This window comes from Micromonospora sp. NPDC049171, assembly GCF_040648275.1.
GTDB lineage: Bacteria > Actinomycetota > Actinomycetes > Mycobacteriales > Micromonosporaceae > Micromonospora.
In genome coordinates, this window is the sequence record NZ_JBEZDJ010000008.1 from 113,258 (window position 1) to 170,928 (window position 57,671).

Below are 57,671 nucleotides of genomic sequence, written 5' to 3' on the forward strand. Positions count from 1 at the left end.
TCGCCCAGCAGCATGACGCCCGAGTCCGGCACCAGCACCACCGTCGAGTCCGGCGCGTGGCCGCCACCGACGTGACGCAGCCGAACCCCGACCGGCACCTCGGCCACGTCGGCGAAGGTCCGGCGCGGCGGCAGGACGGCGAACCCCTCCCAGGAGTCCACCGCGAGCGCCCGGGCCCGGAAGCTCGGGCCGAGGCGTGGATCGGCCCGTACCTGCTCGCGCAGATAGTGGTGACTCCACGGGCGGGCGGCCTCGGCGCGCAGCAACGGTACGGCCGACTCGTGCCCGACGATCTCCAGGTCGGGCCAGGCGCAGGCGCCCCAGACGTGGTCCCAGTGGTGGTGGGTGTAGACGAGCCAGCGTGGCTGCGGCAGGCCGGCGGCGGTCAGCGCGGCCTGGATCTCCCGGGCGTGCGCGGGGCTCTGCCCAGCGTCGATCATCACACTGCCGCGCTCGTCGGCGACGACGGCGACGCCGGCCTGGACCGCGTCCGGGTCGGGATCGCCCGGACAGAGCCAGACCCGACCGGCGAGGTGGTGGAATCGCATGGCGACGATGGTGATCGACCCCCGAGATTGATCGCGGACGTTGGGCCAGTGGCCGCCGATCCTAGGTGAGGATGTCGACCGGCACCGCGCGGCCGGATGATCGGCGCAGGTCAGAGTCCCTCGGCCATCCTTTGCTCTGCATACCTATCTGCACCAGACACGGAGCGTCACCGGTGCAGATAGGTATGCAGAGCAAAGGACGTCGGCATTGATCTGGGGCACTGCGCCGTGCGGAGTCGCGCTCGCGCCAATCGCCGAAGCTCGATGAGTGCCGCCCGCCTGGCGGGGCCGGACCGGCGTTGACCGGCGGCGCGGCGGTGTGGCAGCATTCGCGGCCTGACGGCAGTGAAGGAAGTCGGTGCGATTCCGACGCGGTCCCGCCACTGTCACCGGGGAGCGATCCCCCCTCGTGAGTCACGGCCGTGTGTCTGCGGTTGGAAGGCCGGGGGAGAGCGTCGATCCGGAAGCCAGGATACTTCGGCCGTCGGGACGTACCCCAGGGCGTGGACACCCGAGGAGGACCCGATGACGCACGGCGTCTCATTCATCGACGAGCATCGTCATGATCCGCATCGCGGGCGACACACCGCATCCGGAACCGGCCGCGCCCGCACGTCTGGCGCCGGTTGCCTCGACGCGCGCCAGGCCGCTGGCTTCCGGTACCGCTGAGCCGAGCGCCCGCCGCTGACCGGCTCCGACGCCCGCGTCGACGAGTCCGGCAGCGCCGTCGTACCGGCTGACGCCGCACCCACCCGCTTCGTCCAGGTCGCCTCCGCAGCGGCCAGGGCGTCACTCTCCGGAGCCCGCCGTGCGCATCCTGCTGCTCTCCACCGCCGACACCGACCTGCTGGCCGCCCGCGCCAGCGGCGCCGACTACCGGCTCGCCAACCCCGCGCGGGTCGCCGCCGACGAGGTGCCCGCCCTGCTCGACGGGGTCGCCCTCGTCGTCGTACGCCTGCTCGGCGGTCGACAGGCGTGGCCGGACGGCCTCGCCGAGGTGCTCGGCACCGGGGTGCCGACTGTCGTGCTCGGTGGCGAGGCGCTGCCCGACGCGGAGCTGATGGCCATCTCCACAGTGCCGTCCGGGGTCGTCACCCAGGCGTTGGCGTACCTGGTCGAGGGCGGGCCGGACAACCTGGCGCAACTGGCCCGGTTCCTCTCCGACACGGTGCTGCTCACCGGCGAGGGGTTCGCCCCGCCCACCCCCACCCCGGCGTACGGCGTGCACGGCGAACACCCGACCGACCCGGACCGGCCCACCGTGGGGATCGTCTTCTACCGGGCGCACGCCCTCGCCGGCAACACCGGGTTCGTCGACGTGCTCGCGGACGCGGTCCACAAGGCCGGCGGCAACCCGCTGCCGATCTTCTGCGGCTCGCTGCGCGGGCTCACCACCGGCGCCGGCCCGCTCGGGCTGTTCGCCCGCTGCGACGCGCTGCTGGTCACCGTGCTCGCCGCCGGCGGTGCGGTCGCCGCGGACGCCTCCGGAGGTGGCGACGAGGACGCCTGGGACGTCGGCGCGCTGGCCGCCCTGGACGTGCCGGTCATCCAGGCGCTCTGCCTGACCAGCACCCGGGCGCAGTGGGAGGCCAGCGACGCCGGGCTGTCCCCGTTGGACGCGGCGATGCAGGTGGCCATCCCCGAGTTCGACGGTCGGATCGTCACCGTGCCGTTCTCGTTCAAGCAGATCGACGCCGACGGCCTGTCCGTCTACGCCGCCGACCCCGAGCGGGCCGCCCGGGTCGCCGGGATCGCGGTACGCCACGCCCGGCTGCGCTACGTGCCCAACGCCGACAAGCGGATCGCCGTGGTGCTCAGCTCGTACCCCACCAAGCACTCCCGGGTCGGCAACGCCGTCGGGCTGGACACCCCGGTCTCGGCGGTCCGGCTGCTCGCCGCGCTCGCCGCCGCCGGCTACCACCTGGGCGACGCCCCGGTGCCCGACGACGGAGACGCGCTGATCCACGCGCTGATCGCCGCCGGAGGCCACGACGTGGAGTGGCTCACCCCGGAACAACTGGCCGCCGCCGAGGCCCGGATACCGGGGCAGACGTACCGGCGGTGGTTCGACCAGATCCCGGCCGAGCTGCGCGAACGGATGCGGGAGCACTGGGGTGAGCCGCCCGGCGAGCTGTACACCGAGAGCGGGGACATCGTCCTCGCCGGGCTGCGCTTCGGCAACGTGGTGCTGCTGATCCAACCGCCGCGCGGCTTCGGCGAGAACCCGATCGCCATCTACCACGACCCGGACCTCCCGCCGAGCCACCACTACCTGGCCGCGTACCGCTGGTTGGCCGCACCGAGCGCGGACGGCGGCTTCGGCGCGGACGCCGTGGTGCACCTGGGCAAGCACGGCACCCTGGAGTGGCTGCCCGGCAAGGGCCTCGGCCTGGCCGCCGACTGCGCGCCCGACGCGGTCCTCACCGACCTGCCGCTGGTCTACCCGTTCATCGTCAACGACCCCGGCGAGGGCACCCAGGCCAAGCGGCGGGCGCACGCCGTGGTCATCGACCACCTGGTGCCGCCGATGGCCCGCGCCGAGACCTACGGCGACCTGGCCAAACTGGAGCAACTGCTCGACGAGTACGCCACCGTGCAGGCCCTCGACCCGGCGAAGGTGCCCACCGTGCGGGCGCAGATCTGGGACCTCGTACGCGCCGCCGAACTGCACCACGACCTGCACGCCGAGGCGATGCCCGACGCGGACGACTTCGACGAGTTCGTGCTGCACCTCGACGGGTACCTGTGCGAGGTAAAGGACGTGCAGATCCGCGACGGGCTGCACATCCTCGCCGACGCGCCCACCGGTGAGCCCCGGGTCAACCTGGTCCTCGCGGTGCTGCGCGCACCGCAGATCTGGGGAGGCGCCCACGCCCTGCCCGGTCTGCGGCAGGCGCTCGCCGTCGCGTACTCCCTCGACGAGCAGGCGCTGCTCGCGGCACCTGGCGACCGACTGGCGCTGCCCACCGCGCTGACCGACGTGGTGGACGGGCCGGCCGGCACCGCCGCCGACGCCATCGACCTGATCGAGGCCCTGGCCCGACGGTTGGTCCTCGGCATGGAGACCCTGGGCTGGGCCGTGGACGCGGTCGACGCGGTGGTGACCGAGGTGACCGGGCAGCCGATCCCGGACGTCGCCGCCGTGCTGCACTTCGCCGCCACCGAGCTGGTGCCCCGGCTCGGCCGGACCACCGACGAGCTGACCAACACCCTCGGCGCGCTCGACGGCCGGTTCGTGCCGCCCGGCCCGTCCGGCTCACCCACCCGGGGCCTGGTCAACGTGCTGCCCACCGGGCGCAACTTCTACTCCGTCGACCCGAAGGCCATTCCCAGCCGCAACGCCTGGGACGTCGGGGTGGCCCTCGCCGACTCGCTGCTGGCCCGGCACCTCGCCGACACCGGGGCGTACCCCCGCTCGGTGGGTTTGACCGTGTGGGGCACCAGCGCGATGCGCACCCAGGGCGACGACATCGCCGAGGTGCTCGCGCTGCTCGGCTGCCGGCCGGTGTGGGACGAACGGTCCCGGCGGGTCACCGGCATCGAGGTGGTGCCGACCGCCGAGCTGGGCCGACCCCGCGTGGACGTGACGGTGCGCATCTCCGGGTTCTTCCGCGACGCGTTCCCGCACGTGGTGGCGCTGCTCGACGACGCCGTGCGGCAGGTCGCCGCCCTGGACGAGCCGGAGGCGGAGAACTACCTGCGGGCGCACGTCGCGGCAGACCTCGCCGAGCACGGCGACGAGCGGCGGGCCACCGCCCGGATCTTCGGCTCCAAGCCCGGGGCGTACGGCGCCGGTCTGCTGCCGCTGATCGACGCCCGGACCTGGCGCAGCGACGCCGACCTGGCCGAGGTGTACGCGGTGTGGGGCGGCTACGCCTACGGCCGGGGCCTGGACGGGCGGGAGGCGCGCGCCGACATGGAACGCTCGTTCGCCCGGATCGCGGTGGCGGTGAAGAACCAGGACACCCGCGAGCACGACATCGTCGACTCCGACGACTACTTCCAGTACCACGGCGGGATGGTGGCGATGGTCCGCCACCTCACCGGCACGTCACCGCAGGCGTACGTGGGTGACTCGGCGATGCCGCACGACGTGCGCACCCGCACGCTGGGCGAGGAGACCCGGCGGGTGTTCCGGGCCCGGGTGGTCAACCCGAAGTGGATCGCCGCGATGCGCCGGCACGGCTACAAGGGCGCGTTCGAGCTGGCCGCCACCGTGGACTACCTGTTCGGCTACGACGCCACCGCCGGTGTGGTCGACGACTGGATGTACGAGCACCTGGCCGCCGCGTACCTCTTCGACGACACCACCCGCGAGTTCCTGGAGAAGTCCAACCCGTGGGCGCTGCGCGGCATCACCGAGCGCCTGTTGGAGGCCGCCGACCGGGGGCTGTGGGCCAAACCCGAGCCGGCCACCCTGGACCGGCTGCGCGACACGTACCTGGCCAGCGAGGGCGACCTGGAGGACCGGGTGTGAGCGCGAGGAGTGAGCCGGTTTTGCGAGCCCCGCAGTCGCGAACGAAAGAAGGCCCAGTGAGCGTCACCTATCCCTTCAGTGCGGTGCTCGGCATGGCCGACATGCGGTTGGCGCTGTTGCTCAACGCGGTGTCCCCGGCGATCGGCGGTGTGCTGGTCCGGGGTGAGAAGGGCACCGCCAAGTCCACCGCCGTGCGGGCACTCGCCGCACTCCTGCCACCGGTGCGCCGCGTCGCCGGCTGCCGCTTCGGCTGTGACCCGGCCGAGCCCGACCCGGCCTGCCCGGACGGCCCACACCCCGCCGACGCCGCCGCCGAGACCCGTCCCGCCCGGCTCGTCGAGCTGCCGGTCGGTGCCGCCGAGGACCGGGTGGTCGGCTCGCTGGATTTGGAGAAGGCCCTCGGCGAGGGGGTACGCGCCTTCGAGCCGGGCCTGCTCGCCGCCGCCCACCGGGGCGTCCTCTACGTCGACGAGGTCAACCTGCTGCACGACCACCTCGTGGACCTGCTGCTGGACGCGGCGGCGATGGGCCGCAGCCACGTCGAGCGCGAAGGCGTGTCGGTCAGCCACGCCGCCCGGTTCCTGCTGGTCGGCACCATGAACCCCGAGGAGGGGGAGCTGCGCCCGCAGCTGCTCGACCGGTTCGGGCTCACCGTGGAGGTGGGTGCCAGCCGGGACCCGCAGGTCCGGGTCGAGGTGGTCCGCCGCCGGCTGGCCGCCGACGCCGACCCGGCCGGGTTCGCCGCCCGCTGGGCCGACGCCGACGCGGAGATCGCCGCCCAGGTGGCCGCCGCCCGCCGCCGGCTTCCCGGGGTACGCCTGCCGGACGCCGCGCTGCGGCAGATCGCCGAGGTGTGCGCGGCGTTCGACGTGGACGGGATGCGCGCCGACATCGTCACGGCCCGTACCGCCCTGGCCCACGCCGCCTGGCACGGCCGGGACCGGGTCACCATCGACGACGTCCGGGTGGCCGCCCGGCTGGCTCTGCCGCACCGCCGCCGCCGCGACCCGTTCGACACCCCCGGGCTGGACGAGAAGCGCCTCGACGAGGCGTTGCAACGGGCCCAGGACGCCCACCCCGACGACCCGGACGACAACGGCCCCGAGGACCGTGGCCCGAACGGCCCGAACGGTGGCGGCCCGGCCGGTGGCGGCGGCCCGAACGGTGGCGGCGGCCCGAACGGGGGCGGTCCGCAGGGTGGTGGCGGCAGTGGCCCGGCCGGGCGCACCGATGGCCCGGACGGGGGCGGCTCGAACGGGGGCGGCCCGAGTGGTGGCGGCGCGCAGGGCGGTGACGGCGGCGACCAGGGTGGACCCGGGTCGGCCGGGCACTTGGCGGCGCGGGACGGCAGTGGCCCGGACGGGCGCACCGACGGCCCGGACGGTGCCGACGGTTGGCCACAGCACCAGACGGGCGACCGGGGCGACGACGGGTGGCCGCAGCGTCAGCGGGGCGACGACGACGGGTGGCCGCAGCGCCAGGCGGGCGACCGGGGCGACGACGGCCAGAACTCGCGCCCGCGCGGTGGCCGGGAATCGGCGGTCGGTGACGACGATCCGACCCGGAGCGGCGGGAGGTCTCAGTCGGTGGCCGTACCCCGGGGTGGGTTGCGGGCGCGGGTGCTCACCGCGCCCGGCGTGGGTGACGGGGTGCCGGGCCGGCGTTCGCGGGCCCGCACCGGGCGGGGGCGTACCACCGGGGCGCGGGTGCCGACGGGCCGGGTCGGGGCGTTGCACCTGCCGGCGACGGTCCGTGCCGCCGCGCCGCACCAGGCCGCTCGGGGGCGGTTGACCGGCCCGCTGCGGTTGCGCCCGGACGACGTGCGCGAGGCGGTCCGGGAGGGTCGTGAGGGCAACCTGGTGTTGTTCGTGGTGGACGCCAGCGGCTCGATGGGCGCCCGGCAGCGGATGACCGCCGTGAAGGACGCGGTGCTCGCCCTGCTCACCGACGCGTACCAGCGACGGGACAAGGTCGCGGTGATCGCGTTCCGGGGTGCCGGCGCCCGGACTCTGCTGCCGGCGACGTCGTCGGTGCTGGCCGCCTCGACCCGGTTGGCCGAGTTGCCCACCGGTGGGCGTACGCCGTTGGCCGAGGGCCTGCTCGCCGCCGCCGATCTGCTGCGGGTGGAGCGCCTGCGCGACCCGAAGCGCCGCCCCCTGGTCCTCATCGTCACCGACGGCAGAGCCACCGCGGGTCAACGTCCGCTCGACCGCGCGGCAGCAGCGGCAGCGGCCCTGGCGGCAACCGGCGCCCCCTGCGTGGTCGTCGACTGCGAGTCCGGCCCGGTCCGCCTCAACCTGGCCAATCGCCTGGCAACCCAGCTGCAAGCCCCCCGCCACGAACTGAACGACGTGGCCCAGACCCGAGGAGATCTTGGAAGGAAATGGCCCCTGGAAGGGCGGATTCCTTCCAAGATCTCGACCGGCACCACCATCACGCCAGCCAGGGGAGATTGCTGATGCCGCAGGGACAGCCGAGTTCCGTGCCTCTTGACGGGTTGACCACCCGGCAGCGGCGGCACCGGCCACTGGTGATCGTTCACACCGGACAGATGAAGGGCAAGTCGACGGCCGCCTTCGGGTTGGCGTTGCGGGCGTGGACGGCCGGCCTGCCGGTGGGCGTGTTCCAGTTCGTCAAGAGCGCCAAGTGGCGGGTGGGGGAGGAGAACGCCTTCCGGGCGCTCGGCGAGGTGCACGAGCGCACCGGCCAGGGCGCACCGGTGGCCTGGCACAAGATGGGCGAGGGCTGGTCCTGGATCCAGCGCGGCGGCGAGGCCGACCACGCCGCCGACGCCCTGGAAGGCTGGCGGCAGATCCAGCGTGACCTGGCCGCCGAGCGGTACGGGCTGTACGTGCTGGACGAGTTCACCTACCCGATGAAGTGGGGCTGGGTGGACGTCGACGAGGTGGTGGCCACCCTGGCTGACCGGCCCGGTTTCCAACACGTGGTGATCACCGGCCGGGACGCCGACCCGCGCCTGGTCGCCGCCGCCGACCTGGTGGCCGAGCTGACCAAGGTCAAGCACCCGATGGACGCCGGCCAGAAGGGCCAGAAGGGCATCGAGTGGTGAGCGGTCACACGGCGCTGCCCCGGCTGGTGGTCGCCGCGCCGGCCAGCGGGCACGGCAAGACCACGGTGGCCACCGGGCTGCTCGCCGCGCTGCGTCGGCGCGGCCTAACGGTCAGCCCGCACAAGGTCGGGCCGGACTACATCGACCCCGGCTACCACGCGCTCGCCGCCGGCCGGCCCGGCCGCAACCTCGACCCGTTCCTGGTCGGGGCCGACCGGATCGCCGCGCTGCTGCGGCACGGCGCGAGCGTCCCGACGCCCGCCGACATCGCCGTGGTGGAGGGCGTCATGGGCCTGCACGACGGGGCGGTGGGCCGCCGCGACTACGCCTCCACCGCACACGTCGCCCGGCTGATCGAGGCACCCGTGCTGCTGGTGCTGGACACCACCGCACAGGGCCGATCCGCCGCCGCGCTCACGCTCGGCATGGCCGCGTTCGACCCGGCGGTACGCATCGGCGGGGTGATCCTCAACCGGGTCGGTTCACCCCGGCACGAGACGCTGCTGCGCGACGCCCTCGCCGAGGTGGGCGTACCGGTGCTCGGTGCCGTCACCCGCGCCGCCGAGGTGGCCGCGCCGGCCCGGCACCTCGGGTTGGTGCCGGTCGCCGAACGGGCACCCGAGTCCCTGGCGATCGTCACCGCCCTCGCCGAGCTGGTCGAGGCCACCGTGGACCTCGACGCCGTGGTGGACCTGGCCCGCACCGCCCCGCCGCTGACCGCACCGGCGTGGGACCCGGTCGCCGCCGTCGGCGGGCCGGCCGGCGTCGAGCGGCCACGGGTCGCCCTCGCCGGTGGTCCGGCCTTCACCTTCTCGTACGCGGAGACCGCCGAACTGCTCACCGCCGCCGGCGCGGACGTGGTCACGGTCGACCCGCTGCGCGATCCGGCGCTGCCCGCCGGCACCCGCGCGGTGGTCATCGGCGGCGGGTTCCCCGAGGCGTACGCCCAGGCGCTGGCCGACAACTCCACGCTGCGCGCCGAGCTGGCCGACTTCGACGGGCCGATCGTGGCCGAGTGCGCCGGGTTGCTCTACCTCGGGCGGTCCCTGGACGGCGTGCCGATGTGCGGCCGGCTGGACCTGACCGCCCGGATGACCGGCCGGCTCACCCTCGGCTACCGCGAGGCGGTGGCCGCCGCCGACTCCCCGGTGGCCCGGGTCGGCGAGGGCGTACGCGGCCACGAGTTCCACCGCACCACCACCGACCCGGGGCACGGTGACCGGCCGGCGTGGCGCTGGGACGACACCGCGCACGGCTTCGTCGCCGGCCGGGTGCACGCCTCCTACCTGCACACCCACTGGGCCGGTCACCCCGACGCGGCCCGCCGCCTGGTCGAGGCGTGCCGGTGAGCGCCGACGACAGTCGGGCCGGCGGATCGGCCGACGCCACGCTGACCGGGGTCGGGGTCGGCCCCGGTGACCCGGAACTGCTCACCGTCAAGGCGGTGCGGGTGCTGCGCGAGGCCGACCTGGTCTTCGTACCCGTGATGGCGGACCGGGCCGAGCCCACCGCGACCGCCGCGCCGACGCCGGCGGGTGCGGACGCCGGGCGGGCCGAGGCGACGGTACGGTCCCACGTCGCGGCGGACCGGCTGCGCCGGCTGCCGTTCGCCCTGGACGACCGGGGTGGGGTGACCGCCCGCCGGGCGGCGGCCTGGGACGACGCGGCCCGGGTGGTGGTCGACGCGATCGACGCGGGCGCACGGTCGCTGGCGTTCGCCACCATCGGTGACCCGAACGTCTACTCCACCTTCGGCTACCTGGCGCAGAGCGTGCGCGCGTTGTACCCGGCGGTGCGGGTGGCGACAGTGCCCGGCATCACCGCCATGCAGGAACTGGCCGCGCGCAGCGGCACCCCGCTCTGCGAGGGACGCGAACCGCTGACCCTGCTGCCGGCCACCGCCGGCCTGGCGTTGTTCGCCGACGCCCTCGCCGGGCCGGGCACCGTGGTCGCCTACAAGGGCTGGCGGCGGCACCCGGAGTTGCTCGCCGAGCTGCGCCGGCAGGGCCGCCTCGCCGACGCCGTGCTCGGGCGCAACCTGGGCCTGCCCGGCGAACGGATCGGGCCGGTCGACGACACCGCGCACGACCTGCCGTACCTGTCGACGCTGCTGGTCCCGGCCCGCCGCGAGCACCGAGGAGGAAAACTGTGACAAGCGACGGCAAGGTGTGGTTCGTCGGCGCCGGCCCCGGTGCGGCGGACCTGCTGACCCTGCGGGCCGCCCGGGCCATCGCCGAGGCGGACATCGTGATCTGGGCGGCCAGCCTGGTGCACGCCGACGTGCTCGGCCACGCCCGTGCGGGCGCGGAGATCGTCGACTCGTCGCAGCTGCCCATCGAGGGTGTGCTGCCGCTCTATCAGCGCGCCGCCGAGCAGGGGCTGACCGTGGCGCGGATCCACTCCGGCGACCCGGCGCTGTGGGGCGCCGTGCAGGAGCAACTGGACCTGTGCCGGGCGCTCGGCCTGGCCGTCGAGATCGTGCCCGGGGTCTCCTCGTTCACCGCCGTCGCGGCGATCGTCGGGCGGGAGCTGACCGTGCCCGAGGTGGCCCAGTCGGTGATCCTCACCCGCCTCGAAGGCGGCAAGACCCCGATGCCGCCCGGTGAGCGGGTCCGCGACTTCGCCCGGCACGGCACCACGATGGCGCTGTTCCTCTCCGCCGCCCGCTCCGGGCAGGTGCAGGCCGAGTTGCTGGCCGGCGGCTACCCGCAGGACACCCCGGCCGTGGTGGCGTACCAGGCGACCTGGCCGGACGAGCTGGTGGTGCGCTGCACGGTCGGCACCCTGGAGGCGACGGTCAAACAGCACAAGCTGTGGAAGCACACCCTCTTCCTGGTCGGGCCGGCACTGGCCGCCGAGGGCACCCGCTCACACCTGTACCACCCGGGGCACTTCCACACCTTCCGCCGTGCCGAGCCGGCCGCCCGCGCCGAGCTGCGCCGCCAGTCCGGCGCCCGCACCGGGGGGACAGCCACACCGGGGCACACACCGTGACGTACGCCGAGCCGCCGCTGCGCGAGCCGGACCTGCCGCGTACCGCGAAGGTCCGGCCCACCGCGCTGCGCACCGGCTGGACCACCGGCGCCTGCGCGACGGCGGCGGCCAAGGCGGCGCTCACCGCCCTGGTCACCGGGGAGATCCAGCCGGACGTGGAGATCGGTCTGCCCGCCGGTCGGCGGGTGCGCTTCCCGGTCGAACGCTGCGAGCTGACCGGCACCCCGCCGGTGCGGGCCGAGGCGGTCGTCGTCAAGGACGCCGGCGACGACCCGGACGTCACCCACGGAGCCGAGCTGACCGCGACAGTGGACTGGACCGACGTCCCCGGCCTGCGGCTCGCCGGCGGCGCGGGCGTCGGCACGGTCACCAAACCCGGCCTCGGGCTCGCGGTCGGCGGCCCGGCGATCAACGACACCCCCCGCCGGATGATCGGCGAGGCGGTGGCCGAGGTGGTCGACCTCACCGAGGTCGGCGTACGGGTGGTGATCAGCGTGCCCCGGGGCGAGATCATGGCCCGCAAGACCACCAACCGCCGACTGGGCATCCTCGGCGGCATCTCGATTCTCGGCACCACCGGGATCGTCCGCCCGTTCTCCACCGCCTCCTGGCGGGCCAGCGTCGTGCAGGCCGTGCACGTGATGGCCGCCCAGGGTGAGCCGACCGTGGTGCTGTGCACCGGCGGGCGTACCGAGCGGGCCGCCCGCGCGCTCCTGCCCGACCTGCCCGAGGTGTGCTTCGTCGAGGTCGGCGACTTCACCGGGGCCGCCGTCACCGCCGCCGTCGGTGACGAGATGACCGGGGTGGTCTTCGTCGGCATGGCCGGCAAGCTCGCCAAACTCGCGGCGGGCATCCTGATGACCCACTACACCCGCTCCAAGGTGGACCTGTCCCTGCTCGGCGCGGTGACCGCCGAGGCCGGTGGCGACCCGGCGCTTGTCGCCGCGGTGACCGAGGCGAACACCGGCCGGCACGCGTACGAGCTGTGGGAGGCCGCCGGGCTGCTCGGCCCGGCCGGTGACCTGCTCTGCCAACGGGTCCGCCAGGTGCTGCGACGCTTCGCCGGGCCGACGGTCACCGTGGACGTGGCGATGGTCGACTTCGCCGGAGCGCACGTCGTCGCCTCGTCGGGGCGGTGGCCCCGATGAGCCGCACGTCCCCGGATCCGCTGGCGAACCTGGCGGCACCGGACGCGCTGGCGAACCTGGCGGCACCGGACGCGCTGCCGACCGCGGCCGGCCCGGAGGCGCTGGTGACCGTGGTCGGGCTGGACGCGGCCGGGGCGCCACCGCACCCCGCCCTCGCGCCGGTGCTGGCCGCCGCCGGGCTGGTCGTCGGGGCCGCCCGGCACCTGGCCGCGGTGCCCGTGCCGGTCGGCGTCGACACCGTCGCCCTCGGGCCGCTCGCCCCGGCCGTCGGGCGGCTGACCGAGGCCGTCGCCGCCGGGGTGCCGGCCGTGGTGCTGGCCAGCGGGGACCCCGGCCTGTTCGGCATCGTCCGACGGCTGCGCGCGGCCGGGCTGCCGCTGCGGGTGGTGCCGGCGGTGTCCAGTGTGGCCGCCGCGTTCGCCCGCGCCGGGCTGCCCTGGGACGGCGCCGTCGTGGTCACCGCGCACGGGCGCGACCCGCGACCGGCCCTGAACGCCTGCCGGGCGCTGCCGCTTGTCGCGGTGCTCACCGCACCCGGCGCCGGTGCCGCCGAGCTGGGTGCGGGCCTGATCGGCTGGTCCCGCCGCCTGCTCGTCGCCGAGCACCTGGGCGCCACCGCGGAACGGATCCGCACGGTGACCCCCGAGCAGGCCGCCACCGAGACCTGGTCCGACCCCCACGTTCTGCTCAGCCTCGCCACACCCGACCCCGCGCCCGCCCTCGCCCCCGCCGGCTCGGCCGCCGACCCCGACGAGGCTGCCCCGGGCGGCCCGGCCGCCGATCCCGGCGGCTCGGCGCCCGGCCCGGCCGGCTCGGCGCGCGAGCTGTTCGCGCCCGGTGGGATGCGTGCCGACAACCAGCCGGCCGCCGCGCCGGCCGGCGGGTGGGCGCTGCCGGAGAGCCGGTACGCCCACCGCGACTCCATGATCACCAAGTCGGAGGTGCGCGCCCTGGTCGTCGCCCGACTGCGCCCCCGACTGGGTCGGCTGGTGTGGGACGTCGGAGCGGGCAGCGGTTCGGTCGGTATCGAGTGCGCCCTGCTCGGCGCTGCCGTACTCGCCGTCGAACAGGACCCTGGAGCCGGCGCGACCATCCGGGCCAACGCGACAGCGCACGCGGTGGACGTCCGGCTCGTCACCGGGCGGGCACCGCAGGCGCTGGCCGGCCTGCCCGATCCGGACGCGGTCTTCGTCGGCGGTGGCGGTGTCGACGTGCTCGCCGCCGTGGTGGCCCGCCAGCCCGAGCGGGTGGTGCTCACCCTGGCCGCCCTGGACCGGGTCGCACCGGCCGTTGGCCTGCTGCGCGCCGCCGGCTACACGGTGCAGGGCTGTCAGCTCTCCGCCGCCCGCCTCGCCGACCTGCCCGGCGGGTCGATCCGCCTCGCGGCCACCAACCCGGTGGTCGTCCTCACCGGGGAGCGCCCGTGACCGACCAGAACCCGCCCGCTCGCATCGGTCTGGTGGCGGCCACGGCCGCCGGCCGACGGCACGCGCACACCGTCGCCGCCGCCTGGCCGCACGCCCGCCTGGTCGAGGGGGAGAGCGTCGCCGACGCGCTGCGGACCGCCTGGGTGGACAGTGACGCGCTGGTCGCGTTCCTGGCCACCGGCGCGGTGGTGCGGATCCTCGCGCCGCTGCTCGCCGACAAGCACGGCGACCCGGCCGTGGTGGTCGTCGACGAGGCCGCCCGGCACGCCGTGGCGCTGCTCGGCGGGCACGCCGGCGGCGGCAACGACCTCGCCGAGCGGGTCGCCGCGCTGCTGGACGCCCGACCGGTGATCACCACCGCCACCGACGCGGTCGGGTTACCGGGTCTGGACACCCTCGGCTGGCCGGTCCAGGGCGCGGTCGCCGCGGTGTCCCGGGCCATCCTGGACGGCGAGCCGGTCCAGTTGGTCGCCGACGCCCACTGGCCGTTGCCCGCCCTGCCCCCGAACGTCCGGCCCCAACCCGCCGCCGCACCCTGTCGGACCGCCGCCGACAACGAGGCCGCCGACAACGCCGCCGGCGGCGACAACGGGATCGCCGCCGTCGACGGGGCCGCGGCCGTCGACGGGACCGCCGTCGACGACGCCGGCGGTGTCGACGCCGGCTACCGACTGTTGGTCACCGACCGGGTGGTGCCGCTCGACGGGCGGACCGCCGTGCTCCGGCCGCCGTCACTGGTCGCGGGCGTGGGCGCGAGCCGGGGCGTACCCGCCGCCGAGGTGGCGGAGCTGCTGCACCGGGTGCTGGCCGAGGCAGGCCTGAGCGCCGCGAGCCTGCGCTGCCTGGCCAGCGCCGACGTGAAAGCCGACGAGGCGGGCATCCGGAGCACCGCCGACGCGCTCGGCGTACCCCTGGTGACCTGGCCGGCGACGCGGCTGGCGGCGGTCGACGTGCCGCACCCCAGCGAGGTGGTCCGTGCCGCGGTCGGCACGCCGAGCGTGGCGGAGGCCGCGGCCCTGCTCGGCCCGGCCGGCCGTCCGGACGACGCCACGCTGTTGGTGGGCAAGACCGCGACGGCGATGGCCACCGTCGCGGTGGCCCGGCACGCGCCACGCGGCCGGCTGGCCGTCGTCGGGCTCGGACCGGGCGCCGCCGACCTGCGCACCCCCCGCGCGGTGGCCGAGCTGCGGCGCGCCGCCGTGGTGGTCGGCCTGGACCAGTACCTCGACCAGGTCCGCGACGTGCTCCGCCCGGGCACGCGGGTGCTGTCCAGCGGGCTCGGCGCGGAGGAGGCACGGGCCCGCGCCGCCGTCGCCGAGGCCGTCGCCGGCCGCGCGGTCGCGCTGATCGGCTCCGGCGACGCCGGGGTGTACGCGATGGCCAGCCCCGCCCTGGAGTACGCCGACGAACGCATCGACGTCATCGGCGTGCCCGGGGTGACCGCCGCACTGGCCGCCGGGGCGCTGCTCGGTGCCCCCCTCGGCCACGACCACGCCTATGTCAGCCTGTCCGACCTGCACACCCCGTGGGAGGTCATCGAGCGGCGGGTGACCGCGGCGGCCGAGGGTGACTTCGTGACGCTGTTCTACAACCCGCGCAGCCGGGCCCGGGACTGGCAGCTCGGCAAGGCGCTCGGCATCCTCGCCGGCCACCGCCCACCGGACACCCCGGTCGGTGTGGTGCGCAACGCCAGCCGCCCCGGCGAGCGGCTGCACCTGGCGACCCTGGCCACCCTCGACCCGGCCGTGGTCGACATGTACAGCGTCGTGGTGGTCGGCAACAGCGACACGAGGGTGGTCGCCGGTCGGATGGTCACGCCCCGGGGGTACCGATGGCGATCGTGACGATCGACGCCTGCCAGGGCTGTGGCGCCTGCCTGCTCACCTGCCCCACGCACGCGATCCAGCCGGTCGCCGGCGGCCTGACGGTCCGCGCCGACCGGTGCACCGGCTGCCTGGAGTGCCTGGAGATCTGCCCGGTCGACGCGATCCGCGTGCTCGACCCCGACCCTCGCGAAGGAGCCCGATGAGCCGGATGGTGCACCCGATCGAGGTCGAGTCGTACCGCATCCTGCGGGAGCGGGTCGACCTGTCGCACCTGCCGCCGCTGAGCCGCGCGGTGACCGAGCGGGTGGTGCACGCCAGCGCCGACCTCGCGTACGTCGACGAGTTGGTCTGCGACGAGGCGGCGCTGGAGTCGGGGCTGGCGGCGCTGCGCGCCGGGGCACCGGTGGTGACCGACGTGGCGATGGTCGCTGCCGGCATCACCCGGGCGGGCCTGGAGTTGGTCTGCCCGGTCGCCGAGCCGGCCGCCGCCGAGCTGGGCCGCGCGGCCGGGATCACCCGCTCGGCGGCGGCCGTGCGGATCGCCCTCGACCGGGTCGGGCCGGGCGCGGTCTGGGTGGTCGGCTGCGCACCCACCGCACTCGTCGAACTGCTCACCCTGGACGCCGCTCCGGCGCTCGTCGTCGGCCTGCCGGTCGGCTTCGTCGGAGCCGCCGAGTCGAAGGCGACGCTGCGGGCCAGCGGTCTGCCCGCCGTGTCCAACGTGGGGGAGAAGGGCGGGTCGGCGGTCGCCGCCGCCGCCCTCAACGCCCTGCTCTACATCGAGGAGAAGTCATGACCGGGTTGGTCATCGTCGGGCACGGTACGCGCAGCGCGGCCGGGGTCGACCAGTTCGCCGCACTGGTCGAGCGGGTCCGTCGTCGCGGTGACATCGGCGACGTCGAGGGCGGCTTCATCGAGTTGTCCCACCCGCCGCTGACCGACGCGGTCGGCGCGCTCGTCGCGCGGGGGCACCGGGCGCTGGTGGCGTTGCCGCTGGTGTTGACCGCCGCCGGGCACGGCAAGGGCGACATCCCCGCCGCGATGGGTCGCGAACAGCAGCGGCACCCCGGGCTGACCTACCGCTACGGTCGCCCGCTCGGCCCACACCCGCTGCTGCACGACGCCCTCGAACAGCGCATCGACGCGGTGTTGGCGAGTGCCGATCGGGCCGGCACGGCGCTGGCGGGTGCCGATCGGGCCGGCACGTGGGTCGCGTTGATCGGCCGGGGGTCCACCGACCCGGACGCCAACGCCGAGGTGGCCAAGGTGGCCCGGCTGCTCTGGGAGGGGCGCGGCTACGCGGGCGTGGAGCCGGGGTTCGTCTCCCTGGCGCAACCGTCGGTGCCGGCGGTGCTGGAGCGGTTGCGCCGCCTCGGCGCGCGGCGGATCGTCGTGGCACCGTACTTCCTGTTCGCCGGCGTGTTGCCCGACCGCATCGTCGCCCAGTCGGCGGAGTTCGCCGCCGCCCACCCCGACCTCGACGTCCGCGTCGCCGAGGTGATCGGCGACTGCGACGCCCTCGCCGACCTGGTGCGGGAGCGCTACGCCGAGGCGCTGGCCGGGGACATCCGGATGAACTGCGACACCTGCGCGTACCGGGTGTTGATGCCCGGCTTCGCCGACAAGGTGGGCCGCCCGCAACGCCCGCACGACCACCCCGACGACCCGGTCGGCCACCACCACGGGCACCACCAGCACGGGCACGGCCACCACGGGCACGACCACGGCTCGGTCGCGGTGGTCGGCGGCGGGCCGGGGCCCGACGACCTGATCACGGTACGCGGAAGGGCGCTGCTCGACGCGGCGGACGTCGTGGTGGCCGACCGGCTGGCCCCTACGGGGTTGCTCGCCGGGCTGCGCCCCGACGTGCTGGTCATCGACGCCGCGAAGGTGCCCCGTGGCCCGTCGATGGCCCAGGAGGCGATCAACGAGGCCCTGGTGTCGCACGCCCGCGCCGGTCGCCGGGTGGTCCGGCTCAAGGGCGGCGACCCGTACGTCTTCGGACGTGGCCACGAGGAGGTGCAGGCCTGCGTGGCGGCCGGTGTGCCGGTGACGGTGGTCCCCGGGGTGAGCAGCGCGATCGCCGCGCCGGCCCTCGCCGGCGTGCCGGTGACGCACCGGGGCGTGGCGCACGACGTCACAGTCGTGTCCGGACACCTGCCGCCCGGGCACCCCGACTCGCTTGTCGACTGGGCGGCGCTGGCCCGCGCCCGGGGCACCGTCGTGCTGCTGATGGCCGTCGACACCATCGCCAAGATCGCGTCAGTGTTGATCGAGCACGGCCGGGCCCCGGAGACCCCGGTGCTCGCCGTGCAGGACGCCGGGCAGCCCGGCCAGCGGTCGCTGCCCGCCCGGCTGGACGAGATCGGCGCGGTCGCCGCCCGGGAGAGTGTGGGCCCGCCCGCTGTCTTCGTCCTCGGCCCGGTGGTCGCTCTCACCACCACCGGGCAGAGGGCCTGACGACTACTCGCTGCGGGCGGTCTCCGGACCGGTGATGCGTTCCAACAGCGGCAGGGTGGAGGCGATGACGCCGAGGCAGGTGGCCAACCCGACGACGACGATCACGTAGAAGCGTGGCTCCGGCGCGATCAGCCTGTAGTCCATCTGCGCCCGCAGGAACAGGTGGGCGGCGAGCAGGCCCATGCCGATGGCGACGGCGGCGACGGCGAGCATGGGCACCGCGCTCTCCAGCGCCACCACCCGGCGCAGGACCCGTACCGGCGCGCCGCTGAGGCGCAGCAGGCTGAACGGGCGTCGGCGTTCGGTGAGACCGCCGATGACGCTGACCGCGAGGCTGCACCCGCCGAGCGCGAGACTGGCGATGATGACGACGTTTGCCAGTTGTTCCCAGCCGCGCAGCGTGTTCGCGAAGTCCGACTCGAAGTCGCCGGGCACATTCGGCCCCGTCCAGAAGGTCGGGAAGGCGATCTCCAGCACCGTGCGGGTGCGCTCGATGGCGGCCGCGGAACCGTCCGTGTCGACGACGATCGACATCACCGGGAGCTGGTGTAGATCGCCGAGTGGGACCGACGCGGCGGGCCAGACTCTGGCGGACGACGCCGACTCCCGGAAGGGGATGAGGCCCGTCGCGACCTCGGCGACGGTGGCACCCTCGGCGCACCGGCCGTACGCGCTCGGGATGTCGGTGCACGCGATCAGGCCGGGTTCGCTGGCGTTCATCCTGTCCGGGTTCTCGCGCACCGCGGTCGCGGACCGCACGCCGTTGATCGAGCGAAGCCCGGTGAAGAGCGTGTCAGGTGCCGCCGGCGCATCATCGGGAAGGTAGAGAGACACCTGTCCCGCCTCGATCGAGCCGATCGGCGCCGGACCCCGGTTGGCGACGATCGTGGTGATCACGCCGACGGCCACGCTGGTCACGAAGAGCGCGAGCATGATGCCGCTGATCGCCCGGAAGCCGGCCTTCGGGTTGTCGGCGAGGCGCCGCGCGGCGATGAGCGTGGCCGGGCGGTTGGCGTAGCGGGCCAGGATCCGGGCCCCGACCATCGTCAACCACGGGCCGGCGAAGACCAGGCCGGCCATGATGAGCAGCAGGGCGGGCAGGAAGATCGCGGTCTGGCCGTCGGACGTTTCCGGTTTGAAGCCGATGGCGAAGAACAGCACGGCGAGACCGAGCAGGGCCGGGATCAGCCGGTACGCGCGCGGCGCGCGGGGGGTGACCCGCCGGGTGACGCCCAGCGGCGAGATTCGTACGCGGCGCAGCGAGACCTGGGCCGCCACCGCCGCGCCGGCCGGGACGCCGAGCGCCACGAGCAGGACGTTCAGTACGCCCAGGGACATGTCGTTGGGGTAGAACGGCATGCCGGTGAACGGGATGCTCGCGAGCGGGTCGCGGAAGGCGTAGAACAGCCCGAAGCCGACGGCGGTGCCGGCGATGGCGGCGGCGGTCGCCTCCACCGCGGCGACCATCGCGATCTGCCGGGGTGTCGCGCCGACCAGGCGCATCGCGGCGAAACGCTGCTCCCGGCGGGCGGCACTGAGGCGGGTGGCGGTGCCGATGAAGATCAGCACCGGGAACAGCAACCCGCCGGCGATGACGCCCAGGATGAGGTTCACCGTGGTCTCGGGGAGAGCGGGGGTGTCGCCGACGCTGGTGACCTGCTTCGCAGTGGGTAGCTTGGCGACCTGGTCGGGGGTGCCGCCCGCGATGACGAGCAGGGTGTCCGGCGAGGTCAGCGCGGCCGGACCAACGGTGCCGAGGTCGCGCCCCGGGTAGCGGTCGCCCAGTTGGTCGGCCGGCTGGGCGGCCAGCAGGTCGCGAAACGCGGGTGAGGCGTAGTACTCGCCGGGACCCGGGGTGATCGGGACACCGACCGGGGTGGGCGCGCTCGGACCGGTCGCGGCGACGTCGATCCGGATGATCTGCTTGCCGTGGAAGTAGTCGTGCCGGGTCGACCACCACAGCGGGTCGGCGTCGCCGGTCGAGGCGTTGGGATACATCGACGCGTACCGGGTGAGCTGAGCGTTGACCGCGTTGACCCCGGCGAGGGTGGTCAGCAGCAGTCCGCTGCCGATCGCGACGGCGGCGGCGATGACGAGCAGGCGGGTCAGCGCCTCCCGGCCGCCGGCCACGGCGAGGCGGAGCCCGAAGCGGATCATGAGGCGATCCGGTCCGGCGCGTTCACGCGCCCGTCGCGGACCATGACCTCACGGTCGGCGTACGCCGCGATCCTCGGCTCGTGGGTGACCAGGATGACAGTGGTGCCCTGCTCGCGGGCGGCGCCGACCAGCAGGTCCATCACCTGCTCACCGGTGAGTGAGTCGAGTGCGCCGGTCGGCTCGTCGGCGAAGAGCACCTGCGGCTCGGCGACCAGGCCCCGGGCGAGGGCGACACGTTGCGCCTGCCCGCCGGAGAGCTCGCCCGAGCGCCGCTGCTCCAGGCCGTCCAGGCCGAGGCGCGCGAACCAGGCTCGCGCTCTGGGGAGTGCCTGCTTGCGGTGTACGCCGCTGAGCAGCAGCGGCAGGGCGACGTTCTCCACGGCGGTCAGCTCGGGGACGAGTTGACCGAACTGGAACACGAAGCCGAAGCGGTCGCGGCGCAGGCTGCTGCGCTGGGTCTCGGCCATGGTGTCGACCCGCGCCCCGGCGAAGAGGATCTCGCCGGAGCCGGGCACCAGGATGCCGGCCAGGCAGTGCAGCAGGGTGGACTTGCCCGAGCCGCTGGGGCCCATGACGGCGAGGATCTCGCCCGCCTGCACGGCGACGCTGGCACCGCGCAGGGCGGTTGTCTGGCCGAAGGAGAACGTCACGTCACGTGCTTCGATCACGACGGTCATCGCCGCACCTCCTTGCGCAGGGCGTCCAGTCGGGCGCCGGTCATCTCGATCCACCGGAGATCCGCCTCCAGGTGGTAGAGGCCGTGGTCGGCGAGCAGCGCGTCGACCAGACTGCCGGCGCGCTTGATCTCGGTCAGCTCGCGCATCCGATGCAGGTGTGCGCTGCGCTGGGTGTCGAGGTAGTCGGCGGCCGGTCGGTCGAGCATCAGCGCGAGCACGACCTTGGCGAAGAGCACCGTCTGCAGGTGTGGCTCGGGGTCGACCGGCTGGGTCAGCCACTGCTCGACCTCGGTCGCGCCGAAATCGGTGATGATGTAGCGCTTGCGGTCGGGGCCGGAGCCGGGGGCGACGTCGCTGATCACCACCTTGCCGTCGCGGGCCAGGCGGCTGAGGGTGGAGTAGACCTGGCCGAACGGCAGTGGCTTGCCCCGGCCGAAGAAGGCGTCGTAGTCGCGCTTCAGGTCGTATCCGTGGCTGGGCTCCCGTTCGAGGAGGCCGAGGAGTGTCAGTGGCACGCTCATGCCAGCAGACTACACCGCGGGTATACCTCGCGTATATACCCCCGGTGTGTTGTGGGTTTGCCCTGGTCCAGGCGTTGGTGCGGAGGGAGGCGGGGCGCGCCGCGGCTGGCGTGCGGTCAGCCGGCCAGGGCGCGGGCTACGGCGTAGCCGGCGGTGGCCGCGGCGAGCCCGGCGGCCACGCTGCCCAGCACATTGGCCAGCGCGAGGAATCGACGACCGCCCCGCGCCAGCCGCAGCGTCTCGTAGCTGAAGGTGGAGTAGGTGGTCAGCGCCCCACAGAACCCGGTGCCGAGCAGCGCGCTGACCGCCGGGCCGGTCGGCCACCCGACGAGCACGCCGAGCAGCAGCGAGCCGACCACGTTGACGGTGAGCGTGCCCCACGGAAACGCCGAGTCGTGCCGGGACTGCACGGCCCGGTCGGTGAAATAGCGCAACGGTGCGCCGACGGCCGCCCCCAGGGCGATGAGCAGGACTGTCATCGGGCCACCCGCCGCCGCAGCAGTGCGGCGGTCACGGCGTCGCCCAGCCCGACCGCGACAAGCGCACCGAGCACCGTGCCGGCCAGGTACGCCAGCGCGGTGCCCGGTGCGCCCGCGACAAGTGCCTGCTGGACGTCCACCGCGTAGGTGGAGAACGTGGTGAACCCGCCGAGCACCCCGACGCCGAGGAACGGGCGGGCCAGCGGATGCCCACCGCCGAGGTGGGTCAGGATCGCCATCAGCACACCGATCAGCAGGCAGCCGGACAGGTTGATGGCGAACGTGGCCCACGGGAAGCCCGTCGCCGCGTGGGGGGCGGCGTGTTGCAGGGCGGCTCGGGCCAGCGCGCCGACCACCCCGCCGGCCGCGATGCTGGCGAGGATCGTCGCGGGGCGAATGGTCAGCTCGCCCCGATCGGCGTCGACACGGAGGTCGACGTCGGGGTCGGTGCGCTGGTCCGGGGGCTCTGCCACGGGTCCTCAGCGTAGTGCCGCGACGGCGGCGGTCAGCGTACGGCCGCGACGGCGGCGTCCGGGCCGCCGCGCCACACCGCGCCGACCTCGGTGAAGCCGGCCGCGGTGAGTGCGGCCAGGTGCCACGAGACGGGCGGGTTCCACTCCGGGCTGTGCCCGGTCGGGTAGATGGCCTGCCGCTGGGCGACGAGCGGGGCAAGCGCCGGATCGGCGGCGGCCCGCTCCCACCAGTCCGGCCAGGACAGCACCGAGCCGGCGGCGTACCGGGCGTCGCGCCGGTCCCGGGCCCGGTCCATCAGCCGCTTGGTCAGCTCCGGCAGGCTGTCGTCGGGCATGTGGTCGGCGTTGACGAAGACACCGCCCGGTCGCAGCACGTCACGCAACTCGGCGTAGAGCTGCCCGAGCCGGTCGGCCGGCAGCCAGTGCAGGGCGGTGGCGGTGAGCACGGCGTCGTACTCCTGGTGGGGGAGCGCGGAGCGCCACTCTGGGGTGCCGAGGTCGGCCGTGACGATGGTGGCCCGGCCGGCCAGCGAGGCGCCGGCGATGGCGAGCAGCGCCGGGTCGAGGTCCACCAGGGTCACCTCCGCGTCGGGGAAGCGCGCCAGCGTCCGCAGCGAGATGGTGCCGGTGCCGCCGGCCAGGTCGAGCACGCGCGGCGGCCGACCGTCGAGCACCGCGTCCACGGTGTCCAGCATGGTGGCGAACCGGTGTTCCCGGTCCGGCAGGTAGGCCTCCTGCTGACGGTCCCAGCTCTCCTGCCAGGCCCAGGGCTCCGAAATGTAAGGACTCATAGCGAGCAGGCTAGTTACGAGACGAGCGTGTTGTCCAGACGTTGTTGCACATCTTTTGCAATTGCATGACGATGGCAGGGCGATGATCAGAGCGACGCCGGGTCGGGCATCCGCCCGGCCCGGCGTCCTCCTCCCGGCGAGGTCAGAGCGTGGCGTCCACCAGGCTCGCGTCGGCTCGGGCCGGCTCGTCGCGACGGGCCAGCCGCAGCGCGCCGAGGAGTACGCCCAGGCCGATGAGGGTGAGTGCGGCGCCGGCCCAGATCGGCGAGGTGTAGCCGAGGCCGGCGGCGATGGTCACCCCGCCGATCCACGCGCCCAGCGCGTTGCCGAGGTTGAACGCGGCGATGTTCGCCCCGGACGCCAGCGTCGGCGCCTGCTGGGCGTAGCGCATGATCCGCATCTGCAGCGGCGGCACGGTGGCGAACCCGAACCCGCCCATCAGCACCAGTGCGACGATGGTCAGCGCCGGGTTGGTGGCGGTCAGCGCGAAGCCGACGAGCACCACGGTGAGCACCGCCAGGACGGTGACCAGGGTGCGCGACAGCGACCTGTCCGCCGCCCGGCCGCCGAGCAGGTTGCCGGCGAAGAGCCCCACGCCGAAGAGGACGAGCAGCCACGGCACGGTGCCGGTGGCGAAGCCGCTGACCTCGGTCAGCGTGTAGGCGATGTAGGTGAACGCGCCGAACATCCCGCCGAAGCCCAGAACGGTGATCACCAGGGAGAGCCAGACCTGCGGATGGGTGAAGGCCCGCAACTCGCCGCGCAGCCCACCGGCCGGGCGGTCGGCGTTGGCGGTGTCGCCCGCCGGGATGAGCAGGGCCAGCCCGATCAGGGCGACCACCCCGATGGCGGTGATCGCCCAGAACGTCGACCGCCAGCCGAAGTGCTGCCCGAGGAAGGTGCCGAACGGCACGCCGAGCACGTTGGCGATGGTCAGGCCGGCGAACATCATGGCGATGGCGCCCGCCCGGCGGGCCGGTGCGACCAGGCCGGCGGCCACCACGGCGCCGATGCCGAAGAACGCGCCGTGGCAGAGCGCGGCGACGATCCGGCCGGCCATCAGCACGGCGTAGTCGCCGGCGACGGCGGAGAGCAGGTTGCCGATGATGAACAGCACCATCAGGCCGAGCAGCACCGGTTTGCGCGGCAGGCGGGTGACCGCCGCGGTGAGGGCGACCCCGCCGACGGCCACGCTGAGCGCGTAGCCGGAGATCAACCAGCCGGCCACCGGCTCGGTGACCGCGAAGTCGGCGGCCACCTCGGGCAACAGTCCCATGATCACGAATTCGGTGAGCCCGATGCCGAACGCGCCGATGGCCAGCGCGATCAGGCCGGGCGGCAGGGACTTCTGGCGTACGGACATGGTCTTCCCATCGGGGAGGGGGCAGATATGCGGCGCGTGCAACTACACGCGCCAGCAACGAGATACTTGCACGCGCTGGATACCTGCGCAAGCGTGCTAGCCTGGGGCCGTCGAGGTCACACCCGAGGAGGGCCGGCATGGGCATCGCCGACGACGCGGTCGAGATCCGCGCGCAGGGTTGGCGCACCCTCGCCGCCCTGCACGGGCTGATCGAGACGTCCCTGGAGCGGGCACTGCAGGCAGGCCACGACCTCTCCGTCGTCGAATACACGGTGCTCGACGCGCTCTCCCGGCAGGACGGCTGGCACATGCGGATGAGCCAGCTCGCCCGCGCCGCCGCGCTCTCCGGCAGTGCCACCACCCGGCTGGTCACCCGCCTCGAACAGCGGGGGCTGCTCACCCGCATCCTCTGCGCCGACGACCGGCGCGGCATCTACACCGAGCTGACCCCGGCCGGCTCCGAGCTGCTCGCCCAGACTCGACCGACCCACGACCGGGTGCTCACCGACGCGCTCGCCGAGGCCGAGGCCACCCCCGAGCTGGCCCCGCTGGTCGACGCCCTGCATCGGCTGCCGGCCAGCCGCTGACCGCCCCGCCGGTCCGGGCGACGGCGGGCGTACGGTACCCGCAGCCCCACCGGGACCGCCGCGCCAAGGAGGCACGCGATGCAGGACCGCACCCCTCGCGCGGAGGAGCTGGAGCCGATCGAGCGCGCCGGCATCGACGAGCTGCGTGCCCTGCAACGCGAACGGCTGCGCTGGTCGTTGCGGCACGCGTACGACAACGTGCCGCACTACCGCCGGGCGTTCGACGCGGCCGGGGTGCACCCCGACGACTGCCGGGACCTCGACGACCTGGCCCGCTTCCCGTTCACCGGCAAGGCGGAGCTGCGGGACAACTACCCGTTCGGCATGTTCGCCGTCCCCCGGGAGCGGGTCGCCCGGCTGCACGCCTCCTCCGGCACCACCGGCCGGCCGACAGTCGTCGGCTACACCCGCGACGACCTGCGCACCTGGGCGCGGCTGATGGCCCGCTCGATCCGCGCCTCCGGCGGTCGCCCCGGCGACCGGGTGCACGTCGCGTACGGCTACGGGCTCTTCACCGGTGGCCTCGGCGCGCACTACGGGGCCGAGGAACTGGGCTGCACCGTCATCCCGGTCTCCGGGGGCATGACCGAGCGTCAGGTGCTGCTGATCCGCGACTTCGAACCCGAGGTCATCATGGTCACGCCCAGCTACCTGCTGGCCATCGTCGACGAGATGCGCCGCCAGGGCATCGACCCGCGGGCCACCTCACTGCAGGTGGGCATCTTCGGAGCCGAGCCGTGGACCGAGGACATGCGCCGCGAGATCGAGCAGCAGTTGGACATCCACGCCGTCGACATCTACGGGCTGTCCGAGGTGATGGGCCCCGGCGTGGCCACCGAGTGCGTCGAGACCAAGGACGGCCTGCACCTCTGGGAGGACCACTTCTACCCGGAGATCATCGACCCGGTGACCGGGGCGGTGCTGCCCGACGGCGAGCGGGGCGAGCTGGTGTTGACCTCGCTGACCAAGGAGGCGATGCCGGTGGTGCGTTACCGCACCCGCGACCTGACCCGGCTGCTGCCCGGCACCGCCCGCCCGATGCGCCGGATCGAGAGGATCACCGGCCGGACGGACGACATGATGATCGTGCGCGGGGTGAACATCTTCCCCACCCAGATCGAGGAGCTGATCCTGCGTACCCCGCAGTTGTCGCCGCACTTCCAGTGTTTCCTCGATCGGCAGGGCCGGTTGGACACCCTGACGGTCCGGGTGGAGCGACGGGCCGGCGTCGCGGCGGACGCCGCCGAGCGGGCCGGCGCGACATTGGTCGAGCTGGTCAAGAACACCGTCGGCGTGAGCGTGGCGGTCGACGTCCTCGCGCCGGACGCGGTGGAACGGTCGGTGGGCAAGATGCGCCGCATCGTCGACGGGCGACAGTCACCGCGGACGGCGGCGTGAACGGACGTTCGACAGTGGCGGCTCAACGGGTTGCCCGCCGGTACGACGGGGTTGGGCGTTGAGCGACAGCCTGCGAGTGGCGGTGGCCGGCGCCGGTCTGGGCGGGCTGTGCCTCGCTCAGGGCCTGCTGCGCGCCGGTGTCGACGTCGACGTCTACGAGCGGGATGCCGCGCTGGACAGCCGCCGGCAGGGTTACCGCCTGCACGTCGACGCTCGCGCGGCTCTCGCGCTGGAGAAATGCCTGCCGCCACGGCTGTTTCGGTTGTTCCTGGCCACGACGGGCCGCCCGGGGAGCAGGGTGACGGTGCTGTCCGGGCGGCTGCGTGTCCTGCACGAGACGCCCGCCGGCCCGTCGCGCGACCCAGACGACCCGGCAACTCTGTCCACGTCGGTTGATCGACGGACGCTGCGCGAGATCCTCGCCGCCGGACTGGGGGACCGGATTCACTACTGTCACGAGCTCACCGGCTACGACCAGGACCCGGACGGGGTGACGCTGCGCTTCGCGGACGGCTCCACGACGCGCGCCGACGTCCTGGTCGGCGCGGACGGGGTGGGTTCGGCGGTCCGGCGCGTACTGCTGCCACACGCGCGGCAGGTCGACACCGGCACGCGGATCATCTACGGCAAGACACCACTCGACGACGCGGCCCGGCAGCTCGTCCCGTCGGCCCTGTACGACGGGTTCACCGCGATCGTGGGCGGCCACGTCGGTCTGGCTGCCGGGCTCGTCGAGTTCCGGCGTCGACCCGTGGACGCGGCCGCCGCGATCGCTCCAGACGTACGCCTCAGCCCGGCCGGTGACTACCTGATGTGGGCGCTTTCCGCGCGACGTGACCGGCTGCCGGTGTCCGACGGGAATCTTGCCGAGGCCGACGCCGCGACCCTGCACTCCGTCGCCTGCCGGGCGATCCGGTCGTGGCACCCCGACCTGCGTGCCCTGCTGGGCGCGGCGGCTGTGCGGGAAACGTTCCTCGTCCGGGTCCGCAGCAGCCAGCGTGTGCCGGCGTGGATCCCGAGCCGGGTGACTCTGCTCGGTGACGCCATCCACACGATGAGCCCGGCCGGCGGCTCCGGCGCGAACACCGCGCTGATGGACGCGGCACAGCTGTGCGACGCGCTCACCGGCGGCAGCGACCTCGTGGCGGCGATCGGCGAGTACGAGGAACGGATGCGTGCCTACGGCTTCGCCGCGGTTGACGCGTCGCGGCAGGCGGAGGCGGAAACCGCACGTCGGCGTAGCCCGCTGTGGCTGTGGCTCGTGGACCACCTGCCGCAGGTGGGCGGCACGGGCAGGCGGACGCGCTGAACCCACAGCCGGGGCGCTCCGGCTGCGTCGCCGCCTATGATCCTGCCCATGCGTGTGCTGGTGGTCTCCGCCCCGCTGGTCGGGCACGTCTTCCCGCTGGTGCCGCTCGCGGTCGCGTTGCGCGACGCCGGCCACGAGGTGCTGCTGGCCACCGGCGGGGGTGGCCTGGCCGCCGCCGACGCGGGTCTGTCGGTGCACGACGTCGCGCCGGGCTTCGACTTCGGCCGGATCGCGCTGCGGGTCTTTCCCCGGCACCCGCTGATCGCCCGCGCCGAGTTGGCCGGCACCGCCGACACCCGGGGCGCCGGCCTGCTCTTCGGCGCGCTCAACGATCGGCTCACCGACCCGGTCGTCACCCTGGCCACCGAGTGGCGGCCGGACCTGGTGCTGCACGAGCCGTTCGCGGTGGCCGGCGCGGTGGCCGCCGCCCGGCTGGGCGTGCCGGCCGTACGCCAGGAGAACTCCCTCTTCGACGGCCGGGACCTGGTCCGCGCCACCACCGCCCGGCTCGGTTCCGCCCTGCGGCGGCACGGCCTGACCGAGCTGCCGCCGCCGGCCGCCGCCCTCGCGGTGGCCCCGCCCAGCGTGGCGAGGCAGGATGGCTGGCCGATGCGCTACGACTCCTATGTCGGCGGCGGCGAGCTACCGGCCTGGCTGCGGGAGCCGGGTGAACGACCGCGCATCCTGGTCACCCGCAGCACGTTGACCGGCCCCGGCGACCGGGGGCCGATGCCCGCCGTGGTCGCCGCAGCCGCCGAGGTGGACGCCGAGATCGTGCTGGTCCGGCCCGACGAGCGGTCGACCCGGTCGCTGCCCGGCAACGTGCGGGTAGTCGACTGGATCCCGCTCGACGCGGCGTTGCCGTCGAGTGCGGCGCTGGTGCACCACGGCGGGGCGGGCAGCATCTTCGGTGCCCTCGCCGCCGGCCTGCCGCAGCTCGCCACCACGGGTCCGGGGGACCGGCGGCACAACGCCGAGCTGGTGGCCCGCCGGGGTGCCGGTCTGGCGCTGCGCCCCCGGTCCATCACCGCGGGGGCGCTGACCCAGCTACTCACCGACGACCGCCTGCGTACCGCCGCCGGGCAGGTCAGCCGGGAGATCGCCGCGATGCCGCCGCCGGCCGACCTGGTCACGCGGCTGGCGGCACTGGCCTGACGGTCACCCCGCGTGGCCGCGCCGGGAGCGCGGTCCGCTGGGGCAGGATGACGTGATGCGACACGTCGTGCTGTTCCACTCCGTGTACGGGCTGCGGCCCGCCGTGCGCGCCGCCGCCGACCGGTTGCGCGCCGCCGGGCACCAGGTCGCCACCCCCGACCTGTATGGCGTACCGGCCACCGACTCCGTCGAGGACGGCTTCGCGCTGCTCGACAAGGTCGGCCACGAGGTGGTGCTCGACCGGGCCCGGGTGGCACTGCGTGACCTGCCACCGGAGACGGTGCTCGCCGGCTTCTCGATGGGCGCCGGTGTGGCCGGGGCGCTGTTGGCCGAGCGCCCCCACTGCGCTGGCCTGCTCCTGTTGCACGGCACCGGCGGCGCACCCGACGCGGTCCGGCCCGGGTTGCCGGTGCAGTTGCACCTCGCCGACCCCGACCCGTTCGACGCGCCGGACGAGGTCGACGAGTGGCAGCAGGCGCTCACCGACGCCGGCGCCGACCTGGCGGTCTTCCGCTACCCCGGCGTGGGCCACCTGTTCACCGACCCGGACCTCGCCGAGCACTCCCCGGACGCCACCGCGGCGACCTGGCCGCGCGTGTTGGCCTTCCTGGCGCCCCGCTGAGCGGCGGCGACTCCCGACGGCGGCCTGGCCGCGCGTGCTGGCCCGCCGAGCGGCGGCGACTCCCGACGGCGGCCCTGGCCTCGTGTACTGGCCCGCTGAGCGGCGGCGACTCCCGGCGGCGGCCTGGCTCGTGTGCTGGCCTGCTGAGCGGCGGCGACTCCCGGCGTCGGCCGTCCCGGCTTTCGCTCAGCGCGTGCCGGCGCCGATGCGCGGGGGAGTCGCGGTGCCGTGCACCCGCCTGGCGTGGGCGGCGAACAGCCGGGGGGCGATGATCGGCATGAGGAGACGGGCCGGCAGCGGCGCGTGCGCCAACACCGCCTTGATCACCTCGGGGTCACCCTCGTACATGGCCAGGCCGAAGGCCAGCGGCAGCCGCTTCTTCGGGGTCTGAGCCATCCCGTGCTCGCCGAGCTGCATCCACTCCGCGGCGGTGACGTGCCGTGCGGCCAACGGCAGGATCTCGGCCTCCTCCATGGCCATGTGCTCGATCAGCGCGACCCGCAGCTGCTCCAGCGCCTCCGCGAGCTGCGCACCGCCCTGCCCGGTACGACGCCACTGCGGTAGCAGCGCGACCACCGCCGCGTGGCCGTCCTCGATGGCGTGGTGCTGCGCCTCCATGGTGGGGACGATGGCCGCCGCCGCCGCGCCGCCGCGTTCCACCAGCCGGGGCCACAGCAGCAGGTCCTCGCCCTCGTGGTGCAGGTGCAGGGTGTGGCAGAGCATCTCGGCGTGGGCGCCGACGACCTCCGCGCGGCTGACGTCGCCCGGCCTGACGTCGCGGACGAGCTGCGGGAGGAGGCTGAACTCGCGACGGAACACGGCGTGGGCCATGTACATGTCGCGGACGTCGGCCATGGCTTCGGAGTGGTTCTTGTTCACGGTGCCCTTTCCGAGGGATCAACTGACACAGATATGTTGATCATGCGCGGTGGCACTTGGAAACGGCTTGGAATCCACCAACCGGGGATCAGGCGGCCAGTGCGGCCGTCGCCTCGGCCAGCCAGTGCGGCGACTCCCACCGGCGGGCCACCTCGGCCGCCAGCGTGAAGTGCCGGGTGGCCTCGTCGGTGCGGCCCAGCAACCGGAACAGCTCGCCAAGCGTCAGTGCGACCGGCCGCACCACGGCCGCCGTGGTGGAGAAACCGGCCAGCTGGTCGCGGACCGGGAGCAGGGCGTCGATCACGGGCTGGGCCAGGTCCCGGCGGCCCAGCGCCACGATGACCATCGCCCGCACGCTGAGCAGCGCCGACTCGAAGTAGTCCGGGCGGTAGATGTGCCGTGCGATCGGCAGGGCCCGCGCCTCGTCCACCCGTTCGCTGTCGATCAGTGCCAGCGCCAGCAGGTCGTCCACGATCGGACCCAGCGACCCGCGTATCCGCCGGGTCGCCTCCAGATGCTCCCCGAAGCGCCCCTGGCTGATCAGCAGGGTCCCCACCGAGAAGAAATGGAAGGCCTCGGCGTGCAGGGAGCCCTGCCGCCGCATCTGCTCGGCGACCTCGTCGTAGTGCCGTCGCGCCGCGACGAAGTCGCCGGTGACGTGCGCGAGGGCGGCCAGTGCGCACCTGTGGATCGTCTGCGCCTCGTTGAGCTGGTACGTCTCGGCCAGCCACCCGTGCCGGGCGACGCTGCGGCGCAGCTCGTCCGGCTCGTTGAGCGCGGCAGCACAGTGACCGAGCACCTGCTCGGCGACCGAGCGGTAGGTCACCAGCGCGTGCTCGGCGGCGAGGTCGCCCAGCTCCAAGGCCAACCCCCGGCGTTCCGGCGCCTCCCGCTCGTAGCTCATGGTGCGCACCCGCGCGGCCAGCCCGAGGGCCCGCACCTCGGGGTCGTCCAGCCGCCGGCCGAGGGCCAGCGCCTCCCGCCCGGCCGCCACGCCCCGGGGATCTGCCTCGCCGTCCAGCTCCGTGGCCAGCGCCTCCAGCAGCCGGCAGCGGGCGACCGGGTCCAGGTCGTCGGCACGCAGCAGCCGGGTGAGCAACTCGACGACGCGGTGGTCCACCACGCCGTACTCGTGGGTCAGCCACGGGGTGGGGACGGTCCACGCGGTGAAGGCCGCGACCAGCAGCTCCTCCCGGTCGGACGCGGTGGCGACGTCGACGGCTCGGGCGCGGGTCCGCCGGGCGGCGGCCACCGCGCCGGCCCGCGCCTGGGCGCGCAGCAGCCGGCCGAGCAGGTCGACCCGCAGCGCGTCGTGATCCCCGCTGACCGACCCGGCGACGTCCACGGCGTTGGTGAGCACCTCGATCGCCGCGTCGTACGCGTACCGCCGCTCGGCCAGTTCGGCGGCGCGGATGGCGTACTCGACGGCGAGCGGCGCGGTGTCGGCCGACGCCGCCCGGGCGTAGTGGTGGGCCAGGGCCGGATAGTCGTCGGGTGTCAGCCGGCGGGTGGCCGCGGCGATCCGGGCGTGCAGGCGGGTGCGGCGCAGCTGGGGCAGGTCGGTGTAGATGGTGTCGCGGACCAGCCCGTGCACGAAGCGCACCCGCCCCGGCGCCGGTTCGGTGAGCAGCCCGGCGGCCAGCCCGACCTCCAGCGCTTCGAGGACGGAGGTCTCGTCGGTGCCGGCGGCGTCGACAAGTGTGCGCACCTCAGCCTCCCGCCCGGCGGCCGCGGTGAGGCGCAGCGCCGAGACGGCAGCCGAGGGCAGGCGGGAGAGCCGTCGGCGCAGCACGTCGCGTACGCCCTCCGGCACGTCGCTGGTGGCCACGAGCGTGCCCTCGGTGGCCAACAGTCGGGCCGACTCCCGCACGTAGAACGGGTTGCCGCCGGTCCGCTCGGCCAGCGCGGCGACGGTGTCCGGGTCGACGGTGGTCCGGGCCAGCGCGCTGAGCAGCCGTTGCACCTCGGGCGGCGTCAGCCCGGCCAACGGGATCCGCAGGGGTGCTCGGCGGGCCAGGACGGCCATCGTGTCGGCGAGCCGCTCGCGGTGCTCGGCCGGGCGCAACGCCGCGACGAACAGGACGGCCCCGGTGGTCACCTCGATGACGCTGTTCAGCAGGAGCAGCGTCTCGGCGTCGGCGGCGTGCAGGTCGTCGAGGACGACGGCGACCGGTCGGCGGACCGCGGCGGCGTCCAACCAGGCCCCGACGGCACGGTGCAGCCGGAACCGGCCGGCGGTGACGTCGCCCCCTCCGTCGCCGTCGCCGTCGCCGAGCAGTGGTGCGAGGGCCGGTGCGAGATCACCCGGCGGCGCCTGCCCGGCGAGCTGACGCAACGCCTCGACCCAGGCCCAGGCCGGCGGGGCGCCCTCGACCTCGGGGCAGCGGCCCACCGTGACCAGCCAGCCGTCGGCGGCGAGCCCGTCGCGGAACCGGGTGAGCAGGCTCGTCTTGCCGGCCCCGGCCTCCCCGCTGAGCAGCGCGACGCGTGGCCCGTCGGCCACCGCCTCGGCCGCGGCCTGCCGGAGAGCCGCCAGCTCGGCCTCCCGCCCGACGAACACCTCCTCCGGCACCTGTCGCTCGGTGCCGACGCGTACCGCCGTGGCGGCCACCGGGGGCAGCAGGTCGAGGCGCTGGCCCAGGATCGCGGACTCCACCTCGACCAACGCCGGCCCCGGATCGAGGCCGAGCTGGTCCGCGAGGGTCGCTCGCGCCCGGCGCAGCGCGGCGAGCGCGTCGCCCTGCCGACCGGCACGCCACAACGCCAACGCCAGCAGGCGCCAACACTCCTCCCGCAGCGGCGCCTGCCGGGTCAGCACCTCCGCCTCGGACACCGCCTCGGCCGGGTCGCCGAAGCGCACCGTCAGATCGAGCAGCAGCTCCCGGGCGCCGAGACGCAACTCCTCCAGCCGCAGCACCTCGGCCTGCGCCCACGGCTCCCCGGCGAATTCGGCGTACGCCCGACCACGCCACAGGTCGAGCCCCGTGCCCAGCAGGTGACGTGCCCGGCCCGGGTCGGTGGAGCTGACCGCTCGCGCCTGCACGAGCAGCCGCTCGAACCGGCCGGCGTCGACCGCGTCGGCGGGCACCCGGATCGCGTAGCCGGGCGGCGCGCTGACCAGGACCCGGGCCGGCGCGCGGCGCTCGCGGGACGGCTCCACCAGGCGGCGCAGGTGCGAGACGTACGCCTGGAGGGAGGCGATCGCCCGTGGCGGCGGGTCACCCCGCCACAGATCCTCGATCATCTGACCGGTGGAGACGACCTCGCCCCGGGCCGCCAGCAGCAGCGCGAGCACGGCGCGTTGGCGGGGGCCGCCGAGGTCGACAGGTCCGCCTGAGTCGACCTCGACCTCAAGCGGCCCGAGCACCCGTAGCAGCATGACCGGGCCAATCCTAGTCACGCGCCGGGTGGCCTTCCCGGTCTACCGCGCAACGGCCGGCCCGGTCACCGAGGGTACCTGCGGTGTCCAGGCGGTGCGGCTCCACCTTTCTTGACCGAACGATCTGGATACGGTTAGAGTCGAGTCGTGGCACGGACCAAGGAGTTCGATCCGGATGCGGCACTGCGGGCGGCCCTCGACCTGTTCTGGGAGCGGGGCTACGAGGCCACCTCGATGGCCGACCTGGTCGAGCATCTGGGTGTCGCGCGAGCGAGCATCTACGCGACGTTCGGCAACAAACACGATCTCTATCTCAAGGCGCTCGACCGGTACGGCGACCTGGTCGACCCCATCCTGCTGCGTGACCTGTCGCAGCCGGGTCCGGCGCTGCCGGCCGTCCGAGCCCTCGTCGAGCGATACGCGTGCGAGGCCGGCGACGACGGCGGGCGGCGTGGCTGCTTCATCGTCAACACGGCCGTGGAGGTCGCGCCGCATGATCGACAGGCGGCACGACGCGTGACGGCGAGCTGGGACTACCTGGAAACCGCGCTGACCTCTGCGTTGATTCGGGCGCAGTCCCAGGGTGAGCTCGCGCCGGGCAAGGACCCCCGAGCGCTGGCCCGGCTTCTGCTCGTGCTGTTGCAGGGCATCCGGGTGGTCGGCAAGGTGTCGGCCGAGCCGCGGCGGCTGCGGGACGCCGCCGCCCAGGCGTTGTCCCTGCTCGACTGACGGCGGGCCGCCGCAGCGCACCGCTGATCGCGCACCGGCTCGCCACGGCGCGGAGCTGAGCCGATGGCGCGGTGTCGACGTTCCTTTCTCGACCGTGCGGCGTTGCCCCTGCGCCGAATCTGGAACGAATGGTCCCGAATGCTGGAGGGTGGGCGACGATGGCGACAGCGGTCCCCGACCTACCGCCGGGCAGGCCCGGTGCGGTGGCGCACAGTCGTAGCCCGTGGCCGCGACCCGAAGGCCAGCACGGCGAGCCGGGAGAACCATCCGTCGGCCCTGCCTTCGCGCTGCTCGGCACCGTACAGACGACGCTGATCTTCACTGTCACCGTCATCTCCGTACCGCTGCCGGTGATCGGCCGAGAGTGGGGACTGGGCCAGTCCAGCCTGGTCCTCCTCAGCGCCGCCTACGGGTTGTCCTTCAGCGGTCTGTTGCTCTTCGGCGGTCGGCTCACCGACCGGTACGGCGGACGCCGGATGTTCACCACCGGTCTCGTTGTCTTTGCCGCCGCCTCGACGGCGGCGACACTCGCTCCCGGAAGTGCGACCCTCACCGCCACGCGCTTCGCCCAGGGGGTGGGCGCCGCCCTCGTCGCGCCGGCAGCCGTGGCGGTGTTGCGACGGGTGTTCCCGGATCCCGTCAGCTATGGCCGAGCGATGGCGACCTGGGGCGGCCTGTCGGTACTCGGTGCGACGTTGGGAAGTCTCCTCTCCGGGATCGTCGCCACCTGGTTGTCGTGGCGGTGGATGGTGGCGGTTCCGCTGGTGGTCGCCGCGGTGGCGGCGGTGGTGACGCCGCGGACGCTGCCCGCGGACACCCGGCACGGGCGGGCCACGCTCGACCTGCCGGGCGCGTTGCTCGCCACCACGGGAATCACGCTGCTCAGCTGTGGCCTGGTGGTCACCGGCGAACACGGGTGGACCTCGGCGATGGTGCTGGCCCCGCTGGCCTCGGGCCTGGCACTGCTCGGCGCCTTCGTCGCGGTCGAACTGTCCAGCGCCGAACCGCTCCTGCCGATGTCCTTCCTGGCTGATCTCCGGCGGGCGACCGCGCTGCTCGTGATCGCCGTGTCCGCGGCCGGAACCGCACTCGTCTTCCTCCTCCTGGCCCTGTATCTCCAACAGGTCCGCAACTGGACGCCGCTGCGTACCTCCATGGCGTTCCTCCCGTACGCGGTGGTCCTCGTCGTCGCCGGGCGGCTGTCCGGGCGACTCATCGCCCGCTGGGGAGCCCAACGCGTCACCTCCGCGGGGCTCGCGCTGGCGGCCGGTGGCCTGCTCCTGCTGGCCGGCGTGCACCCGCACACCGGATACGGCCTCGGTCTGCTGCCTGGCCTCGCTCTCCTGCCGGCCGGAGTCGCGTTGTCCTTCTCCGCCGGGTCCGTGCTCGCGCTGTCTGACGTGCGACCACGTGAAGCGGGGCTCGCCGGAGGTGTGCTGAACACGGCGATGGAGGTGGGACCAACGGCAGGCCTCGCCCTGCTGACCGCGCTCGCCACGGCGCGCTCCACGCACCTCGAGGCCGGCGGTGCCGGCCTACCCGACGCCACCACCAGCGGGTACGCCTGGGCGTTCGGCGCCGCCGGGTCCGCGTTCGCCGCACTCGCCGCTGTCACCGCACTGACCGGACGCACCCGCCCCCACCCGTCCGGCCGACGGGCCACAACAACCTCGGCCGATGGCGCCCCCCGGAAAGCGAACCCACCACCACAACCGATCCGACACCCAGGAGGAGTCACCACCGTGACCGCACGATTCACCAGCAAGGTCGCCCTCGTCACCGGCGGCGGCACCGGTATCGGCCAGGCCGTCGCACGAGCGTTCGCCCGCGAGGGGGCGGCCGTCGTCGTGGCGGGTCGCACGCCCGGCTCGCTCGACGCCACCGTCAAGCTCATCGAGGACGAGGGCGGCCGGGCTTCGGCCGTCACCGCCGACGTCACCCACTCGGCCGACCTGGCCCGGATGGTGGCCGAGACCACCAGCCGGTACGGCGGGCTCGACATCGCGGTCAACAGCGCCGGCACCCTGACCGCGGTCGGCCCGCTCGGCGATGTCGACGAGCAGCAGTGGCAACACCTCGTCGCGGTGAACCTCACCGGCACGCTGCTGTCCATGAAGCACGAAATCGCCCACATGCGGGCCCACGGTGGCGGCGTCATCGTCAACATCGCCTCGAACCTCGGTGCTCACGCGCGGCTCGAAGGGCTCGGCGCGTACGTGGCGACAAAGGCCGCGGTGAGCGCGCTGACCCGCAACGCCGCCCTGGACCACATCCGAGATGGGATCCGGATCAACAGCATCAGCCCCGGGCCGATGGACACCGCGATGTCTCTCCGGCCCGGGGAAAGCCCCGCCGACCGCGCCGACCGGATGGCGGCACAGCTGCCGATCGGCCGCGTCGGCACCCTCGACGAGATCGCCGCGGCGGTGCTGTACCTGGCCTCACCCGACGCCGGCTTCGCCGTCGGCACCGATCTGGTGTTCGACGGGGGAGCCGCCGCCTAGATCCACCCACCACCGCCCGCGCGGGCCACTCCAAGGGCGTGCGCGGGCGGTGTGCTCGGCCGACCTCCCACCTGACGCTCGGCCCGGTGCCAAGAGGCTGACAACAGATCTCGTTCGATATCGTGGCGGCCACCACCGAGATCCGTGAGCGGGGGAGCAGTGCCAAGGACGGCTTTCGACGAGCACGAGCGGTCGCGCTGGGCCGGGCGCGCGAAGGCGTTCGACAGCAGCTTCGCCGCCCTCTGTGCCCATCCCGCACCTGCGTTGCTGGACGCCGCTGGCATCGCGGCGGGCATGCGGGTGCTGGACGTGGGCACCGGTTCCGGGACCGTGGCCGGGTCGGCGAGCGCTCGTGGCGCGACGGTCGTCGCCGTCGACGCCGAGCCCAGCATGGTCGAGCTGGCGCGCGGCCGGGTGCCAGCCGCCGAAGAGGTCCGCCTCGCGGCCCTGCCGCACCTGCCGTTCGCCTCGCGGTCGTTCGACGCGGCCGTGGCGAACTTCGTGATCAATCACGTCGGTGATCCGCTGGCCGCGATCAGCGAACTGCGACGGGTCGTCCGGCCGGCCGGACGGATCGCGGTGACGATCTGGCCCGACCCGCCGCCGGAGGCGCAGCGGTTGTGGGGCGTGGTGTTCGACGCCGCCGGGGTCGACCGTCCGACCTCGGTGCCGACCGTGGACGCGGAGCGGGACTTTCCGCGTACCCCCGAGGGTTTCGCGGGTTTGCTCGACGCCGCCGGCCTCACCGACGTGCGCTGCGACACGATCACCTGGGTGCATCGTACCGACCCCGAGGCCTGGTGGAGCGGCCCGGCCAACGGCATCAGCAGGGCCGGCCTGGTACTGGCGGCCCAGCCACCGGACGTGCGCACCCGGATCCGTGCCGCGTACGACGAGCTGACCGCCGCCTACCGGGACCGCGACGGCCTGCTCGCGCTGCCGACCGCGGCGCTGCTGGCCGCGGCTTCCGTGCCGTAGGCGGCGGAGCGACACCCGGCCGTCCGCGGGTGCGGCGCCACGTCGAGAATGCGGGGCATGGAGTTCCTGTGCTACCACCGCGACCGGCCCGGCTCGGCGACGTTGCGCGACGAGTTGTTGGCCGAGCACTGGTCCTACATGGATCGGTACGGGCAGGAGTTGATCGCCCGCGGCCCGACCTTGTCCGGCGACACGGCCACCGGCAGCGTGCACATCGTCGACATGCCCGATCCGGCCGCCGCACGGGCGTTCGCCTTCGACGAACCCAACTACCAGGCCGGCGTGTACCGCGACGTGCTGCTGCGCCGATGGCGCAACACGCTGGGCCGCACCATGTGGGACTTCCCCGGTGGTCGGACCGGCGGCAACCGCTACCTGGTGCTGGGCCTCGGCGCGGGGCAGCCCGTCGACCTGCCCCTGCCACCCGACCCGGACGAGCTGATCGCGTACGGGCCGCTGCTGTCCGACGACGGCGCCACGTGGCTGGGCACCGCCGCGCTGGTCCGGGCACCGACCCCGGACGCGGCGCGCGCCATCCTGACCGTGGACCGGTACGCCGACGTCGAGGTGCACAACTGGCAGTTCGGCGGCCGGCCGTCGGGGGACAGTGGTTCGTCGTGACGCACCCGCCTCGGCCGGGGTCCTCGGGCCTCGAGCTGGACCACTCCGAGTCGGATAGTGGTCTCACCCCGACTCGATCCGCCGCGCGGCGGACCCTCAGGCCGAGTCGGCCAGGCCGTCCGGCTGGCGGATCAACGGCGGGCGGGGTACGGCGCGCCTCGCGCTGGGCGTAGCGCCGACACCGGGTCCGGCCGACCTCGCCACGACGGGCACCACGCGGATCGCCACCGGGACGCGGTCGACGTCCGAGGGCCAGTGACCGCCCGCGTTGGCCCGCGCCGCCGACACCGTCGCGGCCGAGGCCGGCGGCAGGTCACCGGCCGGTGCGACGGCTCGGAGCCGGTTGACGCCCGCCGCACGGTTGGCTCCCCGGGGCAGCGCGGCCGGCGGAGTCGCCATCGTCGGCGCGGGAGGGCGCGGCGGGCCGGATCCTGGCGCGGGGGCCAGCGCCACGAGGGCGGTGTCCCGGCCGACCCGGGAGCGCACCGCGTCCAGCCGTACGACCTCGGCCGGCCGGGTGGCCGAGCCCTCGCCGACCGTACGCGCGGCGGGGTTCACGGCAGCGCCGGGTGGCCGGCTGGCGGTGTCCTGGCGGGGTACGCCGGCGGCCCGGCGGGTGAAGACGGCCCGCAGCGCGCGGGGCAGCCGCTCGGCGGCGACCTGGCGCAGCGCGGGCGCGGCGAAGACGTACCCGTCGGCGTGGTGGGGGAGCAGCAGCCCGGCGGCGACCAGCCGGCGCAGTGCCGGTGCGGACCGGCCGGGCGCCCAGCCGAGCGCCCGGTCGACCGCCGCGCCGGAGATCACGCCGCCGAGGACGCCGGCGGCCATCAGGACCGCCCGCCGCTCACCGTCGAGGTGGTCCAGCTCGGCGCCGACGGCTCGGCGTACCGCCTCGGGCAGCGGGAGCGCCACCGGGTCGGCCCCGTCCATGATCGACGCGACGTACGCCGCCGCGTGCCCGGGCCGGCCGCCGACCAGCGGCAGCAGTCGGTCCACCAGGGCCACCGGCTGGCCGGCCCGGGTCAGGAGAAGGCGCAGCAGCCGTCCGGACTGCACCGTGGCCAGCGGTCGGATCGTCACCCGGCGGGCTGGCCCGGGCCGGGTGTCGGCCCACTGTGGTTGGTGCAGGGTGATGACCGCCAGCGGTAGCCCACGTGCCGTCGCCGCGCTGAACAGCCCGTGCAGGAATCTGCTCACCGCGGGCGCCGCGCGGTCCACGTCGTCCACGGCGACGATCAGTGGCCCCTGGTCGGCCAGGCGCAACAGGATGTCCTGGCAGGCCGCCGCGCCGGCCAACGCCGCCGACGAACCGTCCGGGGTGGTCAGCATCCGGTGCAGCGCCGGGACCGCCGCCGCGACGCGAGCCGGCGGGAACAGCGCGGTCAGAGCGGCGACGAGCCGGTCGTGGACCGCCGCGGGGCCGTCGCCGCGACGCACCCCGACGAGACCGCGGAGCAACTCCGCGACCGGTGCCAGGACCTGATCGGGGTACGGCTGGCAGGTCGCCACACACCAGCGCACCGGCACCCCGTCCACCGTGGTCAGCCCACGGGTCAACTCGTGCAGCAGTCGACTGCGGCCACTGCCGGTGGGCCCGACCAGGGAGACCCAGCGCGGGTTCTGCTCCCGGATCGCCACGGTCAACTGGTCACGGATGGTGGCCAGCTCGCGGCGGCGGCCGATCAGCGGGCCGTCGTGCCGGTCCGCGCCGGGACGCACCGGACCGACGGCGTGCCACACCGGCACCGGCGGCACCCGGCCGGCGACCTGCACCGGCGTCAACTGACGCTGGGTGATCAGCCCGGCGGTGGCTCGTGCGGTGGCCGCGCAGAGTGCGACGGCGCCCGGTGAGGCGTACTCCTGCAGGCGGGCCGCGGTGGTGATCACCGCGCCGCTGGCCACGCCGTGCCCGCCGCTGACCGCACCGCCCAGGTCGACCACGACCTCGCCGGTGGCGACACCGACGCGAACCCGGAGTCGGATGTTCCCCACCATCGACCGGCGGTCCAGCGCGGCCTGGATCTCCAGTCCGGCGCGCACCGCCCGGTACGCGTCGAAGCCGTCGGAGTGCCGGGCACCGAACAGCGCCATCACCGCGTCGCCGACGTACTTCTCGACCACTCCCTGCCAGCGGTGCAGCACGCCCGCGACGGTGTCGAAGTAGACCCGTTGCAACGCGCGGACGTCCTCCGGGTCGAGTCGGTCCACCAGTGCCGTGGAGCCGACGATGTCGGCGAAGAGCACGGTGACGGTGCGTCTCTCCTCCGCTACCGGCCAGCGCGATGTCACGCTGCGTCGCGCGTCGCCGACGATGATCCTGGTGGTGGTCATGGTGGCGCACCAACCCTTCTGCCTGCTGAGGCCTGATGACCTCCGGAGATTGGCATTCCTGGGCTGACGGGGGATCTGCAGAACGACGTATGTCGGCCACCCGCAACCTTTAGTCGCAAAGTCGACGCGAGGAGTACCACAAGCGGCAGTTGGCCGTAGAACGGTTCGGGGACCTGTGATTAGGCTGCGTGCCATGGCCAGCGATGTGGACACCGCACCGCTCGTGGGCCGGGCCGAGCTGGTGCAGACGGTTCGGTCCGCGTTGCTCGGTGACGCCGCTCACGGGCAGACCGCCGCCGTCTTCCTGACCGGCGAGAGCGGTGTGGGCAAGACCCGACTGTTGGGTGAGATCGGGGTGCGGCTGCGTGAGCAGGGCGCCGTGGTGCTCACCGGCAGCTGCCTGGACATCGGCGACGCCTCCCCGCTGCACCCCCTGCTGCAGGCGCTGCGCCGCTTCGACGCCGACCTGGCCAGCACGCACGCGCGCACCTCCTCGGCGGTGCGTGGGCTGCTGCAGATGTTCGCCGACGAGACCGCCGGCCCGGACGGCGCGGGCGCGCTGCTGGAGCGGGTCAGCCGCGGGCTGCACCTGATCGCCGAGGGCCGACCCCTGGTGTTGATCCTCGACGACCTGCAGTGGGTCGACCGCAGCACCCGGCAGTTGCTGCTCTACCTGTTGGCCGGCCTCGGTGACCTCCAGCTCTCCGTGCTGGCGGCGGTGCGCGCCGAGTCGTTGCAGGGCGCGCACCCGCTGCGCCGGGTGCTCACCGAGCTGCGGCGGCTGCGGACGGTGCGGGTGCTCGACCTGGCACCGCTGGACCGGGCCGACACCGAGAAGCTCGCCGCCGCGGTGGTGGGTCGGACGCTGCCGGCCGACGCGGCCGAGCAGGTGTGGCAGCGCAGCGGTGGCAACCCGTTCGTGATCGAGGAGTTGGCCCGCGACCTGCGCGACGGCCGTGACGGTCTGTCCGAGACGCTGCGGGAGATCTTCCTCGACCGGGTCGACGCGCTGCCCCAGCACGCGCACGCGGTGGTGCACGCGGTGGCCGCCGGCGTCGAACCGGTGCAGCACTGGCTGTTGGCGCGGGTGCTGCGGATGCCCGAGGACGAGCTGATCGACGCGGCCCGCGCCGCGGTGGCACACCGGCTGTTGGTCGGTGCCGACGACGGCTACCGGCTGCGGCACCGCCTGGTCGCCGAGGTGCTCGCGCACGAGCTGCTGCCGGCCGAGCGGTCCGGGCTGCACCGCCGCTACGCCGAGGCGCTGACCGCCGCGCCGGGCGAGCTGCACCAGGCCCGGCTGGCGCACCACTGGCGGTTGGCCGGTGAACCGGCCCGCGCGTTGCCGGCGGCGGTGGCGGCCGCCCAGGAGGCCGAACGGCTGCACGGTTACGCCGAGGCGCACCGGCACTGGTCGGCGGCGTTGCAACTGGCCGGTGACCCGGGGCCGCTGACGGTGGACCGGGTCGAGCTGCTGGAGAACGCCGCCGAGGCGGCCCACCACAGTGGTGAGCACGCCCGCGCGCTGGCCCTGCTGGAAGAGGTGGCCGGGCTGCGCGGCGGCGAGCCGAGCTGCGCGCTGCACATCCGGCGGGCCCGCTATCTGGCCGCCGCCGGTCGCTCGGCGCTGGCCGAGGAGGAATATCAGCGGGCGTTGACGGCGGCCGACTGCTCCCCACGTGACCGGGCCAACGCCGCGGCCCGCCTGGCCGAGCTGCTGCTGCATCTGGGTCGCTACGCCGACGCCGGCCAGCGGGCCCGGGAGGCGCTGGCGTTGGCCGCCGACGTGGAGGGCTCCGCCACCGAGGTGGTGCTGGCCAGCTCCGCGCTGGGTTTCAGCGACGCCTACCTGGAGGACCCGGACGCCGGCCTCGCGGTGATGCGCGACGCCCTCGACACCGCCGAGCGCGCCGGCCAGCCCGAGGACGTGGCCTGCGCGTACCTGCACCTGGCGGAGCTGCTGACCGGGCCGCTCAACATCCTGGAGGAGGGTGTGGTGGTGGCCCGGCGTGGTGCCGAGCGGGTCGCCGAGCTGGGGCTGGGCCGTACCTGGGAGACCCGGCTGCTGGCCGTCGCCATCAACGGGCTGTTCCGGGTGGGCCAGTGGGCCGAGGCGGAGAAGGTGGTCGCCGCCGCCCTGCGGCACCGGCCGTCCGGTGCGGACGCCGTCGAGCTGCTGTTGGCCCGGTGCCGGCTCTCGGTGGGCTACGGCGACATCGACGCCGCCAGCCGCGACCTCGACGCGGTGGCGACCCTGCTCGCCGGCGGCGGGGCGCGGCACGTCATTCCGCTGCTCACCCTGCGCGCCGGGCTGGCCATGTGGGAGGGCCGGCACGAGGTGGCGCGGTTGGCGGTGCAACGGGGCCTCACCGAGAGCCGTTCCGACGACGTGACGATCCTGTCGGCGCTGATCTGGCACGGCCTGCGCGCCGAGGCCGAGGCGCACGCCAGCCGCACCGTGGCGGTGGACCAGACGGTGGTACGCCGGCTGCGCGACGTGGCGGATCGGGTGGCCCGCAAGAGCGTGGGCGCGGCTCGTCCGGTGCGGTCGGTGGTGGAGGGGTTCCTGGCTCTCTGCGCCGCGGAGGTGAGCCGCCTGGACAGCAGCGACCCGGAGTTGTGGGCCGCGTCGGTCGCCGAGTGGGACCGGCGCCACCACCCCTACCCGGCGGCGTACTCGCGGCTGCGGCAGGCCGAGGCGCTGCTGGCCCGCCGCAGCCGGTTGGCCACCGCCGGCAAGCTGCTGCGGGAGGCGTACCGGGTGGCGCAGGGGTTGGGCGCGGCACCGTTGACCTCGGAGATCCGCGAGCTGGCCGGGCGGGCCCGGGTGTCGCTGGAGGAGCACGAGGCCATCACCGCCACGCGCGGCGCACCGGCCGAGGCGTCCGACGACGAGTTGGCGGCACTCACCGCGCGGGAGCGGGAGGTGCTCGCGCTCGTCGCGGAGGGGCTGACCAACAAGGAGATCGGGCAGCGGCTGTTCATCAGCGAGCGGACCATCGGGGTGCACGTGTCGCACATCTTCGACAAGCTCCAGGTCCGCACCCGCGTGCAGGCCAGCGCGATCCAGTTGCGCAACCTCCGAAGCTGACTCGACGTACCGTCCACTGGCGCGTGTGCGCGCCGGGATACGTCGTTCTACTGATCCGGCGGGTGGGTGTCGGCTGAAAGGCTGGGCCGCGTCGACGACGGCACGGGGGATGCCGCCGACCACCATGGAGGAGAAATGACCGAACCGGTCTGGGGGCCCGTGCACCGGGACATCGTCGACCTGCTCGCCGACCATCCCGCGGACGTGCCGGCCGTGGTCGATCACCTCACGAAGTTGCAGGACATGCTGGTGCGGCTGCCTCCGTTGGAGGCCAGTTGCCCCCTCGCCGACTTCAACAGGCTCTACCTGACGATCACCAGCAGCGTGTTGGACGGGTTGTACGACGACCGCTTCGTCGACCCGGCCTTCCTCTCCCGGCTCGACGTGGAGTTCGCCGCGCGCTACTTCGACGCGATGCGGCTGTGGACCGACTCGAGTCCGGGCACTCCGAAGGCGTGGTCGTGTCTGTTCGAGCGGATGCGGGGGCCGGACGCCCGGCCCCTGCCGTCGGCGGCGGCGGGCGTCAACGCGCACATCAACTTCGACCTGCCCTTCGCGCTGGTGACGACGTTCGACCACCTGGAGTCGGAGCCGGTCGACGGCACTGACCAGCACCACGACTACCTGGAGATCAACAAGATCTTCGCGGACAAGATCCCCGGCCTGCGCCGGGGCTATCTGGAGCGGTGGCAGCTGCTCATCGACATGCTCAACGGCGACATCGACGACTGGTACCAGGGGGAACTGGTCGAGTACACCCGCGATGTCGCCTGGCGCAACGCGCAGAAGATCTGGCGGTGCCGGCACGATCCGGACGCCCGAGAGTGTGAGCGCACGCGGTTGGACGACAACGCCGCGGCGCTCGGCCGGCTACTGCTCTCGCCCCTCGGGGCGTTCCTGCAGTAGCCGGGACGGGGGGTCCCCGCGCTCCGCCCCGTGGGGGGTGGCGGAGTGCGGGGACGCGTCCCACCAGATCCGCCCACCCGTGGGCCCGCCGACGTCCGGTCGGCCCGCGGGGAACAGCCGGTCGGCGCGGGGGGTGTCGACCGGCTGCCACCGTCGGCCGGCCCGGGGGGTGCCGGCCGGCGGTGGGGGAGGGCTGTGCACTGCTCTGGTCGGTGCCGGATATCCGGGGTGTCGGCGGGCTCGTACCGGGTACGCCCGCGCCATGACCGTCCTGGCCCGGCGCCGCCCCGCCGCCCGTCCCCGGCCCGCGCGGCCCGGCCCGCTGCGGCCGGGTGGCCCGGTGCCGCGACCCACCGCCCGACCCGGTGCGCGATGACCGGTGCCGCCACGCGGTTCGCGTTCCGTTTCGATCCGCTGTTCCGCCCGGTGTTGGCGGTGCTGGGGGTCCGCCCGGCGACCGCCTGGGTCGTCGTCACCGACCGGGACCTGATGATCCGGTACGGCCCGTGGCGGCTGCGGACCGACCGGGACAACGTGACAGCCGTCGAGCTGAGCGGCCCGTACCGCTGGTGGCGGGTGATCGGGCCGCACCTGTCGCTTGCCGACGGGGGTGCGAGCTTCGGCAGCAGCACGGCCGGCGGGATCTGCCTGCGCTTCGGCAGCCCGGTGCCGGCGGTGGTGCCGGGCGGGCGGCCACGACACCCGGCGGCCACGGTGACCATCGCCGATCCGCCCGCACTGGCCCGTCTGCTCGCCGTTTCGGACCAGTCCTGAGCTGGCCGGCCACGTGCCCGGTTCCGCCGGACGGGCCCCGATCTTCCGCCTACCGTCGGAGCAGGACCTGTGAGGGTGGGACGGGCGATGGGTGACGAACACCGGGCGAAACCACGACGCTGGAACGGACGCCGCCACGCGCCGACCGGGCCGGACCCGGCGCTGCGGGCGGCCCGTGACCCGGCCCGCCCGCACCGGGGCGGACGCCCGGGTGTCGTGGTGCCCGAACGGGTGGCGACCGCGGCGCGGACCGGGCCACCGGCCAGCCCACTGCGCCGGTGGCTCTTCCAGCACCAGGTGCAGCCGCCCGGCCCGGAGTCGGGGGAGGGGCAGAACCGCCGGCACGCCTGGTGGCAGGTGATGTGCCTGACCGGCGTCGACTACTTCTCCACGCTGTCGTACCTGCCGGGCATCGCGGCGGTGGCGGCCGGTGCGCTCTCCCCGCTGGCGACCCTGTTGATCGTCGCGCTCACCCTGTTCGGGATGCTGCCGATGTACCGGCGGGTGGCCCAGGAGAGCCCGCACGGGCAGGGGTCGGTGGCGATGCTGGAGCGCCTGTTGCCGTTCTGGCGGGGCAAGGTCTTCGTACTCGTGCTGCTCGGCTTCGTGGCCACCTCCTGGATCATCACGATCACCCTGTCCTCGGCGGACGCCACGGTGCACCTGCTGGAGAACCCGTACCTGCCCGACGCGCTGCACGGCTCCGCCGTCCCGGTTGTGGTGACAGTGGTGCTGCTGCTCATCCTCGGCGGGGTGTTCCTGCTCGGCTTCCGCGAGGCGGTCGTGGTGGCCATCCCACTTGTCGCCGTCTTCCTGGCGCTCAACGCGGTGATCGTCGTGGTCGCCGCGGACCGGATCGTGCGGGACCCGGGCGTCGTGTCGGACTGGACGGCCGCGCTGACGACGACCGGCGGTGGGCCGGGCGGCGTGCTGCTCACCGCCGTGCTGGCGTTCCCGCTGCTGGTGCTGGGGCTGTCCGGTTTCGAGACCGGGGTGAGCATGATGCCGCTGGTCCGGGCCGACGGGGCGGACACGCAGGCCCGGCTCGCCGCCCGGATCCGCAACACGCGCCGGCTGCTCACCACCGCCGCGCTGATCATGTCGGTGTACCTGGTCTCGACGACCTTCGTCACCACGGCGCTCATCCCGAAGGAGGAGTTCCGGCCCGGAGGCCCCGCCAACGGGCGGGCTCTGGCGTTCCTGGCGCACGCCCAACTGGGTGAGGTGTTCGGCACCGTCTACGACGTCAGCAGCGTGCTCATCCTCTGGTTCGCCGGCGCCTCGGCGATGGCCGGGCTGATCAACATCGTCCCGCGCTACCTGCCCTCGTACGGGATGGCGCCGGAGTGGGCGCGGGCGGTGCGTCCGGTGGTGATCGTCTACACCGTCGTCAGCGTCGCCATCACCGTCGCCTTCCGGGCCGACGTCAACGCCCAGGCCGGGGCGTACGCGACGGGCATCCTGGCGATGATGGTCTCCGGCGCGGTGGCGGTGACCATCTCCGCGGCCCGCCACCGCCAGCGCGCCAGCGCCGTCGGCTTCACCGCGCTGACCCTGGTGCTGCTGTACGCGTTGCTGGAGAACGTCATCGAGCAGCCGGACGGGATCACCATCTCCGCGTTGTTCATCCTCGGCATCATCGTGGTCTCGTTGGTCTCCCGGGTCACCCGGACCACCGAGCTGCGCGCCGAGCGGATCGAGTTCGACGAGCCGGCCCGTCGGTTCATCACCGAGTCGCTCGCCCACGACGGGCAACTGCACCTGATCGCGAACAAGAGGCAGAGCGGGTCGGTGAAGGAGTACACGGTCAAGGAGCGGGCGCAGCGGGGGATGAATCCGGTGCCCGGGGCGGCGGACGTGCTGTTCCTGGAGATCGACGTGGTCGACCCGTCGGAGTTCAGTCAGGTGCTGCGGGTGCACGGGATCGAGGTGGGCGGCTTCCGGGTGTTGCGGGCCAGCAGCCCGGCCGCGCCGAACGCGATCGCCGCGATCCTGTTGGCCCTGCGCGACGCCACCGGGGTTCGCCCGCACGCGCACTTCGAGTGGTCGGAGGGGAGCCCGATCGCGCACCTGGCGCGCTATCTCATCCTCGGTCGGGGAGACACCCCGCCGGTGGTACGCGAGATCATCCGGCGGACCGAGCGGGACCCGCTGCGTCGCCCCGGGATCCACGTCGGCGGCTGACCGGTTGACCGTTTGGCGGAGTTGAAAGATGAATAGGGGCACTATTCACGTTCACACCTTCCTGTCCGTATTGCGGACCTATCGTGACGTTTGGCGGCCGGCGCTACGTCAGGCCCCCCGCGCCCGGATCGGGGCGCGGCCACGTCTTGCTGGCAGGAAGGCAGGCACCCTTGATGTCCACGTACCGAGGAGGAGACCGCGAGATCCGACCCAGACGGCGGTCCCGATGGGTCTTGGCCAGCGGCTTGCTGGCGGGAAGCCTGGTCGTGGGAGCGGCCGGCGTGGCCGGTGTGGCCGCCGCGGCCGACCGCGACCTCTCCCTCCCGGGTCTGGGCCGGCTGGGCACGGCCTCCGCACGTGACGACGACCGCCGTGCCGGCGATCAGGCGGAGCGCGACCGGGACGGCGCCGAACGGGGCCGTGCGCCCGGCCCGGGCACCGGCAAGCGGGGTGTGGTGTCGGTGCCGTGCGACGCCGCGAAGCTGGTGGCGGCGTTGGTGACGGCCAACGCCCAGGGCGGCGCGGAGCTGCGGCTCGCCCCCAAGTGCCGCTACCTGCTCACCGAGGCGTTCCACGAGACCGACCAGTACGACGGGGGGATCCGGGACGCCCGGGAGGCGGCCGACGCCGCGGAGACCCCCGGTGACGCCGACGCGCCGCCGCACAACCCGGCCGACGACACCGCCGGCCTGCCGGTGGTGTACCAGCCCATCACGATCGACGGCGCCGGCGCCACCATCGCCCGGGACGCCCAGGCCGCGCCGTTCCGCTTCTTCACCGTCCGCGACGGCGGCGAGTTGACCCTGCGCGACGTGGAACTGCACAACGGCCGCTCGAACATCGAGGGCGGCAGCGTGCACGTGGTGCACGGGGCGACCGCCGTGGTGGAGCGGGTCACCGTCTCGCAGAGCACCTCGCTGTCCCCCGAGGGCGGTGGCGGTGGGATCTTCAACGACGGCAACATGGTGGTCACCGACTCCACCTTCGTCGGCAACAGCGCCTCCGGCGCCGCGGGCAAGGGCGGGGGCCTGCTCAACGGCGGTGTGCTGACGCTGAAGCGCTCCGAGTTCCACAGCAACAGCGCCAACGGTTACGGCGGCGGGCTCGGCAACTACCGTGGCGCGGCCGACGTGGAGAGCGTCTCGTTCACCCAGAACAGCGCGGGCCAGGGTGGCGGGCTGGCCAGCTTCTCGGCGCGCACGAAGGTCTCCGACACCGAGTTGCTGAACAACACCGCGCAGGTCGGCGGCGGTGCCGCGAACTCCGACGCGGTGCTGGTGATGCGCACGATGACCATCCGGGGCAACACGTCCACCGTCAACGGGGGCGGCATCTCGACGGTGAAGGGTCTGACGCCGCTCGACGACAGCGTCATCGACGGCAACACCACCCACGGTGTCGGCGCCGGCATCTACGCCGAGAAGGCGAACCTGCTGCTCCGAGGCAGCGACGTGACCCGCAACGAGGCGGTCGGCGCCACGTCCAGCGGCGGTGGCATCTACGCGAACGCGGGCTCGGTGGCGATCTACACCAGCAAGATCACCCACAACGCGTCGACGGTGAAGCCGGGCGGCATCTTCGCCTCCCACGCCCAGGTCAGGATCGACGACGAGAGCGTGGTCGTCGAGAACGAGCCGACCAACTGCGAGGGCAGCGCGGTACCCGTCGCGCGCTGCTTCCGCTGAGCGCACCCGCGCGCCATCCCGAACGCCCAGCCGGCCGCCCGGACGATCACCGCGATCGTCCGGGCGGTCGACGTACCGGCGCTGTCAGGACATGGCGCGCAGCCGTGCGGCGAGGGTGCCGGCGAAGAAGTCGAGGAAGCCGTCCGGGTCGGGGCCGGCGTTCTGCAGGACGATGTGGTCGAAGCCGGCCTCGACGTACGACCGGACCTTGGCCACGTGCGGCTCGGGGTCGGGACCGACGGCGAAGAGCTGCCGGATGTGCTTCTCCTCCACGTGTGCGCTGGCCGCGTCGAAGTTGACAGGGTTCGGCAGTTCGCTCATTACCTTCCAGCCGGTGACCAGCCACCGGCTGGTCCGCATCACGGCCTGCACCGCCTGCTGCTCGTCGGTGGCCCACGCCAGCGGAACCTCGGCGTAGCGCGGGCCGGCGCCGCGAGCCCGTCGGTAGTGCTCGACGATCGAGGCGTCCGGCTCGGTGGCGAACAACCCGTCGCCCAACTCGGCGGCGAGCTGGGCCGACGCCTCTCCACTGGCGGCCACCGCGATCACCGGCGGGGTGTCCGGCAGGTCGAAGACCCGGGCGTCCTCCAGGTGCAGGTGCCGGCCCTCGTAGGACTGGTAGCCGCCCTGCCAGAGCAGTCGGATGATCTCCAGGGCCTCGCGCAGGCGTTCGTGCCGGCCTCGGACGCTGGGGAAGCCCTGCCCGACCACGTGCTCGTTGAGTCGTTCACCGGCGCCCACCCCGAGGGTGAACCGACCGTCGGAGACCAACGCCATGGTCGCCGCGGCCTGCGCGATGATCGCCGGGTGGTAGCGGACGGTCGGGCAGGTGACGCCGGTGGCCAGACGCAGGGTGCTGGTCTTGGCGGCGATGGCGCCGAGCACGCTCCAGGTGAACGACGAGTGGCCCTGCGCCTCCAGCCAGGGGTGGAAGTGGTCGCTCATCTCGACGAAGTCGAAACCAGCCCGCTCGGCCAGGACGGCCTGCCGGATGATCTCCTGTGGGCCGTACCCCTCCGCGGCCAGCTTGTACCCGATCTGCATGCCACGCTCCCGATTCCGTCCGCCGAGTGACGCCGGGTCGGTTCCCGACCTCGGGGCCGACAAACACCGCCGACGAGCGCAAACCAGCCTCCTAGGACGCCGTGCGGGGTGTGCGGTGACCGGACGCGGACAGCGAACGGCCCGCGCCCCGGGGTGGGGGACGCGGGCCGGCGGCGTCAGGTCCTACTTGGACGGCTCGGGCAGCTTGCAGTCGACCTTGGGGTTGGCACCGATGTAGTTCAACGGACCGGCCACGATGGTGACCAGGATGGTGCCGGCCTCGGCGCAGTTGGTGTCGTCGCCGCTGTAGTAGCCACGCTGGCCGGCGGCGATCGCGCCGATCACCAGCCAGATCACGACGATGACTCCGAGTATCGAGGTGCCGCGCATCGCTGCCTCCTGAGGATATGTGGTGGAGCTGAGGTGCAGCCGTTGTACCCAATCGGGTCGTGCGGCTAACAGATACCGGCTCCGGACCACTGGATCCTCCGTCCGGCCGATGCCGTTCGCCGTTGCGTACCGCCCGGGATCGGCCGCCCGCACCGGGTAACGCGTGTCGGCTATCGGATCGGCGACCGACCCGGCCGCCACACGCTTCGGCGGACGTAGAACTGCCTCACGGCCCCGCCGAGGAGGACTCATGGACGCCCCGACACCGCCCCTCTACATCGACCGTCCCGAGGACGTCGCGGTCGCGGCCCGCGCGCTGGCTGGCGGCGCGGTCGTCGCGGCGGCGTTCGCCAACTTCTACGTCCTCGTCACCCGTCCCGACGCGGCCACCGTACGCCAGCTCAACCTGGCCAAGGGTCGTCCCGCGCAGCAGGTCGGCAGCATCACCACCGCGGTCGGCCGGATCCCGGGCATGTTCGACTGGACGCGGATCTCACCACGGTTGCCGGTCGGCCGGGTGCGGGCACTGATGGACGCCCTCTACGGGGCTGGGCCGTTCGGCTTCCGGGGGCCGGCGGCGGAGCGGCTCCCCGAGCACCTCACCCAGGTCGACCAGGGGTTGCGGACCACCCAGGTGATCGCACCCGGCCTGACCTGCCCGTCCAACGCCTTCTTCGAGCGGGCGCTCGCCGAGACCGGCTCGGACCATCTCTACATCACCTCGGCGAACCGGTCCCGGCACCTCACCGGGGCGGCCGAGGAACCGGCGCACTGGAAGATCGGTGCCCTCGCCGCCGACTTCGCCCACCTCGACGACCTGGTGGTGCTCGCCCACCGGGACGAGGCGGCGGCCCGCGCCGCCTACCCGGGCTACCTCACCACCTCGGTCACCCTGCTCTCCTTCCACGCCCCGGAGGGTGAGCTGGAGGAGCCGCCCGTGCTGACCGTGGACCGGCACGGCTCGCTGCACCTGGACGACGTCCGCCGCGCCGCCGCGCCGCTCGGCCTCCAGGTGCGCCTGGGCGGCACCGCCGAGCAGCGGTTGCAGGCCCGGGCGTACGCGGGGGCGCTGGTGTGAGCGACTATCGCATCGGTCTGGTGGTGCCCAGTTCGAACACCACCATGGAGACCGAGATCCCGGCGATGCTGCGCCGCCGCGAGAGCGTCGACGCGACTGTCCGCTTCACCACGCACGCCAGCCGGGTACGTCTGCGTCAGGTGACCCCCGACGAGTTGGCCCGGATGAACCGCTCCGCCCTGCGGTGTGCCGCCGAGTTGGCCGACGCCCGCTGCGACGTGCTCGCGTACGCCTGCCTGGTGGCGGTGATGTGCGAGGGCGCGGGCGCGCACGAGCGGGCCGAGCGGCGGTTGGGTCGGGCGTCCGGTCGCGCCGGGCACGACATGCCGGTGGTGACGAGTGCGGGCGCGCTGGTCGCCGGGCTGCGGGCACTGGACGCCCGCCGGGTGGCCCTGATCGCGCCGTACCTGCCGCCGTTGACCGCGACCGTCGCCGCCTACCTCGCCGCGCACGGTGTGCAGGTGACCGAGGCGGTGAGCCTGAGCGAGCCGGACAACGTGGCGGTGGGGCGCATCCCCACGTCCCGCCTGACCGAGTTGGCGCAGCGACTGGACGTGACAGGCGTGGACGCGGTGGTCCTCTCCGCCTGCGTACAGCTGCCGTCGTTGGCGGCGGTGCCGTGGGTGGAGGCCCGACTCGGCCGCCCGGTGCTCACCGCGGCCACCGCCACCGTGCACCAGCTGCTCACCACGCTGGGCGTCGATCCGTACGTGCCGGACGCCGGCCGGCTGCTCGCCGGGTCGACCGCACCCTGAGCGGGCCGGTTGGTGTCAGTGCGGTGGGGACGGGGCCTCCGCCGGTTTGCCGTAGCTGCGCCGGAAGTCCGCGTAGGCCACCCCGACCAGCACCAGGAGCGCGCCGAGCGAGGCGAACACCGGCGGCAGGAACAGCACGGCGGGCGCGATGGTCAGCAGTGCCAGCACACCGCCGGGGCGCGACACCGACACCCGGCTGAACACCTCGTACTCGAAGGAGGCCCGGCCGGCCAGGAAGAGTGCCGGGCCGCCGAGGATCACCGCCGCCCAGGCCGGCGGCGTCCGCCCGGCCGGCTCGTGCAACACGAGGTCGAAGCCGGCCGCCGTGGTCACCACCCCGGCGACCATCAGCAGATGGGTGTACGGCGCGGTGAACAGGAACTTGCTCGGTGACCCCGACCCCTTGATGGCCATGGGTAGCAGCTGACCGGACTTGTGCACGTAGATCCGCCAGAGCAGCAGGGTGGTCAGGAACGCCACCGCGAACACGCCGATGTTCTGCGTCTCGCTGTGCGCGGTGCTGAACATGGTGCCGATGGTCAGGATGGCGTCGCCGAGGGCGATGATGAAGAACTGCTGGTAACGCTCGGAGAGATGCTCCGCGGTGACGTTGCGCTGGGGTTCGGGCACCACCCCGAGCCCCGGCACCGGGTATGCGAGCCGGAAACCGACGTAGTCGATGACGAGCGCGACGGCCCAGCACGCCAGGCGGGCGTCCTCGCTGACGAACGCGCCGATGATCCACGGAATCGCGGACACCGCGAACCAGATGAAGATGCGTGCCGCGCGGCGCTGGGTCTGCGGTTCGCGGCGGACGGCCGGCATCAGGAACAGTCCGCGCCCGAGGTGGATCGCCACGTAGGTGCCGGCGAAGGCGATCCCGCGGTCGCCGAACGCCTCCGGGATCGCCGTGGTCATCAGCAGCGCGCCGAACATCACGGCGCTGATCAGCAGTTTGATCTCGGTGCGTTCCGGGTTGTACAGGTCGGTGACCAGGGTGGTGATCACCCAGGTCCACCAGACGGCGGCCAGCAGGATCAGCGCCTGGCCGGCCCGGTGCCAGTCGAGCTGGTCGACCATGCCCCGGGAGATGAGCGCCAGGGCGACCACGTACACCAGGTCGAAGAAGAGTTCGAGGAGGGTCACCCGGCGCGGGGCCTCCGGGTCGCGCACCGGCGGGCGCCGGGCCCGTGGGGACCCGGGCTCCGGCGCGGCGAGGTGCACGGCTACTCCTGCGGAACCGGTCGACTCGACGGACCCGTCCGGTCCACCTGAACGGACGGTAACGATCGGTCGACCGCCCGGCCGCGAATTCGCCGTGCCTTCCCCCAACCGAGGTGATCGACTCGGCTTCCTGCATGTCGGGGTGTCTGGGCGGGTTGGCTGGCCCGGTTTTCTGAGAGCCGAGTCGATCACCCCTTCGGTGGGGGCCGTGGATGGTGCGGCCTCGACGGCCGAACCCCCGGCCTACCGTCGCGTCAGACGGTGGACCGGGGGTTCGATGTCGTACGTCAGGACGGGTTGCCGCCCGGCAGCACGGCGGCCATCTCGTCGCCGGCACCGGCGAGCACGCGGGCCTGCTGTGGCCAGGTGGCCAGCCCGGGCGCGGCGCGCAGGCCGGCGGCCCGGATCAGGTCACGCAGCGCCGCCTCGTCCAGCGCACCGAGTTGGACGTACGTGCGTACACCGGCGTCCTGCAACGCCGCCGCCATCTTCGGCCCGATCCCCTGGATCCGGCGGAAGTCGTCGGCCGGGCCCGTGAGGTCGGCGTCCGTGCCGTTGGCAGCGGTCGTCACGACCGGAGGGGTCGCGGCCACGGCCGGTACGACCGCAGGCACGGCCACCGCCGACGACTCCGGCTCGGCGTCCGCGTCCGTTGGCACTGCTTGCACGCCGTTGGCGTCCGTCGGGTCGGTGTTCCGCGCGTCGGCGTTCACCGGCACCGCGGCCTCGGCCGCCACCTCGCCGGCCAAGCTGGTCGCGGTCGGCTCGTCGGCCAGGTCGGCCGCGGTCGGCTCGTCGGCCGGGCTGGTCGCGGTCGGCTCATCGGCCGGGGTGACCACGGTCGGCTCGTCGGCCAGGTCGGCCGCGGTCGGCTCGTCCGCCGGGCTGGTCGCGGTCGGCTCGTCGACCGGGGTGACCGACGTCGGCTCGTCGGCCTGGCTGACTGCGGTCGGCTCGTCGGCCGGCGCGGTGTCGAGCGGAAGGTCGTCCGCGGGCCGGCGGGGGGCGATCACGGCCGCCGGGGCGGGCTGCTCCTCGACGGTGACCGGCTCGGGGGTCGACTCCACAACGGGCTCCGACGGCAGGTCAGACGCGTCGGACGGTGCCGACGGTGGGGCCTCGGTCAGCGCCATGTCGGCCGGGTCGACGGTGCTCGGGGCGTCCGCCGGGACCTCCACCGGTGTGGGCCCACTGTCCGGTCCGGTGACGGCGGCGGGCGCGCTGACCGTGTCCACCGGCACCGGTTCGTCGGCGACCGCGACGGGGGCCGGGTCGATGGTGGCCGCGGGCCGGGCCTCGTCGGTGGTGGCCGGCGGCGTCGGCGTGGCGATCACCGCCAGGCCGGCTACCGGATCTCCGTCCACTATCGAATTGCCCTGCACGCCCCGCCGGCCGCGCAGCAGCCACCCGGCGGCCAGGCCCAGCAACAGTGCCAGTACCACTATCAGCGAGTGTCCGATAGACCACGCCACGGCGAACCTCCCTCTCAACTCGTTGGAAAAGGCACGAGAAAAACTCGCCGCAGCTTCGCACACGCGTGTTGCCGGCAAGTGAGAGGATCGGCCGCAGGCGTCCCGGTCGGGGTGACCACCTCAGGCGGTGCCCGCCGAGTAACGCAGCGTCGCACCGAACAAGCGGCGTCGCCACCAGAGCGGCGTCGCCACCAGACAAGCAACGTCGCACCAGGACGACACGAAGACCCGGCACGACGAGACCCGGCACGACGAGACCCGGGCCCGGCGGGGGACGCCGAGCCCGGGCCGATGTCTGACTCAGGCCTGGTCGCCCTCGTAGGTGTGGAAGTCGTCGACGAACCGGCGCCGCAGCCGGGGTACCCGACTCGTCACTCCGAAGTAGCCGCGCGCGCCGAGCAGCGCGAGCCGACCCACCACCGGCCGGTACATCCGGTCGTCGCCGCTGGTGCCGCTGCGGTTGAGCGATTCGGCGACCCGCGCGAAGCCGTACGGCACCATCGCCGCCTCGTAGTCGGCGACCGCCTGCACCAGCGTCTTGTCGCCGGTGGCGGCGCGGCCGAGCTGTTCGCAGAGCAGGCGGGCGTCGCGCAGTGCGGTGTTCGCGCCCACCCCGCGACCCGGGGTCATGGTGTGGATGGCGTCGCCGAGCATGGTGACGGTGCTGCTCTTCCAGGGCGGCACCGGCTCGGACGTGGACACCCGGATCGGTAGGGCACTGGCCGGGTCCGCCCGGGTCAGCAACTCCCGTAGGTTCGAGTGCCAGTTCGAGGTGAGGTCCAGGGCGACGCGTACCAGGTCCTCGCCGCGGCGTTCCATGACGTCGGCGGGGAATCGGCGACCCGTGCTCCAGATGATCAGGTTGATGTTGTCGGTGGTGGTGTCGTGGGCCAGGCCGGGCCAGTTGCGCAGCAGCGCGGCGTCGGCGTCGCTGACGCCGGGTTTGATCGCCCGGCGGGCGTCCCACTTGAACTCCATGACGTGCAGTACGCCCATCATCCCGCCGACGCCGAAGATCAGGGAGATGCCCTGGCGGACCCGCTCCGGGACGAGGCCGCGGGTGTGCGCGGTGAGCGGGATGCGGGTGGCGATGTTGATGGTGCCGGCGTCGCGGGTGACGGCGTGCGGCAGGTACTGGCGGCGTACCGCCGAGTGGGTGCCGTCCGCCGCCACCAGCAGGTTGCCGGTGGCGCTGGTGCCGTCGGCGAAGTACGCGGTGACCGTGCCGTCGTCGCGCTGCTCGTAGCGGGTGAAGGTCTTGTCGAAGTGCACCACGTCGTCCAGGCCGGTCAGCAGCACCTGGCGCAGCACCATCCGGGCCACCGAATGTTCGGTGTGTACCGGGTCGGCGCTCGGTCGCAGGGGGAAGGACGCGGTCTGGCGCAGCCCCTGGGTGACCACGTTGAAGTAGTGCGGCGGCCGCGCGCAGGTGGCCAGGAAGGTGGCGAACAGTTCCGGGGGCAGGCATTCCCGCAGCGCCCGGCTACCGGTGGGGCCGATGCCGACCCGGTAGCCGAGCAGACCGTCGGCGCGGTCGCGGTGCCGCTCGTAGACGGCGACGCTGATCCCGGCGCGGCGCAGGCCGTGCGCCAGGCACAACCCGCCCGTGCCGGCGCCGATGACCAGAACGTGCGGCGGTGCGCCGGACATCTCAACCGGCCGGTCGCGCCGCGGGCGCGTCGGTACCGGCCGGTCGCGCCGCGGGTAGGTCGGTACTGGCCGGTCGCGCCGCCGGCCCGTCGGTACTGGCCGGTCGCGCGTCCCACCGGTAGAAGCAGCCGGCGATGGCGTCCCGGGGGGAGCGCCAGGTCGGCAGGTACGGCGAGGTGTGCGCGGAGAGCCGTTCGTTGACCTGTTGGAAGAGCGGGTGGTTGCGGGCCGCCGCGAGGGCGTCCGGGTCGACGTCGTCCGAGGTCTCCAGCAGGTGTACGCACAGGTCGTGCAGGCAGTACAGGGACCGGTGCGTGACGCCGGTCAGACCGGGCAGGTCGGTGGCGTCGGATTCGGCGAAGATCTGCGCGACCCGCCCCTCCGCGCCCGGGATGATCCGGCTGACGATCAGTAGACGACTCATGGGACCCCTTCCGCCGGTGGCCTCCCGACCCTCGGATCGGCGCCACGTGCTCTGTGCGCCTACCGTGCCGCAGCGTCTGTCACATCTCCGT

General features: G+C 73.9%; 45 protein-coding genes, 1 pseudogene and 1 riboswitch (2 of these 47 running past the window's edge). Of the genes and pseudogenes, 28 read left to right on the top strand and 18 right to left on the bottom strand.

Features of this window, described 5'->3' with window-relative positions:
* On the bottom strand, positions 1-548 hold the 5' portion of the coding sequence (locus tag AB0B14_RS12630; RefSeq protein ID WP_357522485.1) for an MBL fold metallo-hydrolase. The gene continues 160 nt to the left of window position 1, outside the view; 548 of the gene's 708 nt are visible here — the first part of the coding sequence; the start codon lies at positions 546-548; its stop codon lies beyond the left edge, outside the window.
* A gap of 348 nt (positions 549-896) precedes the next feature.
* Positions 897-1,026: riboswitch (cobalamin riboswitch) on the top strand.
* 330 nt (positions 1,027-1,356) lie between these two features.
* Between AB0B14_RS12630 and cobN the strand changes: the two genes are divergently transcribed.
* From cobN to cobA, 12 genes are read left to right on the top strand one after another with little or no spacing between them, the layout of a single operon-like run.
* Positions 1,357-5,025, top strand: coding sequence for a cobaltochelatase subunit CobN (gene cobN, locus AB0B14_RS12635; protein ID WP_357522486.1), 3,669 nt, complete (start codon positions 1,357-1,359; stop codon positions 5,023-5,025).
* Entirely contained in the window at positions 5,022-7,484 is a 2,463-nt protein-coding gene (locus AB0B14_RS12640; protein ID WP_357522487.1) for a VWA domain-containing protein, read from the top strand. The genes cobN and AB0B14_RS12640 overlap by 4 nt, the downstream gene beginning before the upstream one ends.
* Positions 7,484-8,095 carry a cob(I)yrinic acid a,c-diamide adenosyltransferase gene (cobO, locus tag AB0B14_RS12645; protein WP_357079684.1) on the top strand — a complete coding sequence of 204 codons (612 nt, stop codon included), beginning with the start codon at positions 7,484-7,486 and terminating at the stop codon, positions 8,093-8,095. The genes AB0B14_RS12640 and cobO overlap by 1 nt, the downstream gene beginning before the upstream one ends.
* Positions 8,089-9,444 (top strand): cobyrinate a,c-diamide synthase, encoded by a 1,356-nt coding sequence (locus AB0B14_RS12650; protein ID WP_357079687.1) that lies wholly within the window; start codon positions 8,089-8,091, stop codon positions 9,442-9,444. Before cobO ends, AB0B14_RS12650 begins: the two co-directional genes overlap by 7 nt.
* Positions 9,441-10,247 (top strand): precorrin-2 C(20)-methyltransferase, encoded by an 807-nt coding sequence (cobI, locus tag AB0B14_RS12655; protein ID WP_357079690.1) that lies wholly within the window; start codon positions 9,441-9,443, stop codon positions 10,245-10,247. Before AB0B14_RS12650 ends, cobI begins: the two co-directional genes overlap by 4 nt.
* Positions 10,244-11,089 carry a precorrin-4 C(11)-methyltransferase gene (gene cobM / locus AB0B14_RS12660; RefSeq protein ID WP_357079693.1) on the top strand — a complete coding sequence of 282 codons (846 nt, stop codon included), beginning with the start codon at positions 10,244-10,246 and terminating at the stop codon, positions 11,087-11,089. The genes cobI and cobM overlap by 4 nt, the downstream gene beginning before the upstream one ends.
* A complete protein-coding gene (locus AB0B14_RS12665; protein WP_357522488.1) occupies positions 11,086-12,237 on the top strand; it encodes a cobalt-precorrin-5B (C(1))-methyltransferase in 1,152 nt (383 codons plus the stop codon). Before cobM ends, AB0B14_RS12665 begins: the two co-directional genes overlap by 4 nt.
* Entirely contained in the window at positions 12,234-13,664 is a 1,431-nt protein-coding gene (gene cbiE, locus AB0B14_RS12670) for a precorrin-6y C5,15-methyltransferase (decarboxylating) subunit CbiE (RefSeq protein ID WP_357522489.1), read from the top strand. The genes AB0B14_RS12665 and cbiE overlap by 4 nt, the downstream gene beginning before the upstream one ends.
* Positions 13,661-15,508 (top strand): precorrin-3B C(17)-methyltransferase, encoded by a 1,848-nt coding sequence (gene cobJ / locus AB0B14_RS12675; protein ID WP_357522490.1) that lies wholly within the window; start codon positions 13,661-13,663, stop codon positions 15,506-15,508. Before cbiE ends, cobJ begins: the two co-directional genes overlap by 4 nt.
* Positions 15,496-15,693, top strand: coding sequence for a 4Fe-4S binding protein (locus tag AB0B14_RS12680; RefSeq protein ID WP_357522491.1), 198 nt, complete (start codon positions 15,496-15,498; stop codon positions 15,691-15,693). Before cobJ ends, AB0B14_RS12680 begins: the two co-directional genes overlap by 13 nt.
* A complete protein-coding gene (locus tag AB0B14_RS12685) occupies positions 15,690-16,286 on the top strand; it encodes a precorrin-8X methylmutase (RefSeq protein ID WP_357522492.1) in 597 nt (198 codons plus the stop codon). Before AB0B14_RS12680 ends, AB0B14_RS12685 begins: the two co-directional genes overlap by 4 nt.
* Positions 16,283-17,950 carry a uroporphyrinogen-III C-methyltransferase gene (cobA, locus tag AB0B14_RS12690; RefSeq protein ID WP_357522493.1) on the top strand — a complete coding sequence of 556 codons (1,668 nt, stop codon included), beginning with the start codon at positions 16,283-16,285 and terminating at the stop codon, positions 17,948-17,950. Before AB0B14_RS12685 ends, cobA begins: the two co-directional genes overlap by 4 nt.
* A 3-nt stretch (positions 17,951-17,953) precedes the next feature.
* Here the strand turns inward: cobA and AB0B14_RS12695 are convergent, their stop codons facing one another.
* The 7 genes from AB0B14_RS12695 to AB0B14_RS12725 all read right to left on the bottom strand — a co-directional run bounded on the left by AB0B14_RS12695 (position 17,954) and on the right by AB0B14_RS12725 (position 24,411).
* Positions 17,954-20,107, bottom strand: coding sequence for an FtsX-like permease family protein (locus AB0B14_RS12695; RefSeq protein WP_357522494.1), 2,154 nt, complete (start codon positions 20,105-20,107; stop codon positions 17,954-17,956).
* The gene (locus tag AB0B14_RS12700; protein WP_357079717.1) at positions 20,104-20,784 is read right to left on the bottom strand and encodes an ABC transporter ATP-binding protein; all 681 of its coding nucleotides are present in this window, start codon (positions 20,782-20,784) and stop codon (positions 20,104-20,106) included. The genes AB0B14_RS12695 and AB0B14_RS12700 overlap by 4 nt, the downstream gene beginning before the upstream one ends.
* Positions 20,781-21,305: a PadR family transcriptional regulator gene (locus AB0B14_RS12705; RefSeq protein ID WP_357079720.1), complete on the bottom strand. Its 525-nt coding sequence runs from the start codon at positions 21,303-21,305 to the stop codon at positions 20,781-20,783. Before AB0B14_RS12705 ends, AB0B14_RS12700 begins: the two co-directional genes overlap by 4 nt.
* A gap of 116 nt (positions 21,306-21,421) precedes the next feature.
* Positions 21,422-21,784, bottom strand: a complete 363-nt coding sequence (gene crcB, locus AB0B14_RS12710) for a fluoride efflux transporter CrcB (RefSeq protein WP_357079723.1) — start codon at positions 21,782-21,784, stop codon at positions 21,422-21,424.
* Positions 21,781-22,257, bottom strand: a complete 477-nt coding sequence (locus tag AB0B14_RS12715) for a CrcB family protein (RefSeq protein WP_357522495.1) — start codon at positions 22,255-22,257, stop codon at positions 21,781-21,783. Before AB0B14_RS12715 ends, crcB begins: the two co-directional genes overlap by 4 nt.
* 32 nt (positions 22,258-22,289) lie before the next feature.
* Positions 22,290-23,048, bottom strand: coding sequence for a class I SAM-dependent methyltransferase (locus AB0B14_RS12720; RefSeq protein ID WP_357522496.1), 759 nt, complete (start codon positions 23,046-23,048; stop codon positions 22,290-22,292).
* Positions 23,049-23,190: 142 nt separating this feature from the next.
* A complete protein-coding gene (locus AB0B14_RS12725; RefSeq protein ID WP_357522497.1) occupies positions 23,191-24,411 on the bottom strand; it encodes an MFS transporter in 1,221 nt (406 codons plus the stop codon).
* A 137-nt stretch (positions 24,412-24,548) separates the two neighbouring features.
* Here AB0B14_RS12725 and AB0B14_RS12730 point away from each other — a divergent pair, with 137 nt between their 5' ends.
* The 5 genes from AB0B14_RS12730 to AB0B14_RS12750 all read left to right on the top strand — a co-directional run bounded on the left by AB0B14_RS12730 (position 24,549) and on the right by AB0B14_RS12750 (position 29,482).
* Positions 24,549-24,998: a MarR family transcriptional regulator gene (locus tag AB0B14_RS12730; protein ID WP_357079735.1), complete on the top strand. Its 450-nt coding sequence runs from the start codon at positions 24,549-24,551 to the stop codon at positions 24,996-24,998.
* A 78-nt stretch (positions 24,999-25,076) separates the two neighbouring features.
* Positions 25,077-26,396: a phenylacetate--CoA ligase PaaK gene (paaK, locus tag AB0B14_RS12735; protein WP_357522498.1), complete on the top strand. Its 1,320-nt coding sequence runs from the start codon at positions 25,077-25,079 to the stop codon at positions 26,394-26,396.
* Between the two features lie 58 nt (positions 26,397-26,454).
* Positions 26,455-27,705, top strand: coding sequence for an FAD-dependent monooxygenase (locus tag AB0B14_RS12740; protein WP_357522499.1), 1,251 nt, complete (start codon positions 26,455-26,457; stop codon positions 27,703-27,705).
* Positions 27,706-27,753: 48 nt separating this feature from the next.
* On the top strand, positions 27,754-28,860 hold the full coding sequence (locus AB0B14_RS12745; protein ID WP_357522500.1) for a nucleotide disphospho-sugar-binding domain-containing protein: 1,107 nt from the start codon (positions 27,754-27,756) through the stop codon (positions 28,858-28,860).
* A gap of 55 nt (positions 28,861-28,915) precedes the next feature.
* Positions 28,916-29,482, top strand: a complete 567-nt coding sequence (locus tag AB0B14_RS12750) for a dienelactone hydrolase family protein (protein ID WP_357079748.1) — start codon at positions 28,916-28,918, stop codon at positions 29,480-29,482.
* Positions 29,483-29,668: 186 nt separating this feature from the next.
* On the opposite strand, the gene AB0B14_RS12755 is transcribed toward AB0B14_RS12750, so the two are convergent.
* Positions 29,669-30,361 (bottom strand): hemerythrin domain-containing protein, encoded by a 693-nt coding sequence (locus tag AB0B14_RS12755; protein WP_357522501.1) that lies wholly within the window; start codon positions 30,359-30,361, stop codon positions 29,669-29,671.
* Positions 30,362-30,449: 88 nt separating this feature from the next.
* Positions 30,450-33,740 carry a BTAD domain-containing putative transcriptional regulator gene (locus AB0B14_RS12760; RefSeq protein WP_357522502.1) on the bottom strand — a complete coding sequence of 1,097 codons (3,291 nt, stop codon included), beginning with the start codon at positions 33,738-33,740 and terminating at the stop codon, positions 30,450-30,452.
* 147 nt (positions 33,741-33,887) lie between these two features.
* On the opposite strand from AB0B14_RS12760, the gene AB0B14_RS12765 reads away from it, so the two are divergent.
* The 4 genes from AB0B14_RS12765 to AB0B14_RS12780 all read left to right on the top strand — a co-directional run bounded on the left by AB0B14_RS12765 (position 33,888) and on the right by AB0B14_RS12780 (position 38,572).
* Positions 33,888-34,469, top strand: coding sequence for a TetR/AcrR family transcriptional regulator (locus tag AB0B14_RS12765; protein WP_357079758.1), 582 nt, complete (start codon positions 33,888-33,890; stop codon positions 34,467-34,469).
* Positions 34,470-34,627: 158 nt separating this feature from the next.
* Positions 34,628-36,973 carry a glucose 1-dehydrogenase gene (locus tag AB0B14_RS12770; protein WP_357522503.1) on the top strand — a complete coding sequence of 782 codons (2,346 nt, stop codon included), beginning with the start codon at positions 34,628-34,630 and terminating at the stop codon, positions 36,971-36,973.
* A 159-nt stretch (positions 36,974-37,132) separates the two neighbouring features.
* The gene (locus AB0B14_RS12775; RefSeq protein WP_357079764.1) at positions 37,133-37,951 is read left to right on the top strand and encodes a class I SAM-dependent methyltransferase; all 819 of its coding nucleotides are present in this window, start codon (positions 37,133-37,135) and stop codon (positions 37,949-37,951) included.
* 57 nt (positions 37,952-38,008) lie between these two features.
* Positions 38,009-38,572, top strand: coding sequence for a YciI family protein (locus tag AB0B14_RS12780; RefSeq protein ID WP_357522504.1), 564 nt, complete (start codon positions 38,009-38,011; stop codon positions 38,570-38,572).
* Positions 38,573-38,668: 96 nt separating this feature from the next.
* Here the strand turns inward: AB0B14_RS12780 and AB0B14_RS12785 are convergent, their stop codons facing one another.
* A complete protein-coding gene (locus AB0B14_RS12785; protein WP_357522505.1) occupies positions 38,669-40,903 on the bottom strand; it encodes an adenylate/guanylate cyclase domain-containing protein in 2,235 nt (744 codons plus the stop codon).
* Positions 40,904-41,096: 193 nt separating this feature from the next.
* Between AB0B14_RS12785 and AB0B14_RS12790 the strand changes: the two genes are divergently transcribed.
* From AB0B14_RS12790 to AB0B14_RS12810, 5 genes are all read left to right on the top strand, one after another.
* Positions 41,097-43,994, top strand: coding sequence for an AAA family ATPase (locus tag AB0B14_RS12790; protein WP_357522506.1), 2,898 nt, complete (start codon positions 41,097-41,099; stop codon positions 43,992-43,994).
* A 135-nt stretch (positions 43,995-44,129) separates the two neighbouring features.
* Positions 44,130-44,900: a DUF5995 family protein gene (locus AB0B14_RS12795; RefSeq protein ID WP_357522507.1), complete on the top strand. Its 771-nt coding sequence runs from the start codon at positions 44,130-44,132 to the stop codon at positions 44,898-44,900.
* A 372-nt stretch (positions 44,901-45,272) separates the two neighbouring features.
* Positions 45,273-45,674: a hypothetical protein gene (locus AB0B14_RS12800; RefSeq protein ID WP_357522508.1), complete on the top strand. Its 402-nt coding sequence runs from the start codon at positions 45,273-45,275 to the stop codon at positions 45,672-45,674.
* Between the two features lie 87 nt (positions 45,675-45,761).
* Entirely contained in the window at positions 45,762-47,858 is a 2,097-nt protein-coding gene (locus AB0B14_RS12805; RefSeq protein ID WP_357522509.1) for an amino acid transporter, read from the top strand.
* A gap of 173 nt (positions 47,859-48,031) precedes the next feature.
* Positions 48,032-49,543: a hypothetical protein gene (locus AB0B14_RS12810; RefSeq protein ID WP_357522510.1), complete on the top strand. Its 1,512-nt coding sequence runs from the start codon at positions 48,032-48,034 to the stop codon at positions 49,541-49,543.
* Positions 49,544-49,627: 84 nt separating this feature from the next.
* Here the strand turns inward: AB0B14_RS12810 and AB0B14_RS12815 are convergent, their stop codons facing one another.
* Both AB0B14_RS12815 and AB0B14_RS12820 read right to left on the bottom strand, forming a co-directional pair.
* Positions 49,628-50,587 carry a TIGR03557 family F420-dependent LLM class oxidoreductase gene (locus AB0B14_RS12815; protein WP_357079790.1) on the bottom strand — a complete coding sequence of 320 codons (960 nt, stop codon included), beginning with the start codon at positions 50,585-50,587 and terminating at the stop codon, positions 49,628-49,630.
* A 183-nt stretch (positions 50,588-50,770) separates the two neighbouring features.
* Complete coding sequence (locus tag AB0B14_RS12820; RefSeq protein WP_030327576.1) at positions 50,771-50,977, bottom strand: hypothetical protein; 207 nt, start codon at positions 50,975-50,977, stop codon at positions 50,771-50,773.
* Between the two features lie 250 nt (positions 50,978-51,227).
* Between AB0B14_RS12820 and AB0B14_RS12825 the strand changes: the two genes are divergently transcribed.
* Positions 51,228-52,055 (top strand): hypothetical protein, encoded by an 828-nt coding sequence (locus AB0B14_RS12825; protein WP_357079794.1) that lies wholly within the window; start codon positions 51,228-51,230, stop codon positions 52,053-52,055.
* Entirely contained in the window at positions 52,052-52,810 is a 759-nt protein-coding gene (locus AB0B14_RS12830; protein WP_357522511.1) for an Asp/Glu racemase, read from the top strand. Before AB0B14_RS12825 ends, AB0B14_RS12830 begins: the two co-directional genes overlap by 4 nt.
* A gap of 15 nt (positions 52,811-52,825) precedes the next feature.
* Here AB0B14_RS12830 and AB0B14_RS12835 read toward each other — a convergent pair whose 3' ends face one another.
* From AB0B14_RS12835 to AB0B14_RS12855, 5 genes and pseudogenes are all read right to left on the bottom strand, one after another.
* Positions 52,826-54,034: a low temperature requirement protein A gene (locus AB0B14_RS12835; RefSeq protein ID WP_357522512.1), complete on the bottom strand. Its 1,209-nt coding sequence runs from the start codon at positions 54,032-54,034 to the stop codon at positions 52,826-52,828.
* Positions 54,035-54,321: 287 nt separating this feature from the next.
* On the bottom strand, positions 54,322-55,476 hold the full coding sequence (locus tag AB0B14_RS12840) for a hypothetical protein (RefSeq protein WP_357522513.1): 1,155 nt from the start codon (positions 55,474-55,476) through the stop codon (positions 54,322-54,324).
* Between the two features lie 330 nt (positions 55,477-55,806).
* Positions 55,807-57,156, bottom strand: a complete 1,350-nt coding sequence (locus AB0B14_RS12845; RefSeq protein WP_357522514.1) for an NAD(P)/FAD-dependent oxidoreductase — start codon at positions 57,154-57,156, stop codon at positions 55,807-55,809.
* A gap of 106 nt (positions 57,157-57,262) precedes the next feature.
* A pseudogene (locus tag AB0B14_RS12850) lies at positions 57,263-57,580 on the bottom strand (TcmI family type II polyketide cyclase); the annotation flags it as partial.
* A gap of 90 nt (positions 57,581-57,670) precedes the next feature.
* Position 57,671, bottom strand: partial view of a BTAD domain-containing putative transcriptional regulator gene (locus AB0B14_RS12855; RefSeq protein WP_357079809.1) — a 1-nt sliver only. Its footprint extends 797 nt past the window's final position; only 1 of the gene's 798 nt is visible here; its start codon lies beyond the right edge, outside the window; its stop codon straddles the right edge of the window (only 1 of its three bases is visible, at position 57,671).

What these genes read in the sequence shown, in the direction of transcription:
- cobO (WP_357079684.1), top strand. Translation starts at nt 7,484, where the DNA reads ATGCCGCAGGGACAGCCGAGTTCCGTGCCTCTTGACGGGTTGACCACC.
- cbiE (WP_357522489.1), top strand. Translation starts at nt 12,234, where the DNA reads ATGAGCCGCACGTCCCCGGATCCGCTGGCGAACCTGGCGGCACCGGAC.
- AB0B14_RS12680 (WP_357522491.1), top strand. Translation starts at nt 15,496, where the DNA reads ATGGCGATCGTGACGATCGACGCCTGCCAGGGCTGTGGCGCCTGCCTG.
- AB0B14_RS12685 (WP_357522492.1), top strand. Translation starts at nt 15,690, where the DNA reads ATGAGCCGGATGGTGCACCCGATCGAGGTCGAGTCGTACCGCATCCTG.
- cobA (WP_357522493.1), top strand. Translation starts at nt 16,283, where the DNA reads ATGACCGGGTTGGTCATCGTCGGGCACGGTACGCGCAGCGCGGCCGGG.
- AB0B14_RS12695 (WP_357522494.1), bottom strand. Translation starts at nt 20,107, where the DNA reads ATGATCCGCTTCGGGCTCCGCCTCGCCGTGGCCGGCGGCCGGGAGGCG.
- AB0B14_RS12700 (WP_357079717.1), bottom strand. Translation starts at nt 20,784, where the DNA reads ATGACCGTCGTGATCGAAGCACGTGACGTGACGTTCTCCTTCGGCCAG.
- AB0B14_RS12705 (WP_357079720.1), bottom strand. Translation starts at nt 21,305, where the DNA reads ATGAGCGTGCCACTGACACTCCTCGGCCTCCTCGAACGGGAGCCCAGC.
- crcB (WP_357079723.1), bottom strand. Translation starts at nt 21,784, where the DNA reads ATGACAGTCCTGCTCATCGCCCTGGGGGCGGCCGTCGGCGCACCGTTG.
- AB0B14_RS12720 (WP_357522496.1), bottom strand. Translation starts at nt 23,048, where the DNA reads ATGAGTCCTTACATTTCGGAGCCCTGGGCCTGGCAGGAGAGCTGGGAC.
- AB0B14_RS12725 (WP_357522497.1), bottom strand. Translation starts at nt 24,411, where the DNA reads ATGTCCGTACGCCAGAAGTCCCTGCCGCCCGGCCTGATCGCGCTGGCC.
- AB0B14_RS12730 (WP_357079735.1), top strand. Translation starts at nt 24,549, where the DNA reads ATGGGCATCGCCGACGACGCGGTCGAGATCCGCGCGCAGGGTTGGCGC.
- paaK (WP_357522498.1), top strand. Translation starts at nt 25,077, where the DNA reads ATGCAGGACCGCACCCCTCGCGCGGAGGAGCTGGAGCCGATCGAGCGC.
- AB0B14_RS12745 (WP_357522500.1), top strand. Translation starts at nt 27,754, where the DNA reads ATGCGTGTGCTGGTGGTCTCCGCCCCGCTGGTCGGGCACGTCTTCCCG.
- AB0B14_RS12750 (WP_357079748.1), top strand. Translation starts at nt 28,916, where the DNA reads ATGCGACACGTCGTGCTGTTCCACTCCGTGTACGGGCTGCGGCCCGCC.
- AB0B14_RS12760 (WP_357522502.1), bottom strand. Translation starts at nt 33,740, where the DNA reads ATGCTGCTACGGGTGCTCGGGCCGCTTGAGGTCGAGGTCGACTCAGGC.
- AB0B14_RS12770 (WP_357522503.1), top strand. Translation starts at nt 34,628, where the DNA reads ATGGCGACAGCGGTCCCCGACCTACCGCCGGGCAGGCCCGGTGCGGTG.
- AB0B14_RS12780 (WP_357522504.1), top strand. Translation starts at nt 38,009, where the DNA reads ATGGAGTTCCTGTGCTACCACCGCGACCGGCCCGGCTCGGCGACGTTG.
- AB0B14_RS12785 (WP_357522505.1), bottom strand. Translation starts at nt 40,903, where the DNA reads ATGACCACCACCAGGATCATCGTCGGCGACGCGCGACGCAGCGTGACA.
- AB0B14_RS12790 (WP_357522506.1), top strand. Translation starts at nt 41,097, where the DNA reads ATGGCCAGCGATGTGGACACCGCACCGCTCGTGGGCCGGGCCGAGCTG.
- AB0B14_RS12795 (WP_357522507.1), top strand. Translation starts at nt 44,130, where the DNA reads ATGACCGAACCGGTCTGGGGGCCCGTGCACCGGGACATCGTCGACCTG.
- AB0B14_RS12800 (WP_357522508.1), top strand. Translation starts at nt 45,273, where the DNA reads ATGACCGGTGCCGCCACGCGGTTCGCGTTCCGTTTCGATCCGCTGTTC.
- AB0B14_RS12805 (WP_357522509.1), top strand. Translation starts at nt 45,762, where the DNA reads ATGGGTGACGAACACCGGGCGAAACCACGACGCTGGAACGGACGCCGC.
- AB0B14_RS12810 (WP_357522510.1), top strand. Translation starts at nt 48,032, where the DNA reads ATGTCCACGTACCGAGGAGGAGACCGCGAGATCCGACCCAGACGGCGG.
- AB0B14_RS12815 (WP_357079790.1), bottom strand. Translation starts at nt 50,587, where the DNA reads ATGCAGATCGGGTACAAGCTGGCCGCGGAGGGGTACGGCCCACAGGAG.
- AB0B14_RS12820 (WP_030327576.1), bottom strand. Translation starts at nt 50,977, where the DNA reads ATGCGCGGCACCTCGATACTCGGAGTCATCGTCGTGATCTGGCTGGTG.
- AB0B14_RS12825 (WP_357079794.1), top strand. Translation starts at nt 51,228, where the DNA reads ATGGACGCCCCGACACCGCCCCTCTACATCGACCGTCCCGAGGACGTC.
- AB0B14_RS12845 (WP_357522514.1), bottom strand. Translation starts at nt 57,156, where the DNA reads ATGTCCGGCGCACCGCCGCACGTTCTGGTCATCGGCGCCGGCACGGGC.